This window comes from Streptomyces sp. NPDC017520, from assembly GCF_044329855.1.
Classification (GTDB): Bacteria; Actinomycetota; Actinomycetes; order Streptomycetales; family Streptomycetaceae; genus Streptomyces.
Window position 1 is genome coordinate 281,790 of the sequence record NZ_JBIRKB010000002.1, and the last position, 57,671, is coordinate 339,460.

The 57,671-nt window shown below is 71.5% G+C and carries 49 protein-coding genes (1 of these 49 only partly in view); 17 read left to right on the forward strand and 32 right to left on the reverse strand.

Annotated features, from left to right (window positions below):
* Together ACH4KB_RS05345 and ybaK are read left to right on the forward strand one after the other, a co-directional pair.
* Positions 1–315: the 3' portion of an LON peptidase substrate-binding domain-containing protein gene (locus ACH4KB_RS05345; RefSeq protein WP_398063774.1), read on the forward strand. 444 nt of this gene lie to the left of the window's left edge; the window shows 315 of its 759 coding nt (coding positions 445–759); its start codon lies beyond the left edge, outside the window; its stop codon occupies positions 313–315.
* Positions 316–331: 16 nt separating this feature from the next.
* Positions 332–835, forward strand: a complete 504-nt coding sequence (gene ybaK, locus ACH4KB_RS05350; RefSeq protein ID WP_398063776.1) for a Cys-tRNA(Pro) deacylase — start codon at positions 332–334, stop codon at positions 833–835.
* Between the two features lie 145 nt (positions 836–980).
* On the opposite strand, the gene ACH4KB_RS05355 is transcribed toward ybaK, so the two are convergent.
* The 4 genes from ACH4KB_RS05355 to ACH4KB_RS05370 all read right to left on the reverse strand — a co-directional run bounded on the left by ACH4KB_RS05355 (position 981) and on the right by ACH4KB_RS05370 (position 5,118).
* A complete protein-coding gene (locus ACH4KB_RS05355) occupies positions 981–1,739 on the reverse strand; it encodes an ABC transporter permease (protein WP_398063778.1) in 759 nt (252 codons plus the stop codon).
* A 37-nt stretch (positions 1,740–1,776) separates the two neighbouring features.
* Positions 1,777–2,619 (reverse strand): ABC transporter permease, encoded by an 843-nt coding sequence (locus tag ACH4KB_RS05360; protein ID WP_398063780.1) that lies wholly within the window; start codon positions 2,617–2,619, stop codon positions 1,777–1,779.
* Between the two features lie 121 nt (positions 2,620–2,740).
* The gene (locus tag ACH4KB_RS05365) at positions 2,741–3,724 is read right to left on the reverse strand and encodes an ABC transporter ATP-binding protein (protein WP_398064642.1); all 984 of its coding nucleotides are present in this window, start codon (positions 3,722–3,724) and stop codon (positions 2,741–2,743) included.
* A 128-nt stretch (positions 3,725–3,852) separates the two neighbouring features.
* Positions 3,853–5,118, reverse strand: coding sequence for an NYN domain-containing protein (locus ACH4KB_RS05370; RefSeq protein ID WP_398063782.1), 1,266 nt, complete (start codon positions 5,116–5,118; stop codon positions 3,853–3,855).
* Between the two features lie 357 nt (positions 5,119–5,475).
* Here ACH4KB_RS05370 and ACH4KB_RS05375 point away from each other — a divergent pair, with 357 nt between their 5' ends.
* Positions 5,476–5,655, forward strand: a complete 180-nt coding sequence (locus ACH4KB_RS05375) for a hypothetical protein (RefSeq protein WP_018957500.1) — start codon at positions 5,476–5,478, stop codon at positions 5,653–5,655.
* A gap of 106 nt (positions 5,656–5,761) precedes the next feature.
* On the opposite strand, the gene dnaE is transcribed toward ACH4KB_RS05375, so the two are convergent.
* Positions 5,762–9,298: a DNA polymerase III subunit alpha gene (gene dnaE / locus ACH4KB_RS05380; protein WP_069757080.1), complete on the reverse strand. Its 3,537-nt coding sequence runs from the start codon at positions 9,296–9,298 to the stop codon at positions 5,762–5,764.
* A 214-nt stretch (positions 9,299–9,512) separates the two neighbouring features.
* Here dnaE and ACH4KB_RS05385 point away from each other — a divergent pair, with 214 nt between their 5' ends.
* The 3 genes from ACH4KB_RS05385 (at position 9,513) to ACH4KB_RS05395 (ending at position 12,567) form a co-directional block, all read left to right on the forward strand.
* Positions 9,513–10,838 (forward strand): DUF2252 domain-containing protein, encoded by a 1,326-nt coding sequence (locus ACH4KB_RS05385; protein ID WP_398063784.1) that lies wholly within the window; start codon positions 9,513–9,515, stop codon positions 10,836–10,838.
* 119 nt (positions 10,839–10,957) lie between these two features.
* Complete coding sequence (locus tag ACH4KB_RS05390) at positions 10,958–11,686, forward strand: hypothetical protein (RefSeq protein ID WP_398063786.1); 729 nt, start codon at positions 10,958–10,960, stop codon at positions 11,684–11,686.
* A gap of 65 nt (positions 11,687–11,751) precedes the next feature.
* Entirely contained in the window at positions 11,752–12,567 is an 816-nt protein-coding gene (locus ACH4KB_RS05395; protein WP_398063788.1) for a DsbA family protein, read from the forward strand.
* A 63-nt stretch (positions 12,568–12,630) separates the two neighbouring features.
* Here ACH4KB_RS05395 and ACH4KB_RS05400 read toward each other — a convergent pair whose 3' ends face one another.
* On the reverse strand, positions 12,631–13,209 hold the full coding sequence (locus tag ACH4KB_RS05400) for a dienelactone hydrolase family protein (RefSeq protein WP_398063790.1): 579 nt from the start codon (positions 13,207–13,209) through the stop codon (positions 12,631–12,633).
* 49 nt (positions 13,210–13,258) lie between these two features.
* On the opposite strand from ACH4KB_RS05400, the gene ACH4KB_RS05405 reads away from it, so the two are divergent.
* Positions 13,259–14,407 (forward strand): mechanosensitive ion channel family protein, encoded by a 1,149-nt coding sequence (locus ACH4KB_RS05405; protein ID WP_398064644.1) that lies wholly within the window; start codon positions 13,259–13,261, stop codon positions 14,405–14,407.
* A 20-nt stretch (positions 14,408–14,427) separates the two neighbouring features.
* Here ACH4KB_RS05405 and ACH4KB_RS05410 read toward each other — a convergent pair whose 3' ends face one another.
* From ACH4KB_RS05410 to ACH4KB_RS05430, 5 genes are all read right to left on the reverse strand, one after another.
* Entirely contained in the window at positions 14,428–16,014 is a 1,587-nt protein-coding gene (locus ACH4KB_RS05410) for a Na+/H+ antiporter (protein ID WP_398063792.1), read from the reverse strand.
* Between the two features lie 109 nt (positions 16,015–16,123).
* Positions 16,124–16,609 (reverse strand): GNAT family N-acetyltransferase, encoded by a 486-nt coding sequence (locus ACH4KB_RS05415; RefSeq protein WP_398063794.1) that lies wholly within the window; start codon positions 16,607–16,609, stop codon positions 16,124–16,126.
* A complete protein-coding gene (locus tag ACH4KB_RS05420) occupies positions 16,606–17,547 on the reverse strand; it encodes an RluA family pseudouridine synthase (RefSeq protein ID WP_392952756.1) in 942 nt (313 codons plus the stop codon). The genes ACH4KB_RS05415 and ACH4KB_RS05420 overlap by 4 nt, the downstream gene beginning before the upstream one ends.
* 43 nt (positions 17,548–17,590) lie before the next feature.
* Positions 17,591–18,181 (reverse strand): signal peptidase II, encoded by a 591-nt coding sequence (gene lspA, locus ACH4KB_RS05425; RefSeq protein WP_398063796.1) that lies wholly within the window; start codon positions 18,179–18,181, stop codon positions 17,591–17,593.
* Between the two features lie 59 nt (positions 18,182–18,240).
* Complete coding sequence (locus ACH4KB_RS05430; protein WP_398063798.1) at positions 18,241–18,972, reverse strand: TraR/DksA family transcriptional regulator; 732 nt, start codon at positions 18,970–18,972, stop codon at positions 18,241–18,243.
* A gap of 563 nt (positions 18,973–19,535) precedes the next feature.
* Between ACH4KB_RS05430 and ileS the strand changes: the two genes are divergently transcribed.
* Positions 19,536–22,679 (forward strand): isoleucine--tRNA ligase, encoded by a 3,144-nt coding sequence (gene ileS, locus ACH4KB_RS05435; protein WP_398063800.1) that lies wholly within the window; start codon positions 19,536–19,538, stop codon positions 22,677–22,679.
* A gap of 368 nt (positions 22,680–23,047) precedes the next feature.
* On the opposite strand, the gene ACH4KB_RS05440 is transcribed toward ileS, so the two are convergent.
* The 16 genes from ACH4KB_RS05440 to rsmH form a co-directional block, all read right to left on the reverse strand.
* A complete protein-coding gene (locus ACH4KB_RS05440; protein ID WP_398063802.1) occupies positions 23,048–24,208 on the reverse strand; it encodes a DivIVA domain-containing protein in 1,161 nt (386 codons plus the stop codon).
* Between the two features lie 49 nt (positions 24,209–24,257).
* On the reverse strand, positions 24,258–24,542 hold the full coding sequence (locus ACH4KB_RS05445; protein ID WP_006123846.1) for a YggT family protein: 285 nt from the start codon (positions 24,540–24,542) through the stop codon (positions 24,258–24,260).
* A 91-nt stretch (positions 24,543–24,633) separates the two neighbouring features.
* Entirely contained in the window at positions 24,634–25,263 is a 630-nt protein-coding gene (locus ACH4KB_RS05450) for a cell division protein SepF (RefSeq protein ID WP_398063804.1), read from the reverse strand.
* Positions 25,264–25,388: 125 nt separating this feature from the next.
* Complete coding sequence (locus ACH4KB_RS05455) at positions 25,389–26,108, reverse strand: YggS family pyridoxal phosphate-dependent enzyme (RefSeq protein WP_398063806.1); 720 nt, start codon at positions 26,106–26,108, stop codon at positions 25,389–25,391.
* Between the two features lie 6 nt (positions 26,109–26,114).
* Entirely contained in the window at positions 26,115–26,855 is a 741-nt protein-coding gene (pgeF, locus tag ACH4KB_RS05460; RefSeq protein ID WP_398063808.1) for a peptidoglycan editing factor PgeF, read from the reverse strand.
* On the reverse strand, positions 26,852–28,075 hold the full coding sequence (gene ftsZ / locus ACH4KB_RS05465) for a cell division protein FtsZ (RefSeq protein WP_215106292.1): 1,224 nt from the start codon (positions 28,073–28,075) through the stop codon (positions 26,852–26,854). The genes pgeF and ftsZ overlap by 4 nt, the downstream gene beginning before the upstream one ends.
* A gap of 276 nt (positions 28,076–28,351) precedes the next feature.
* Positions 28,352–29,146 (reverse strand): cell division protein FtsQ/DivIB, encoded by a 795-nt coding sequence (locus ACH4KB_RS05470; RefSeq protein WP_398063810.1) that lies wholly within the window; start codon positions 29,144–29,146, stop codon positions 28,352–28,354.
* Positions 29,147–29,208: 62 nt separating this feature from the next.
* On the reverse strand, positions 29,209–30,297 hold the full coding sequence (gene murG / locus ACH4KB_RS05475; protein WP_007451369.1) for an undecaprenyldiphospho-muramoylpentapeptide beta-N-acetylglucosaminyltransferase: 1,089 nt from the start codon (positions 30,295–30,297) through the stop codon (positions 29,209–29,211).
* A 6-nt stretch (positions 30,298–30,303) separates the two neighbouring features.
* Entirely contained in the window at positions 30,304–31,749 is a 1,446-nt protein-coding gene (ftsW, locus tag ACH4KB_RS05480) for a putative lipid II flippase FtsW (protein WP_398063812.1), read from the reverse strand.
* Positions 31,750–31,813: 64 nt separating this feature from the next.
* Positions 31,814–33,259, reverse strand: a complete 1,446-nt coding sequence (gene murD, locus ACH4KB_RS05485; protein WP_398063814.1) for a UDP-N-acetylmuramoyl-L-alanine--D-glutamate ligase — start codon at positions 33,257–33,259, stop codon at positions 31,814–31,816.
* Positions 33,241–34,311: a phospho-N-acetylmuramoyl-pentapeptide-transferase gene (gene mraY / locus ACH4KB_RS05490; RefSeq protein WP_398063816.1), complete on the reverse strand. Its 1,071-nt coding sequence runs from the start codon at positions 34,309–34,311 to the stop codon at positions 33,241–33,243. The genes murD and mraY overlap by 19 nt, the downstream gene beginning before the upstream one ends.
* Entirely contained in the window at positions 34,308–35,729 is a 1,422-nt protein-coding gene (gene murF, locus ACH4KB_RS05495; protein ID WP_398063818.1) for a UDP-N-acetylmuramoyl-tripeptide--D-alanyl-D-alanine ligase, read from the reverse strand. Before murF ends, mraY begins: the two co-directional genes overlap by 4 nt.
* Positions 35,730–35,733: 4 nt before the next feature.
* Positions 35,734–37,452 carry a UDP-N-acetylmuramoyl-L-alanyl-D-glutamate--2,6-diaminopimelate ligase gene (locus ACH4KB_RS05500; protein WP_398063820.1) on the reverse strand — a complete coding sequence of 573 codons (1,719 nt, stop codon included), beginning with the start codon at positions 37,450–37,452 and terminating at the stop codon, positions 35,734–35,736.
* Between the two features lie 40 nt (positions 37,453–37,492).
* A complete protein-coding gene (locus tag ACH4KB_RS05505) occupies positions 37,493–39,481 on the reverse strand; it encodes a peptidoglycan D,D-transpeptidase FtsI family protein (protein WP_398063822.1) in 1,989 nt (662 codons plus the stop codon).
* Between the two features lie 4 nt (positions 39,482–39,485).
* Positions 39,486–40,079: a septum formation initiator family protein gene (locus ACH4KB_RS05510; protein WP_398063824.1), complete on the reverse strand. Its 594-nt coding sequence runs from the start codon at positions 40,077–40,079 to the stop codon at positions 39,486–39,488.
* A gap of 61 nt (positions 40,080–40,140) precedes the next feature.
* A complete protein-coding gene (gene rsmH / locus ACH4KB_RS05515) occupies positions 40,141–41,106 on the reverse strand; it encodes a 16S rRNA (cytosine(1402)-N(4))-methyltransferase RsmH (RefSeq protein WP_398063826.1) in 966 nt (321 codons plus the stop codon).
* A gap of 430 nt (positions 41,107–41,536) precedes the next feature.
* On the opposite strand from rsmH, the gene ACH4KB_RS05520 reads away from it, so the two are divergent.
* The 4 genes from ACH4KB_RS05520 to ACH4KB_RS05535 all read left to right on the forward strand — a co-directional run bounded on the left by ACH4KB_RS05520 (position 41,537) and on the right by ACH4KB_RS05535 (position 47,188).
* The gene (locus tag ACH4KB_RS05520; RefSeq protein WP_398063828.1) at positions 41,537–42,100 is read left to right on the forward strand and encodes a beta-class carbonic anhydrase; all 564 of its coding nucleotides are present in this window, start codon (positions 41,537–41,539) and stop codon (positions 42,098–42,100) included.
* A 251-nt stretch (positions 42,101–42,351) separates the two neighbouring features.
* The gene (locus ACH4KB_RS05525; RefSeq protein ID WP_398063830.1) at positions 42,352–43,404 is read left to right on the forward strand and encodes an AAA family ATPase; all 1,053 of its coding nucleotides are present in this window, start codon (positions 42,352–42,354) and stop codon (positions 43,402–43,404) included.
* Positions 43,404–44,771 (forward strand): DUF58 domain-containing protein, encoded by a 1,368-nt coding sequence (locus ACH4KB_RS05530; protein WP_398063832.1) that lies wholly within the window; start codon positions 43,404–43,406, stop codon positions 44,769–44,771. The genes ACH4KB_RS05525 and ACH4KB_RS05530 overlap by 1 nt, the downstream gene beginning before the upstream one ends.
* Positions 44,768–47,188 (forward strand): DUF3488 and DUF4129 domain-containing transglutaminase family protein, encoded by a 2,421-nt coding sequence (locus ACH4KB_RS05535; protein WP_398063834.1) that lies wholly within the window; start codon positions 44,768–44,770, stop codon positions 47,186–47,188. The genes ACH4KB_RS05530 and ACH4KB_RS05535 overlap by 4 nt, the downstream gene beginning before the upstream one ends.
* A gap of 255 nt (positions 47,189–47,443) precedes the next feature.
* Here ACH4KB_RS05535 and ACH4KB_RS05540 read toward each other — a convergent pair whose 3' ends face one another.
* From ACH4KB_RS05540 to ACH4KB_RS05550, 3 genes are all read right to left on the reverse strand, one after another.
* On the reverse strand, positions 47,444–47,848 hold the full coding sequence (locus ACH4KB_RS05540; protein WP_018957470.1) for a DUF3040 domain-containing protein: 405 nt from the start codon (positions 47,846–47,848) through the stop codon (positions 47,444–47,446).
* Between the two features lie 247 nt (positions 47,849–48,095).
* Entirely contained in the window at positions 48,096–48,854 is a 759-nt protein-coding gene (locus ACH4KB_RS05545; protein WP_398063836.1) for a methyltransferase, read from the reverse strand.
* A 98-nt stretch (positions 48,855–48,952) separates the two neighbouring features.
* Positions 48,953–49,480 (reverse strand): SAV_6107 family HEPN domain-containing protein, encoded by a 528-nt coding sequence (locus ACH4KB_RS05550; RefSeq protein ID WP_398063838.1) that lies wholly within the window; start codon positions 49,478–49,480, stop codon positions 48,953–48,955.
* Between the two features lie 165 nt (positions 49,481–49,645).
* Between ACH4KB_RS05550 and ACH4KB_RS05555 the strand changes: the two genes are divergently transcribed.
* The 5 genes from ACH4KB_RS05555 (at position 49,646) to ACH4KB_RS05575 (ending at position 55,695) form a co-directional block, all read left to right on the forward strand.
* Positions 49,646–50,404 carry an ATP-binding cassette domain-containing protein gene (locus tag ACH4KB_RS05555; RefSeq protein WP_398063840.1) on the forward strand — a complete coding sequence of 253 codons (759 nt, stop codon included), beginning with the start codon at positions 49,646–49,648 and terminating at the stop codon, positions 50,402–50,404.
* Positions 50,376–52,463, forward strand: a complete 2,088-nt coding sequence (locus ACH4KB_RS05560) for a YhgE/Pip family protein (protein ID WP_398063842.1) — start codon at positions 50,376–50,378, stop codon at positions 52,461–52,463. The genes ACH4KB_RS05555 and ACH4KB_RS05560 overlap by 29 nt, the downstream gene beginning before the upstream one ends.
* Positions 52,464–52,516: 53 nt before the next feature.
* The gene (locus ACH4KB_RS05565; RefSeq protein WP_398063844.1) at positions 52,517–53,128 is read left to right on the forward strand and encodes a TetR/AcrR family transcriptional regulator; all 612 of its coding nucleotides are present in this window, start codon (positions 52,517–52,519) and stop codon (positions 53,126–53,128) included.
* Positions 53,129–53,531: 403 nt separating this feature from the next.
* Entirely contained in the window at positions 53,532–54,149 is a 618-nt protein-coding gene (locus ACH4KB_RS05570) for a DUF4126 domain-containing protein (protein ID WP_398063846.1), read from the forward strand.
* Between the two features lie 31 nt (positions 54,150–54,180).
* Positions 54,181–55,695, forward strand: a complete 1,515-nt coding sequence (locus ACH4KB_RS05575; RefSeq protein ID WP_398063848.1) for a phytoene desaturase family protein — start codon at positions 54,181–54,183, stop codon at positions 55,693–55,695.
* Between the two features lie 57 nt (positions 55,696–55,752).
* On the opposite strand, the gene ACH4KB_RS05580 is transcribed toward ACH4KB_RS05575, so the two are convergent.
* Both ACH4KB_RS05580 and metF read right to left on the reverse strand, forming a co-directional pair.
* The gene (locus tag ACH4KB_RS05580) at positions 55,753–56,652 is read right to left on the reverse strand and encodes a hypothetical protein (RefSeq protein ID WP_398063850.1); all 900 of its coding nucleotides are present in this window, start codon (positions 56,650–56,652) and stop codon (positions 55,753–55,755) included.
* A gap of 49 nt (positions 56,653–56,701) precedes the next feature.
* Complete coding sequence (metF, locus tag ACH4KB_RS05585; RefSeq protein ID WP_398063852.1) at positions 56,702–57,619, reverse strand: methylenetetrahydrofolate reductase [NAD(P)H]; 918 nt, start codon at positions 57,617–57,619, stop codon at positions 56,702–56,704.
* Positions 57,620–57,671: the final 52 nt, after the last annotated feature.

The window sequence follows — 57,671 nt, forward strand, 5'->3', positions numbered from 1 at the left end:
GGGGACGAGGCGGGAGCGCTCGCCGAGGGCGTCCTGCGGGCCTTCCGCGCCTACCAGAAGCGGCTGGCCGGGGCGAGCGAACGGTCCCTGGCGACCGGCGCCGACCTCCCCGACGACCCGTCCGTGATCTCCTACCTGGTCGCGGCGGCGACGGTCCTGGACGTCCCCACCAAGCAGCGCCTGCTCCAGGCCCCGGACACGGCGACCCGGCTGCGCGAGGAGCTGACGCTGCTGCGCAAGGAGACCGCCGTCATCCGGTACCTGCCCTCGCTCCCCGCGACCGACCTGACCAGGGCCCCCACCCACCCCAACTGACGAGGACAGGCCCCCGGTGGCGAAGAAACCCAAGAAACAGCAGTCGGGCGGCACCCCGGCCACGGTCGCCCTGACCGCGGCGGGCACCGCCTTCACGGTCCACGCCTACGACCACGACCCGGCCTCCCCCTCCTACGGGGAGGAGGCCGCCGAGGCCCTGGGCGTCTCCCCCGACCGGGTCTTCAAGACCCTGGTGGCGGACGTGGACGGCGCCCTGACGGTCGCGGTGGTCCCGGTGGCCGGCTCCCTGGACCTCAAGGCCCTGGCCTCCGCGGTGGGCGGCAAACGCGCCACGATGGCGGACCCGGCCGCCGCGGAGCGCACCACGGGCTACGTACGCGGCGGCATCTCCCCCCTGGGCCAGCGCAAGCGCCTGCGCACGGTGCTGGACGCGTCGGCGCGCGCCCACACCACGATCTGCGTGTCGGCGGGCCGCCGCGGCCTGGAGGTCGAACTGGCGGCAACGGATCTGGCGGAGCTGACGGGGGCGGTGTTCGCGGAGATCGCGCGGGGCGGCTGAGCGCCCTTTCGGGGGCCCCGGACCCCGCTCTTCCAGCCCCTCCGGCAAACCCTCCAGCCCCTCCGGCGTTTGAGGAGCGGGGTCCGGGGCAGCGCCCCGGTTCCGGGAAGGGGCGGGTAGGGGAACAGGCCCGCCGCAGGCGACCCTAGGCCGCCCCACCGCCCCCACCCGCAGAAGGCGTCCCCCCGCCCGGAGACCCGGAAGACGGCCCCGCCAGGGGCCCCTGCACCGGCCCCCCGTAGAACTCCGAGTACCCCGAGTACCCCGGCCCCGGCCACTCCGGCTCCACATCCCGCGGCCCGAACGCCGCCGTGAGCAGCAGGTGGATCCCCATCGCCGCGAACGGCCACGCCAGCACCGCCACCCCCACCGAGTGCAGCTCCAGCGGCGCGTCGAACGTCACGCCCTGGCCGGCCTCCCGGGCCCGCGCCACCACGTCGGACGACGGTCCCAGCCAGATGCCGACCCGCCAGGCCACCAGCGAGGCGAGCAGCGCGCCCAGCGCCAGCCCCACGACGACGAGGACGCCCCCGCGACGCAGCCGCCAGAAAACGGCGGCGGCCGAGAGCGCGCCGAAGCCGAGGGCCAGCAGGACGAAGGTTCCGTCAGCCCCGATCGCCTCCTCGCCCTCGCTGTTCTTGAGGAAGACGGCCGTGTCGTCGGAGATCAGCGGCACACGCGGCGCGAGCCACAGCCACAGCAACCCGAGCGCGATGCCCGCAAGCGCGACCAGAACAAGGACAACGGCGGCCTGACGGAGCTCCGTGGCCGTATCCGGGTGGTCCGGACCGCCCGCCGAGGGTGCTGGGTGGGAGCCCGAGGGCGGGGCCTGCCACGGATCGTGGGGGCCGGGCTGGTGAGGCGGCGTCAGGGGTGCGGTCACCGTGCCATCGTGCCAGGCCACCCGGTGAGGCGCCTCACCGGATGCCGCACCCGGGCGCCTACCGTACGGCGGCCCGCCGGTACGCCCACGTGGCCACGGCCAGCGAGAGAACCCCCACCGCCGCGCAGATCGCCAGGAAGAAGGCGATGAGCCCCCAGTCCGGGCGGGCGTCGAAGGACCGGGCCAGCGCCTCGACCCCGTACGTCGAGGGCAGCAGGTCACGCGCCCACCCCACCGGCTCCGGCAACCGGTCGGCCGGCAGCACGCCGAGCAGCAGGGCGGCGGACATCCCCAGCTGGCCCAGCAGGGTCGCCAGCTCCGGGCGCGGGGCGAGCAGTCCGAGGGCGGCGCCGAGACCGGCCAGGGCCGCGCCGGAGAGCGGGACTACGGCCACCAGGACCCAGAGATGGGTCATCGGCAGCTGGAACAGCACGCTGCCGGTGATCGCCGTGAAGACCGTGCCGGGCACGGTGAACGAGGCATAGGCGGCGGCCGCGCCGAGCACCACCGCGGCGGGCGGCACCGGCAGGGTGGCGTAGTGGTCGAGCCCGCCGCCCGCCCGCAGTTGCCCGAAGTACTGGGCGAGCAGGTTGAGCGCGACGAACGCGACGACCAGGACGCTGGATCCCGCGACCACCGCGCGGGCCTCCGCACCGCCGTCGACGACGCCCCGCATCAGGACCATGATCCCGACGGACTGGAAGGTCGCCACGAAGAGCAGCGGAATCCGGGCGACGCGCGCCCGGGAGAGCTGGGCGCGGTAGACGGCGGCCAGCGAGGGCAGCAGCCGGGCGCGCGGCGCGAGGGGCGCGGCGACGGTACGGGCGGGGCCCGTGCCGGTGGTGCCGGGCGCCGGCCGGACGCCCGGCGGTGCGGTCCTGGCCGGAATGATGCTCGTCACCTGCGGCTGCCCCCCTGAGACACGTCCACGTCCCACCCGTACAACACGTCCGAACTGCCGCATCCACGCATCGCGTCCACCGTGCTCACCCCGTTCATCCTGCCCACACCTCTCACGCCGTTCACGCCTTGACCAGCCCCTTGGTCGCATTGGCCGCGTCTCCCCCGAGCGCGAGATAGACATCCTCCAGGCTGGGCGTGGCCAGGGTGAAATCGTCGAGCGCGGCGAAGGCCGCGCCGCCCGTCACCGCGGCGACCGCCGCCCGTGCCTCGTCCGGCCCGAGCCGCAGCACCCAGCGCCGCCCGGACTCCTGGGCGGACGGCCGCAGGGCCGCCACCTCGGGGACGTCCAGCGGGGCCCGTTCTCGCCACACCAGCTCGACGCGCACCTCCCCGGCGACCTGCTCCTTGAGCCCGGCGGGGGTGTCGCAGGCGATGACCCGGCCGCGTTCGAGGACGGCGACCCGGTCGAGGACGGTCTCGGCCTCGATCACGTTGTGGGTGACCAGCAGGACGGTGGCCCCGCGCTCCGCCCGGCGGCGGTCGACGGCGGCCCAGACGGCGCGGCGGGCGACCGGGTCCATTCCGGTGGTCGGTTCGTCGAGGACGAGGACGGGCCGGTCGCCGACGAGGGTGGCGGCGAAGCAGGCGAGCCGCCGCTGACCGCCGGAGAGCTTCTTCAGGGGCCGCCCGGCGAGGGCGGTGAGGCCCAGCTCCTCCAGGACCGCGTCGCGCTCGGCGCGCGCGTCCCGAACGGCGAGACCGCGCAGCCGTCCGGTGGTCTCGGCGGCGAGCGAGACGGTCAGTTCGTCGAGGGCGGTGGACTCCTGCCCGAGGTAGCCGATCAGCCGGGAGGCCCGTTCGGGGTGGCGTACGAGGTCGTGGCCCAGCACCTCGACGCTGCCGGAGTCGGGCCGCATCAGCCCGGTGAGCTGGCGGACCAGGGTGGACTTGCCGGCGCCGTTGGGGCCGAGCAGTCCGAAGATCTCGCCGCGCTCGACGTCCAGACTGATGCTGTCGGTGGCGCGGATCCCGGGCGTCGCGGGGGCGCCCCGGCGGCCTCGGACGGCGGGATAGGTCTTGACCAGATCGCGCACCGCGCACACGGTGCCGGTGTCCCTCTGCGCCTGTGCAGTGCCCGTACTCACGAGGTACGAGGGTACGGGGTCACATGCCCCGGTTCACGTCCGGGGCCACCCCGCGTCGCCGGGCGGCACGGGATGGTGCGGGACGGCTACTCCCCCGCCGGTACGTGCTCGGCGGCGGCCCGCACGTCGATCTCCCGCCAGAAGCCGGCCCGGATCGCGTAGCGGTCGTGCTCGTCGATCTGGTCGTCCTTGTGGGCGAGGAGCCCGAAGCGGGCCGCGTAACGCAGCAGTTCGCCGTCGATCCGGTGCGGGATGCGCGGGTACATGGTGGAGAGCTTCTGGAGGTGGACGGTTTCCGGCAGGCGCTCCATCCAGCGGCGGGCGAAGACCTGGCCCACCTCGAAGGGGTCGCCGCCGACGGTGGTGATGTCCTCCTCCCGGTCGGCCCAGCGCTGTTCGGCGCTGGTGACCTGGGCGAGGGTCGGCAGGGACGCGGTCTCCGCCGGCTCGCCGAGGGGTCCGCCGCGCTCCACCCAGCCCTTGTCGGAGGACCAGCGCAGCGTGGCGTTGGCGGGCTGGGGCGGGTGCTGGCGGTCCGGGTGGGTGGCGTGGGCGCGCAGCGCGGCCAGGTCCTTGGGGGTGGGGACGGTCTTGTGTCCGGGGGCGGACGGGGTGTCGGACGGAGCGGCGGCGGTGTTCTCCGCGGGGGCGGTGGCGTCGCTCCGGGCCGCGGCGGCCTGGGCCTCGGAGGCGCGTTCGGCGGAGGCGGCGATGGCCGCCTCCGGCAGCGGTGCGGAGAGGATCGCGGCGATCTCGGGGCGCGGGACGGGCGGCGGGGCGCAGGTGCCGCCGAGGTCCTTGGCGCGTACGGCCTTGGTGATCCAGGCCCGGTCCAGGACCCGCCGTTCGTCGGCCTCCGCGACGAGGTCCTCGGACTGGTTGTAGTCGCCGTCGGCGGCCTGCACGGCCCAGAGGTGGACGGCGACCCCGTGTTCCTTGGCGGACATCAGACCGGGCAGCAGATCGCCGTCGCCGGTCACCAGGACCACGTCCGAGCAGGCCCGGTTCCTGGCCAGTTCGGTCAGCTCGGCGTGCATCGCGGCATCGACGCCCTTCTGCGCCCAGCGCCCGTCGCTGCGGGTCAGGGCGCCGAGCCGGACGGTCACGCGAGGCATCACGCGGAGCCGGCGGTGCTCGGGCTGGGGGACCCGGTCGGGGGCGCCGTCGAACCAGTAGATGCGCAGCAGGGGCTGTTGGGTGTCGGCCTCGGCGCGCTCGCGCAGCCCCTGGATGAGGGCCGTGTGGTCGACGGTGATGCGGGAACGGGCGGGCTCTCCGGCCAGCAGACTCGCGGCTGCGCCCAGCAAGTAGCCGGCGTCCACCAGGACGACGCAACGGTCCACGCGTTCCACCCTCTTCCGAATTCGGGAACGGTTCAGCGGCCCGCTCCTCGATGACCGGGTCCGCTTACCCAGGGTTTCCTTCGAGTCTGCCCGACCGCGCGGGGGTTAACGTCCGGAACTGGATCATCGGCGTGGCGGATCCGGAAAGGAAGAGGGAAGGAAGAGGGAAGGGAGGGTGAGAAGGGAGGAAGGACGCGTCGCGCGAGGCGCCGCGGAGACGCGGAAAAGCCGGGCGAGGGCGGCGGAACCGGGCCCCACTGCGGATACCGCTACGCACGGTAATGATCCAACATGCGGTGTTTGCGGCGCCATGTGAATCTGACAGCGGTCCTGGCCCCCCAGGATTCCCCACAGGAGGCATTCACCATGGCCAAGAACAAGAACCGCAAGCAGGGCAGCCAGCACGACCGCGCGTCCGCGTCGGAGCGCAGCGCGGAGCAGGCCAAGTCGACGGCGTACGAGTCGCAGAACCAGCCGCAGGCGCAGGCCCAGGGCAGCCCGTCCGACGTGGCGCGCAAGCATCAGCGACGCTTCGGCCACAACTGACCCGTCGGCCGCTCGCGGTAGAGACTGGCATCAAGGACAGCGAGAGGGGCGTCCCGCGCGTGCGGGACGCCCCTCTCGCCGTTCGCGTCGCCGGCGGCTCGCCTGCTCAGCCGGCCAGGCAGGCCGGGCCGAGCAGCACCTTCAGGTCGCCGAAGAGGGCCGAGTCGGCCTTGACCCGGTGCCGGTCGAGCCGGAGCACCGTGGTCTTGCGGGGGCCCTGGAGCTTGATGCGCACCTCGGTGTCGCCCCGGTGGTGGCTGAGCACCTCGCCGAGCCGGGTGACCATGGGCGGGGTGATCTTGACGGTGGGGATGGTGAGGACGACGGGCGCGTTGGTCCCGGCGTTGGAGATGTCGGGGACCTGCATCTCCATGGCGACCAGCCGGGGAACGTCCTCCCGCTTGTCGAGCCGTCCCTTGACGAAGACGACGGTGTCCTCGACGAGCTGGGTGGAGACCAGCTGGTAGGTGGCGGGGAAGAACATGCACTCGATGGAGCCCGCCAGGTCCTCCACGGTGGCGATCGCCCAGGCGTTGCCCTGCTTGGTCATCTTGCGCTGGAGGCCGGAGATGATGCCGCCGACGGTGACGATGGCGCCGTCACCGTAGTCCCCGCCCATGAGCTGGGAGATCGAGGAGTCGGCCTTGTCGGACAGCACGTGCTCCAGGCCGAACAGCGGGTGGTCGGAGACGTACAGGCCGAGCATCTCCCGTTCCTGGGCGAGCAGGTAGGCCTTCTCCCACTCGATGTCGGAGAACTCCACGTCGAGCCCGAATCCCGGCTCGCCGCTCTCCTCCTCGCCGCCCCCGAAGAGGTCGAACTGCCCCTCGGCCTCCTTGCGCTTGACCTGCACCACGTTGTCGATCATCGGCTCGTGGTGGGCGACGAGCCCCTTGCGGGTGTGGCCCATCTCGTCGAACGCGCCGGCCTTGATGAGCGATTCCACGGTGCGCTTGTTGCAGACGACCGCCTCGACCTTGTCGAGGAAGTCGGGGAAGGAACTGTACTTCCCCTTCGCCTTGCGGGACCGGATGATCGAGTCGACGACGTTCTGGCCGACGTTGCGGATGGCGGTCAGGCCGAAGAGGATCACGTCGTCGCCCTGGGCGGCGAAGTTGGACAGCGACTCGTTGACGTTGGGCGGGAGCACCTTGATGCCCATGCGGCGGCACTCGTTGAGGTAGACCGCGGACTTGTCCTTGTCGTCCTTGACCGAGGTCAGCAGGGCGGCCATGTACTCGGCGGGGTAGTTCGCCTTGAGGTATCCGGTCCAGTAGGTGACCAGTCCGTACGCGGAGGAGTGCGCCTTGTTGAAGGCGTACCCGGCGAACGGGACCAGCACGTCCCACAGCGCCTTGATCGCGGCGTCGGAGAAGCCGTTCTTCTTGGCGCCCGCCTCGAAGAGGACGAAGTTCTTCGCCAGTTCCTCGGGCTTCTTCTTGCCCATCACGCGGCGCAGGATGTCGGCCTCGCCCAGCGAGTACCCGGCGACGATCTGGGCCGCCTTCTGGACCTGCTCCTGGTAGACGATCAGGCCGTAGGTGAGGCCGAGGACCTCCTTGAGGGGCTCCTCCAGCTCCGGGTGGATCGGGGTGATCTCCTGGCGGCCGTTCTTGCGCTCCGCGTAGTTCGTGTGCGAGTTCATGCCCATCGGGCCCGGCCGGTAGAGGGCCGAGACGGCGGAGATGTCCTCGAAGTTGTCGGGCTGCATCTGGCGCAGCAGGGAGCGCATCGGCCCGCCGTCGAACTGGAAGACGCCGAGCGTGTCGCCGCGGCAGAGCAGTTCGTACGTCTTGGGGTCGTCCAGCGGGAGGGAGAGCATCTCCAGGTCGACGCCCTTGTTGGACTTCACCATCTTGATGGCGTCGTCCATGATCGTCAGGTTGCGCAGGCCGAGGAAGTCCATCTTCAGCAGGCCGAGCGACTCGCACTGGGGGTAGTCCCACTGCGTGATGGTGACGCCGTCGGTGTGCCGCGTCCAGAGCGGCGCGTGGTCGACGATCGGCTCGCTGGACATGATGACGCCGGCGGCGTGCACGCCCATCTGCCGGACCAGGCCCTCGACGCCCTTGGCGGTGTCGATGACCTTCTTGACGTCCGGTTCGCTCTCGTACATCCCCCGGATCTCGCCCGCCTCGCTGTAGCGCGGGTGCTTGGGGTCGGTGATGCCGTTGAGGTCGATGCCCTTGCCGAGGACGTCGGCGGGCATGGCCTTGGTGAGCCGGTCGCCCATCGCGTACGGGTAGCCGAGGACGCGGGCGGAGTCCTTGATGGCGTTCTTGGCCTTGATCTTGCCGTAGGTGCCGATCATGGCGACCTTGTCGGCGCCGTACTTCTCGGTGACGTACCGGATCACCTCGACGCGCCGGCGCTCGTCGAAGTCGATGTCGACGTCGGGCATGGAGACGCGCTCGGGGTTGAGGAACCGCTCGAAGATCAGCCCGTGCTCGATCGGGTCGAGGTCGGTGATGCCCATCGCGTACGAGACGATCGATCCGGCGGCGGAACCACGGCCGGGGCCCACCGCGATGCCGTTGTTCTTGGCCCACATGATGAAGTCGGCGACGACCAGGAAGTATCCCGGGAACCCCATCTGGATGATGATGTCCATCTCGTACTCGACCTGCTTCTGCCGGTCGTCGGGGACGCCGTTCGGGAAGCGGCGGGCCATGCCGACCCGGACCTCCTCCTGGAACCAGGTGATCTCCGTGAAGCCGTCCGGGATCTCGAACTTCGGCATGAGGTTCTTCGCCTCGAACATGCCGGTGGTGTCGATCTGCTGGGCGACCAGGAGCGTGTTGGCGCAGCCCTGCTGCCAGGCGTCGGAGGAGTCGACGGCGTACATCTCGTCCGTCGTCTTGAGGTAGTAGCCCGTGCCGTCGAAGCGGAAGCGGTCGGGGTCCGAGAGGTTCTTGCCGGTCTGGATGCAGAGCAGGGCGTCGTGGGCGGTGGCCTCGTGGGCGTACGTGTAGTGGGAGTCGTTCGTCACGAGGGGCGGGATGTCGAGCTTCTTGCCGATCTCCAGCAGCCCGTCGCGGACCCGGCGCTCGATCTCGATGCCGTGGTCCATCAGCTCCAGGAAGTACTTGTCCGCCCCGAAGATGTCCTTGTAGTCGGAGGCCGCCTGGACCGCCTCGTCGAACTGGCCGAGCCGCAGCCGGGTCTGCACCTCGCCGGAGGGGCAGCCGGTGGAGGCGATGAGGCCCTCGGACCACTGGGAGATGGTCTCCTTGTCCATCCGAGGCCACTTCTGGAGCCAGCCCTCAGCGTACGCGTCGGAGGAGAGCCGGAAGAGGTTGTGCAGTCCGGTCTTGTTGGACGCCCAGATCGTCTTGTGGGTGTAACCACCGGATCCGGACACATCGTCGCGCTTCTGGTGCGGCTGTCCCCACTGCACCTTGCGCTTGTGTTTGCGCGACTCCGGGGCGACATACGCCTCGATGCCGATGATCGGCGTGACGCCCGCCTTCGTCGCCGAGTGGAAGAAGTCGTAGGCCCCGTGAAGGTTGCCGTGGTCGGTCATCGCGATGTGCGACATGCCCATCTCGTTGCAGGCCTCGAACATGTCCTTGAGCCGCGCCGCACCGTCCAGCAGCGAGTACTGGGTGTGAACGTGCAGGTGCGTGAAGGGCGGCTTGGTCACGGCGTCGGGCCTCCGGGAAGTCGGGCGATGACGGACGGGGGGACAGCGTGGAAGTCTACGACGTGACGGAGTCGAACGACGGGCACTCCCGGCTTCCGCCGAGCGTTGGAGAGGGCGGGACACCTGTCCGTTTTGTCATGCACTCAGTCAGGACCCGATCGGGCGGACCCACGGTCCGGCCAGAGACGCCAGCTACAGCAGGAGGCAGCAAGAAATGTCGGAAACGCAGACCGGCGCAGCGCAGCGCGGGGAGCAGATTCTCGCCGTTTTCGACACCGCCTTCGGGGAGCTGCTGGCCGCCGATCCGGCTGCTTTCCGGGTCAAGTTCCGCAAGATGGCGGGCTCGGCCTTCGCGTTCTACCGGGGCACGGCCTGCCTGTTCTACGGCGACCTGGAGCGGGAGCGGCACGGCGGCCCGTTCCTGGACGAGCGCACCGGCCGGGTGTGGATCCACGGCGATCTCCACGCGGAGAACTTCGGCACCTACATGGACGCCAACGGCCGCCTCGTCTTCAACGTCAACGACTTCGACGAGGCGTACGTGGGCCCCTTCACCTGGGACCTGAAGCGCTTCGCCGCCTCCGTGGCGCTGATCGGTTACGCGAAGGCGCTGGCCGACGAGCAGATCAGCGAGCTGGTGACGGTCTTCGCCATCGCCTACCGCGAGCGGATCCACGCGCTGGCGACGGGCGCGAAGAACGAGGAGGTGCCGCCGTTCACGCTGGACACCGCGGACGGCCCGCTGCTGGGCGCGCTCCGCGCCGCCCGGTCGCGCACGCGTTTCTCGCTGCTGGACTCCATGACGGTGATCCGGGACTTCGAGCGCCGGTTCGCGGACGGCGGCGGGTCCATCGACCTGGACGCCGCGACGCGCTACAAGGTGCTGGCCGCGTTCGACGGCTATCTGGAGACGCTCCCCGAGTCGAGCCTGACGCGTCCCGACTCCTACCGGGTCAAGGACGTGGTGGGCCGCCGGGGCATCGGCATAGGGTCCGCCGGCCTGCCCTCGTACAACATCCTCCTGGAGGGCAACAGCGACGCCCTGGAGAACGATGTGGTGATCTACCTCAAGCAGGCGCAGACCCCGGCGGTCTCCCGGCACATCGCGGACGCCGCCGTGCGGGAGTACTTCCAGCACGAGGGGCACCGCACCGTGATCTCGCAGCGCGCGCTCCAGGCGCACGCGGACCCGTGGCTGGGCTGGACCGAGCTGGACGGCTCGGGACAGCTGGTCGCCGAGGTCTCGCCGTACGCGGTCGACCTGGACTGGTCCGACATCGACGAGGCGGACGAGATCGCGGCGGTCGTCGCCGATCTGGGCCGGGCGACGGCCACGATGCACGCGGCGGCCGACGACGAGAGCGGGCACTCGCTGGTGCCGTTCTCCACCGAGCGGGCGATCGACGCGGCCATCGCGGCCGACGAGGAGAGCTTCGCACCGATGCTGGTCGACTTCGCCCACAGCTACGGGGCGAGGGCCCGCGCGGACCACCAGATCTTCGTGGACCTCTTCCGCAACGGCCGGATCCCGGGCCTGTAGGGCCCGCAACGGCCGGATCCCGGGTTTGTAGGCCGCCGGAAAGTCCCGGGAAGCCGTCGCGGGGACTCTCAGCCTCTTTTAAGGTCCGCTTACCTCGGCGCATGACACACTTTCCGGCAATGGACATCTCAGGGACGCAGCTCAGGGTCGCGCGCGCGGCGGTCTTCACCGCGCTCGTCGTCACCCTGTCCACGGCGTCCCATGTGCTGCTCTCCGGGGTCCCGCTGCCGCTGACCGCGGTCGCGCTGCTCGCCGGTGCCGTCTTCGCGGTGGCGTACGCGCTGGCCGGCCGGGAGCGCGGCTTCGGGGCGATCGCGGGCCTGCTCGTCCCGCTGGAGCTGGCCGCCGACACGCTCTTCACCACGGGCCAGCACCTCTGTTACGGGGCGGCGGGCGGCCCGGTCGCGGGCACGCTGCGCGCGGTGGGCTTCGACGTCCTGTGCGGCGGTGGCGAGGTCGGCGCGGGCGGGGCCCGGATCGCGGGCGTCGGCGCGGTGGGCATCCCGCTGGCCGATGTGGCCGGTGCGGGCGACCGTGCGGCGGCGCTGCTGGCGCAGCCGGGACCGGCCGTGCCGTGGCTGCTGCTCGTCGCCCATGTGGCGGTCGGGCTGCTCGCCGCGGCCTGGCTCCGGCGCGGCGAGGCGGCCCTGGCCGGGCTGCTGCGCGCCACGGCCCTGCTGGCGTTCCGGCCGCTGCTGGTCGCGGTCGCGGTGGTGCGCGCGGGCACCCGGGCCGCGGCCCGCCGCTCCACGCCCGCCGGGCGTCCGCACCCGCCGCTGACCGCCCGCTTCCTCGTGCACTGCGTGGGACGCAGGGGCCCGCCGCTCGCGACGTACGCCGCTGCCTGAGGGCACGGCCACGCGACGACGGCAGCACCCGACCACCCCCACACACGTACTCACGGAGAACGATCATGAGCAAGCGCAACACCCAGGCGAACAAGGCAGCGGCCCGCGAGCGGCTGCGCGCCGAACGTGAGGCCCAGGCCAAGAAGGACAGGACCCGCAAGCAGCTCGTCGTGGCGGTCTCGGTCGTCGCCGCCCTCGCCGTGGTCGGCGGCATCAGCTACGGCGTGATGCAGCTGAACAAGCCGGACGCCTGGGAGACGGCAGCCGACGCGAAGAACGTCACCGCGCCGAAGAACACCTCGGGCGACGACGGCACCACCGTGGTGATCGGCGAGCCGGGCGCGAAGAAGACCCTGGAGCTGTACGAGGACTCGCGCTGCCCGGTCTGCGCCACGTTCGAGCAGGGCGTCGGCGAGACCGTCTCGAAGGACGTCGAGGCCGGCAAGTACAAGGTCAAGTACGTCGGCGCGACCTTCATCGACAACACCGACAACGGCGAAGGCTCGAAGAACGCCCTGAGCGCGCTCGGTGCGGCGCTGGACGTGAGCCCCGAGGCGTTCATGGAGTACAAGGCCGCGCTGTACTCGGCGAAGTTCCACCCCGAGGAGAGCGACGACAAGTTCGCCAAGGACAGCTATCTCATCGAGGTCGCGGACTCGGTCGACGCGCTGAAGGGGAACAAGGACTTCCAGAAGGACGTCGAGGACGGCACGTACGACGCCTGGGCCATGAAGATGTCCAAGACGTTCGACAAGAGCGGTGTGCAGGGCACGCCGACGGTGAAGATGGATGGCAAGAAGGTCACGGCCGAGGGCAGCGAGAACGCCCCGATGACGGCCGACGAGTTCACGAAGGCCATCGACAAGGCGCTCAAGGCGTAACGGCCTCCGCCTTCCGCGGCACCCGGCGGGCCGACCGCCCGGTGCGCCGGGTGCCGCGCGTTTCTACAGGGTGGCGAGGAAGCCGAGCGCGACCTTCCAGGTCTGCTCGGCGGCCGCCTGGTCGAAGTCGTGCAGACCGGGGTCGGTGAACAGGTGCCCGGCCCCGGGATAGCGGTAGACCTCGACGTCAGCGCCGGTGCGCTGCATCTGGAGGTACCAGCTGTTCAGCCAGTCGTGGGACTCGAACGGGTCCGGGTCCGCGACGTGCAGCTGCACGGGGAGCTCGTCCACCGAGGCGTTCTCGGCGAGGTCCGAGGTGCCGTGGAACAGCAGCAGCCCGCGGGCCTTCGCGTCGCCGAGCGCCAGGGTCTGCGCGGTCGCCGCCCCGAGGGAGAAACCGGCGTAGACGAGCCCCTGGTCGGAGTAGGGCGCGGCGGCCAGCACGGCGCGCTTCAGCAGCTCCTCCTTGCCGATCTCGTCCTTGTACGCCATGCCCTCTTCCACCGTGTCAAAGGTGTGCCCGTCGAACAGATCGGGCACGCGCACCTCGTGGCCGGCGTCCCTGAGGCGCGCGGCCGCGGCGTGCACGGCGGGCCTGAGCCCGTACGTCGAGTGGAAAAGCATGATGTTCATGAGGCCCATGGTGCCATTTGTGCCCTGGGGCCTGCCCTACAGCTTGGAGGACGAGGGAATGGAGAGCGTGCTGCGCCCGCTGATCGTCATCGGCGGTTCCGTGGTGATCACCCTGCTGGTCGGCTGGCTGGTCGACCGGCTGCTGCGGCGGGCCGACAGCCGTCACCACGAGACCCCGCTGTGGGGGCTGCTGCGGCGCTGCCGGCCTCCGCTCCAGGTGGTGATCATCACGGCGCTGCTGCGCGGCAGCTACCGCCAGATGAGGATCGACTGGGTGTGGGATCACCGGGCCGGGATCGGCCAGGTCCTGACCCTGGTGCTGATCGGCGCGTCCGCCTGGCTGGTGGTTCGGATCGCGGCGACGGTCGTGGAGGCCAGTTACGCCCGGTACGCGACGGGCAGCCGCGACCCGGCCCGGGTCCGCCGGGTCCGTACGCAGGTCACGCTGATCCAGCGAGTGGTCATCGCGGTGGTGACGGTGGTCGCCATCGCGGCGATGCTGCTGACGTTCCCGCCGATGCGGGCGGTCGGCACGTCGATGCTCGCCTCGGCCGGTCTGCTCGGCATCGTCGCGGGTGTCGCCGCCCAGTCGACGCTCGGAAATCTCTTCGCCGGATTCCAGATCGCGTTCGGCGACATGGTCCGGCTCGGCGACACCGTGGTGGTGGACGGCGAGTGGGGCACGATCGACGAGATCACCCTGACGTTCCTGTCGGTACGCACCTGGGACGAGCGGCGGATCACGATGCCGGTCTCGTACTTCACGAGCCAGCCGTTCGAGAACTGGTCGCGCGGCGGGGCGCAGATGACGGGCACGGTCTTCTTCCACCTCGACCACTCCGCCCCCGTCGCCGCGATGCGGGAGAAGCTGCGGGACCTCCTGGGGGACATCGCCGCCTGGGACGGACGCGACTGGTCGCTGGCCGTCACCGACACGACGCCGTCCACGATCCAGGTGCGGGCGGTGGTCACGGCGAAGGACGCGGACGACATCTGGACGGTGCGCTGCGCGGTGCGTGAGCAGCTGATCGGCTGGCTGCGCGACCACCACCCGTACGCGCTGCCGCGGATCGCCACCTCGCCCGCCGTCCTGCCGCCGGGCGAGCAGTGGGCGGAGTTGACGGGCGCCGGGCCCCGGGCGGTCCTCGACAAGGCGGCGACCGCCGACGGGGACGACTCCAGGGCCCCGCGCACGGGCCGCGGCTGAGGCTGCCCCGCGACGGCTCCTCAGCGCAGCGAACGGAAGTCCAGATGCCGCAGCACCCGGTCCACGACCTCCGGGTCGGAGCCGGGCTCGCTGCGCGCGGAGAGCACCTCGTGGCGGGCTGCCGACATCATCTCGCGCTGGACACGGCTGATCGCCTTGAAGCGTTCCGCGCGCTGGGCATAGGCCTCGCGCCGTTCCTCGTCGACCATGTCCGGGCTGATCCGGGCTCCGATGTCGTACGCGGCGCGCTGGAGCCGCTCCATGACCTCCTCGGGGAACTCCTCGACCTCCTGGATCTCCTTGAGGCGGTACTTGGCGGCCCTGGCGGCCCGGACGGCGAGGTCCCGCTCCAGTGCCTCTTCGGCGTCGGTGTCCGCCCGGACCCTCAGCTTGCGCACCAGCCAGGGCAGGGTGAGTCCCTGGAAGACCAGGGTGGCCATGATCACGGCGAACGCGATGAAGATGATCTCGTCGCGGCCGGGGAAGGGCCGCCCGTCGTCGGTCTCCAGCGGGATCGCCAGCGCCAGGGCGACCGAGGCCACCCCGCGCATCCCGGCCCACCACATCACGACGGTCTCCCGCCAGCTGGTGGGGATCTCCTCGCCGGCGTCACGGCGCGTGTGGAGCCGCTTGGCCAGCCAGGTCGCCGGCAGCAGGTACAGCAGCCGTACGCCGACGACGACCGCGACGATCGCGAGCCCCCAGCCGACCATCTCCAGGGCGTGCCCGTCGGCGGTGCCGAACACGCTGTGCAGCTCCAGGCCGATCAGCCCGAAGGCCACGCCGGTCACCAGGGTGTCGACGATGTCCCAGAACGTACGCCCGGTGAGCCGGCCCAGCACGTCGTCGGCGTCGGCGGTGTGCTCGGCGAGGAACAGCGCGACGGTCAGGACGGCCAGCACGCCGGAGCCCATCAGCTCCTCCGCGAGGACGTAGGCGACGAACGGCACCAGCAGGGTCAGCCCGACCTGGAGGGTGGCGTCGCCCAGCAGGTTCATCAGCTTGATGGTGAGCCAGCCGAGGGCGAGGCCGACGGCGACCGCGACGACGGCGGAGAGGACCAGCAGGCCGAAGGCCTCGGGGAGCGAGAAGGTGCCGCTGACGGCGGCGGCGATGGCCACGTGGTAGAGCACGATGGCGGTCACGTCGTTGAAGAGCCCCTCGCCCTCCAGGATCGACACCAGCCGGCGCGGCAGTCCCACGGAGCCCGCCACGGCCGTCGCCGCGACCGGGTCGGGCGGGGCGACGAGCGCGCCGAGGGCGACGGCGGCGGCGATGGGCAGCCCCGGCACGATCGAGTTGGCGACCGCGGCGACGGCGGCGATGGTGACGAAGACGAGGGCGACGGCCAGCAGGAAGATCGGGCGTCTGTTGGCGGCGAACTGCCGCCAGGAGGTGCGCTGCACGGAGGCGTAGAGCAGCGGCGGAAGCAGCGCGGGGAGGATGATCTCCGGCGGGATGTCGACGTTCGGCACGAACGGCATGAACGCCATCGCCACGCCGATGAGGGTCATCAGCACCGGCGCGGGCAGCCCCAGCCGGTCGCCGAGCGGCACCGTGACCACGGCTCCGAGCAGCAGCAGGAGCAGCAGGGACATCTGTTCCACGAGGTGCCTTCCGGAGCGTGCGGGTCCGGCACACCACGGGCTGCCGAACAGGCCACCCACCCTGCCACGCGGGGTGCGGGATTCGGCCGATACCCCCCGCTACCGGACGTCAGGCCGGGCGGATCTCCCGCCGCATGGCCCGGTGGGGCATGCCCGCGTCGGGGAACTCGGGGCCGTACGCGACGTATCCGAGCCGCTCGTAGAAGCCGAGGGCGTGCGTCTGGGCGTGCAGGTCGACGGCGGCCAGGCCCAGCGTCCGCGCCTCGTCCTCGATGGCCCGTACGAGGGCGGCGCCGACGCCGAGACCACGGGCCTCCCGGCTCACGGCGAGCCGGCCCAGCGAGCCGACTGCCGGGTCGCCGCCGGTCTTCCCTGCCGCGTCGGCACCGTGCAGCAGCCGGCCCGTGCCGAGCGCGGCCCCGTCCGCCGCGACGGCCAGGACATGCACCGCGGTCGCGTCGTAAGCGTCGTACTCCAGTTCCTCGGGCACGTTCTGCTCGCCGACGAAGACCTCCTTGCGCACCTGGAAGCAGGCTTGGAGGTCGCTCTCCTCGACGGCCCTGCGGGTGCTGTACGGGGAGGGGACGGAGGTCACTGGCTCTCCGCGGAGATGGTGTCGAGGGCGTGCTGGAGGTCGGCCGGGTAGGTGCTGGCGAACTCCACCCAGCTACCGTCGCTCGGGTGCTCGAAGCCCAGGCGCACAGCGTGGAGCCACTGGCGGGTCAGCCCGAGGCGCTTGGCCAGGGTCGGGTCCGCGCCATAGGTGAGGTCGCCGACGCAGGGGTGGCGGTGGGCGGACATGTGGACCCGGATCTGGTGGGTGCGGCCGGTCTCCAGCTTGATGTCGAGGAGGCTGGCGGCGCGGTAGGCCTCGATCAGGTCGTAGTGGGTCACCGACGGCTTGCCCTCGGCGGTGACCGCCCACTTGTAGTCGTGGTTGGGGTGGCGCCCGATGGGGGCGTCGATGGTGCCGCTCATCGGGTCCGGGTGGCCCTGGACGAGCGCGTGGTACTTCTTGTCGACGACCCGGTCGCGGAACTGGGCCTTGAGCAGGGTGTAGGCGCGCTCCGACTTGGCGACGACCATCAGGCCGGAGGTGCCGACGTCGAGGCGGTGGACGATGCCCTGGCGCTCGGCGGCCCCGGACGTCGAGATCCGGTAGCCGGCGGCGGCGAGGCCGCCGATGACGGTGGTGCCGGTCCAGCCGGGGCTGGGGTGGGCGGCGACGCCGACCGGCTTCATGATGACGACGATGTCGTCGTCGTCGTGGACGATCTCCATGCCCTCGACGGGCTCGGCGACGATCTGGACGGGAGCGGGCGCCCCCGGCATCTCCACTTCCAGCCAGGCGCCCCCGTGGACCCGCTCGGACTTCCCGGCCACCGAACCGTCCACCTGGACCTTCCCGGCTGCGGCCAGCTCGGCGGCCTTGGTGCGGGAGAAACCGAACATCCTGGAGATGGCGGCGTCGACGCGCTCGCCTTCCAGGCCGTCCGGTACGGGCAGGGTGCGGATCTCGGGGTGCGTACTCACCTGTCGAGTATGCCTTGCGCTCGCGGGTCCCCGCGCCGGGCGGTCAGTCCTTGTGCACGGTCCCGTCGGGGTCCAGGCCCTTGAAGGAGAGGATCACGATGAGGATGCCGCCGCAGACGATGGCGGAGTCGGCGAGGTTGAAGACGGCGAAGTGCTTGGGGGCGATGAAGTCCACCACCGCGCCCTCGAACGCGCCGGGCGCCCGGAAGAGCCGGTCGGTGAGGTTGCCGAGCGCACCGCCCAGGAGGAGACCCAGGGCGATGGCCCACGGCAGGCTGTAGAGCTTGCGGGCCAGTCGGATGATCACCACGATCACTCCGGCGGCGATGATGGTGAAGATCACCGTGAACGCCTCGCCGATCCCGAACGCGGCGCCCGCGTTCCGGAGCGCCCGGAACTGGAGCCAGTCGCCGATGATGTCGATCGGCGGCTGGTGCTCCAGCTTCGCGACCACGAGCATCTTGGTGCCCAGGTCCAGCAGATAGGCCACGACGGCCACGCTCAGGAGGACGAGGATCCTGCGCTTGCCCCGGCCGGCGTTCACGGCCGCGTCGGCGGCCGTGCTGCCCCCCTCGTCCGTGCCCTCGGCCTCGGGATCGTCCGGCGTACCGATGATGCGCTCCGCCTCTGCCACGTGAGTCCCTCAACCCTAGGTGCCTGCCTGAGGACGAGGGTACGACACACCTGTGCGGATCAGCCGCGCCGCTCCTGCTTCTGTTTGTCCTCGACGCACAGGGTGGCCCGGGGGAAGGCCTGCATCCGCGCCTTGCCGATCGGTTTGCCGCAGACCTCGCAGAGCCCGTACGTCCCCGCCTCCAGCCGGGCGAGCGCCCGCTCGGTCTGCTCCAGCGTCTCCTGGGCGTGGGCGGCCAGCGACAGCTCGTGCTCGCGGGTGATGTTCTTGGTGCCGGTGTCGGCCTCGTCGTCGCCCGCACCGTCGCCGGAGTCCCGCATCAGCCCGGCGAGCGCCGCACCGGAGGCCTCCAGCTCGCTGCGGAGCCGCAGCGTCTCGCTCGTCAGCAGGGTGCGCGCCTCGGTGACCTCCTCCGGCGTCCAGGGGTCCTCCCCGGGCCGGACGGCCAGCTCGTCGGGGGCGGCGGCGCGGGCCGGCGGCAAGGGGGCCGTGGCCTGTGCGCCTGCTGCGGGACGACTCGCGCTCTTCTTGGCTACCACCGTGTGGGCTCCCGTCTGCTCGGCGGCCCGGGCCGCCTCCGTGGGCTTCTCCGAGGCCTTCTTGGCCGCGCTCTTCTTGGCGGTGCTCTTCTTGGCGGCGGTTCTCCCCGCCGTCGTCTTCTTGGCGGACGCCTTCTTGGCGGCGGCCTTCTTCGCCGTCCTCCTCGCGGGCGCGGGCGCCTGCTCGGCCGGCGACTCGTGGCTGCCGTCGTGCTCGGCCGCGGTCTCTTCCGCCGTCTTCTTCGCCACCATGGCCGCGGCCCCTTCACATATTGTGATCTTGCTCGCGAATCGTGCTGGGACGATAAATCGACTCCAGCCCCGCGGCAACGGGGCACGCCGCCTTCTCGCCCCTCCCCGTATCCGGTCGCGGCGCGCCTGCCTCCGTTGTTCCCAGCTCCCCGTCCGGTAATCCGGCCCTCGGGCCCCGCCGGGAAGTCCCTGTACCCCGTCCCGCCACCCGGGTCACGCCCGCGCGCCCCCGATAACCGGTCGGCCGTCGCCCGGACGGGCCCGTACACTGGCCCCAGCGAGAGGCTTGGATGGGACGAGTAGCGCCGTACGCAGCCAGGAGCGACCCGGGGACGGTGGGAGCCCGGGGGCTAGCGCGTCGTGAAGATCACCCCGGAGCCGCCGGAAGAACGCCTTGACCGATGGGCCCCGCCCACCGACGCAAGGCCACTAGAACCGGCATCGCGACCCCAATGAGGGGGCCACGGGCCTGCGCCCGGGGCCAAGGAGGGTGGTACCGCGGGAGCCGAGACGCTCTCGTCCCTCCGACGGAAGTGGAAGACGTCCGCCGGAGGAAGCCGCACATGACATCGCCGCAGTACCGCCAAGTGCCCGCCCAGGTCGACCTGCCCGCGCTCGAACACGCCGTGCTCGACTTCTGGCGCGAGAGCAAGGTCTTCGCCAAGAGCCTCGACCAGTCCGAGGGCCGCCCCGAGTGGGTCTTCTACGAGGGCCCGCCCACCGCCAACGGCATGCCGGGCGCCCACCACATCGAGGCCCGCGTCTTCAAGGACGTCTTCCCCCGCTTCCGCACCATGCAGGGCTACCACGTCGGCCGCAAGGCCGGCTGGGACTGCCACGGCCTGCCGGTCGAGCTCGCGGTCGAGAAGGAGCTGGGCTTCAACGGCAAGAAGGACATCGAGGCGTACGGCATCGCCGAGTTCAACGCCAAGTGCCGTGAGTCGGTGACCCGGCACACCGACGCGTTCGCCGAGCTCACGACCCGCATGGGCTACTGGGTCGACCTGGACGACGCGTACCGCACGATGGACCCGGAGTACGTGGACTCCGTGTGGTGGTCGCTCAAGGAGATCTTCAACAAGGACCTGCTGGTCCAGGACCACCGCGTCGCCCCCTGGTGCCCGCGCTGCGGCACCGGCCTGTCCGACCACGAGCTGGCCCAGGGCTACGAGACGGTCGTCGACCCCTCGGTCTTCGTCCGCTTCCCGCTCACCTCGGGCCCGCTGGCCGGTGAGGCGGCCCTCCTGGTCTGGACGACCACCCCCTGGACGCTGGTCTCCAACACGGCGGTCGCCGCCCACCCCGAGGTGCGCTACGTCGTCGCGACGGACGGCGAGGAGAAGCTCGTCGTCGCCGAACCGCTCCTGGAGAAGGCCCTCGGCGAGGGCTGGGAGGTGACGGGCCAGTCGTTCACCGGCGCGGAGATGGAGCGCTGGACCTACGAGCGCCCCTTCACCCTGGTCGACTTCCCCGCGGAAGCGCACTACGTGGTGAACGCCGAGTACGTCACGACCGAGGACGGTACGGGTCTGGTCCACCAGTCCCCCGCGTTCGGCGCCGACGACCTCGTGGTCTGCCGTGCGTACGGCCTGCCGGTGGTCAACCCGGTCCGCCCGGACGGCACGTTCGAGGAGGGTCTCCCCCTGGTCGGCGGTGTCTTCTTCAAGAAGGCCGACGAGGCGCTCACAGCGGACCTGGACGCCCGCGGCAAGCTCTTCCGCCACGTCCCGTACGAGCACAGCTACCCGCACTGCTGGCGCTGCCACACGGCGCTGCTCTACTACGCGCAGCCCTCCTGGTACATCAGGACGACGGCGATCAAGGACCGGCTCCTCCAGGAGAACGAGAAGACCAACTGGTTCCCGGACTCGGTCAAGAACGGCCGCTTCGGCGACTGGCTGAACAACAACGTCGACTGGGCGCTCTCCCGCAACCGCTACTGGGGCACGCCGCTGCCGATCTGGCGCTGCGAGGACAACCACCTCACCTGCGTGGGCTCCCGCGCGGAACTGACGGAACTCACGGGCACCGACCAGTCAGCCCTTGACCCGCACCGCCCGTTCATCGACGAGATCACCTTCACCTGCACGCACGAGAACTGCCAGCTGGAGGCGTACCGCGTCCCGGAGGTCATCGACGCCTGGTACGACTCGGGTTCGATGCCGTTCGCGCAGTGGGGCTACCCGTACAAGAACAAGGAAGTCTTCGAGAGCCGCTACCCGGCGCAGTTCATCTCGGAGGCCATCGACCAGACCCGCGGCTGGTTCTACACGCTGATGGCGGTCGGCACCCTGGTCTTCGACAAGTCGAGTTACGAGAACGTCGTCTGCCTGGGCCACATCCTCGCCGAGGACGGCCGCAAGATGTCCAAGCACCTGGGGAACATCCTCCAGCCGATCCCGCTGATGGACCAGCACGGCGCGGACGCGGTCCGCTGGTTCATGGCGGCCGGCGGCTCCCCCTGGGCGGCGCGCCGGGTCGGCCACGGCACGATCCAGGAGGTCGTCCGCAAGACGCTCCTCACCTACTGGAACACGGTCGCCTTCCAGGCCCTGTACGCCCGCACCTCGGGCTGGGCCCCCTCGGAGGCCGACCCGGCCCCGGCGGACCGCACGGTCCTGGACCGCTGGCTGCTCAGCGAACTGAACGCGCTGGTCGACCAGATGACCGTCGCGATGGAAGGCTACGACACCCAGCGCGCCGGCAAGCTGCTCTCGGCGTTCGTGGACGACCTCTCCAACTGGTACGTACGCCGCTCTCGCCGCCGCTTCTGGCAGGGCGACAAGGCGGCGCTGCGCACGCTGCACGAGGTCGTCGAGACGGTGACCCGGCTGATGGCCCCGCTGACCCCGTTCATCACCGAGCGGGTCTGGCAGGACCTGGTCGCGCCGGTGACCCCGGACGCCCCGGAATCGGTCCACCTGTCGGCCTGGCCGAAGGCCGACCCGTCGGCGATCGACCCGACGCTCTCCTCCCAGATGGCGCTGGTGCGCCGCCTGGTGGAGCTGGGCCGGGCCACGCGCGCCGAGTCGGGCGTGAAGACCCGTCAGCCGCTGTCGCGTGCGCTGGTGGCGGCGACGGGCTTCACAGCCCTCTCCCCCGAACTCCGCGCACAGATCACGGAGGAGCTGAACGTCACGTCGCTGGCCTCGCTCTCGGAGGTGGGCGGCTCCCTGGTCGACACGACGGCGAAGGCCAACTTCCGCGCCCTGGGCAAGCGGTTCGGCAAGGGCGTCCAGGCGGTGGCCAAGGCGGTGGCGAACACGGACGCGGCCGCGCTCTCCCTGGCCCTGCGCGAGGGCACGGCATCGGTGGAGGTCGACGGCGAGCGGATCACCCTCTCCCCCGACGAGGTCATCATCACGGAGACCCCGCGCGAGGGCTGGTCGGTCGCCTCGGACTCGGGCGCGACGGTCGCCCTGGACCTGGAGATCACCCCGGAACTGCGCCGCGCGGGCCTGGCCCGTGACGCGATCCGCCTGATCCAGGAGGCCCGCAAGAACAGCGGCCTGGACGTCGCGGACCGCATCGCCGTCCGCTGGACCTCGACGTCCCCGGCAACGGTGGAGGCGCTCACCGAGCACACCCCGCTGATCTCCGAGGAGGTGCTCGCCCTGGACTACGCGGAGGGCGAGGCGGACGACAGTTACGGCGACGTGTTCGAGGACGAGGGCCTGGAGCTGAGGTTCCGCCTGCGGAAGCGGTAGCGGTAGCCCGCAGGACCAGAGGGGCCCGCCGGAACGGATTCCGGCGGGCCCTTCGCCGTACCCCCTCAGGGGCTCCGCCCCCGAACCCCCGCGCCTCAAACGCCGGCGAGGCTGAAAGATGTCCTCAATCGCCGGACGGGCTGAGTACGCCCTCCCGCACCAGACGAACGGGGCCCGGGGCCTATCAAGCCCCTCCGGCGATTGAGGAGCGGGGCCCGGGGCAGCGCCCCGGAACCAGTCCGTCCGGCGCTTGAGGACAAAGGGGACCAGGGGCCGCGCCGCCCACGCCAAAGGGCCGGGCCCCGGGGAAACCCCGGGGTCCGGCCCTCTGCCTGCCGACGGCTACGCGCTCAGCGAGCGCGCACCGCTCAGTTGTCGTCCTCGTCGATCAGGAACCCGCGCATCGGCGAAGGCGCCTGCTGCATCGGCTGCGGTGCCTGCGGCCGCACCGGCGCCATCGGCTGCGTCATCGCGGGCGACATCTGCTGCTGGCCACCGTAGGACGGCGCGCCGCCCATGGAGGACGGGCCGCCACCCATCTGCTGGCCGCCGTGGCCACCGTGGTTGGAGCCGCCCATGGAGTGACCCATCGCACCCGCACCGGCCGGGGCCAGCGAGGGGGACGGCGGCAGCGAAGCGGCTGCCGGAGTCCGCGGCGGGGCGAGCGAGTCGTCCGCCTGGGTCTCCAGCTGACGCAGCTGGCTCTCCAGGTAGGACTTCAGCCGCGTGCGGTACTCGCGCTCGAAGCCACGCAGGTCCTCGACCTTGCGCTCCAGCGTCGCGCGGGCCGACTCCAGCGAGCCCATCGCCACGCGGTGCTTCTCCTGAGCGTCCCGCTCAAGGGCGTCGGCCTTGGCACGCGCGTCGCGCTCCAGGCCCTCGGCACGGCTGCGCGCCTCGCCGACGATCTTGTTGGCCTCGGAACGGGCCTCCGCGATCGCCTGGTCGGCGGTCTGCTGTGCGAGCGAGAGGACACGCGCGGCGCTGTCGCCACCGGGGCCCTGCTGCTGCTGCATCTGCGGCGGCTGCATCTGCTGCATCTGCTGCTGCTGCTGGGGGTGCTGGCCCATGGGGCCGCCCTGCATCGGGCCACCCATGGGACCGCCCTGCATCGGGCCGGGGCCGTGCGGGCCCTGCGGACCGGGACCATGGCCACCCTGGGGGCCGTGGCCACTGGGACCTGCGGGCAGCTGCGGCGCGCCACCGGGCAGCTGGGGCGGACCCATCTGCGGGGGCTGCTGCTGCTGCGGCGGTCCTGATATGGCGGCGGGAACGGGTGCACCCGGGCGATCCTGCTGCTCCGGAGGCTTGCGCATACCCTGCTGCTGCTGTTGCTGCTGCTGGTTCTGCGCGGCGGCACGCGTCGCGGCGGCCAGCTTGGCGCGCAGGTCCTCGTTCTCACGGAGCAGACGGGTCAGCTCCGATTCGACCTCGTCGAGAAAGGCATCGACCTCGTCCTCGTCATAGCCTTCTCGGAGGCGGACGGTCGTGAACTGCTTGTTCCGCACGTCCTCGGGGGTCAACGGCATCTCTTCTTCACCTCTACGTAGTCGTCGGCAGTCGGCAAGACCGTATCGCTCACAACCTGACCACAACGCTGATCAGGATGTAGACGATGATCATCAGAACGAAGAAGGACAGGTCGAGTGCCACGCCCCCGAGACGCAGCGGCGGAATGAACCGCCGCAGAAGCTTGAGCGGTGGATCGGTGACAGTGTAGGTGGCCTCAAGTACGACCACCATCGCCTTGCCGGGTTGCCATGAACGTGCGAACTGGAAGACATAGTCCATGACCAGCCGGAAGATCAGCACGATGAGGAAACACATCAGCGCGATATAGACCACATCCAGTGCGACGCCCATGTCCCGCGGTTCCCTCTCCCCTGGCTCTCGTCAGCTCCGGCCTCGTGGCCGGCACCGGCCTCTCGGCCGGGTTGTTCCCGGTGTCGTGTTCTCAGCTCTGGTTGAAGAATCCGCCCTCTGCGATGCGGGCCTTGTCCTCCGCCGTGACATCGACGTTAGCAGGCGACAACAGGAACACCTTCTGCGTCACGCGTTCAATGCTGCCATGGAGACCGAAGACGAGTCCCGCGGCAAAGTCGACAAGTCGCTTCGCGTCCGTGTCGTCCATCTCCGTGAGATTCATGATCACCGGAGTGCCCTCACGGAAGTGTTCCCCGATGGTACGGGCCTCGTTGTAGGTCCTGGGGTGCAGCGTGGTGATGCGGTACGGCTCCCGCTCGGACACGACCTTGGGCATGATCACCGGTGCGTTCTTCTCCATGTTCGGGCGTTCAGGTGTGATGGATGCCACGGGCGCGATCCGGGCGGGTCGCACGGTTTCCACGGGGAGCTGAACCGGCTCGCGCTGGGCGGGCGGTTGCACCACTCGTACCGGTTCGTCCCTTTCGCGCTCGCGCTCGCGTTCCCGCTCCACCTGGTGGGGGGGCTGATGCCGCCGCCGGTCGCGCTCAGGCTCCGGCTCAGGTTCGAATTCGTCATCGGGGTCGAACCCCGGACCGTCGTACCCATCGTCCTCCACGAGGCCGAGGTAGACCGCCATCTTGCGCATCGCGCCGGCCATGCTCCGAGTCCTCCGCTCTGTGGTGGATCGGCATTCGTCACCAAGTGCCCGCGATCCACTGTGGCCTGCCCGCTGTGAGCGGTAATGACCATATTTTCTGCTGTGGTCCGACTTGCTTCGCGACGTTACCCGAGCCGGGGTCGGACTCCGAGTACCGCCGTACCGACGCGTACATGTGTCGCTCCGGCCGCCACCGCGTCCTCCAGGTCCCCGCTCATACCGGCGGAGACCATGTTCGCAGCCGGATGACCCGCGCGCAGGCGGGATGAGATTTCCAGCAGCCGGTCGAACGCGGCCCGTTGCCGGCCGGCGTACTCCCCGGCCAGTGGCGCCACGGTCATCAGTCCGTCGAGCCGGAGTCCGCCGGCCGCGCCGATCGCGGCCGCCAACTCCTCGACCCCGTCCGGCGCGACGCCACCGCGCTCACCGCGCTCACCGCTCTCCGCGTCCAGGGCGACCTGGATCAGGCAGCCGAGTTCACGCTCCCCGCGCACCGCGGCGGCGGAGAGGGCGGTGACCAGCTTGGCGCGGTCCACCGACTGCACGACATCGGCATAACTGGTCACGGAACGAACCTTGTTCGTCTGCAATTGTCCGACAAAGTGCCATGTCAGTGAAAGATCCGCACAGGCGGTGGCTTTGGGGGCGGCGTCCTGGTCGCGGTTCTCCGCGACATGGCGCACACCGAGTTCATGCAGGATCCGCACATCGCTCGCGGGGTAGGTCTTGGTGACCACGATCAGGGTCACTTCCTCGCGCTTGCGACCGGCCGCGGCGCAGGAGGAGGCGATCCTTTCCTCCACCTGTGCCAGATTCGCGGCGAGTTCAGCCTTACGGTCCGTCATGCGCTATCAGTCCAACCAGACATATCCGGCGAGCCGCCCGGTGGTCCGGTCGCGGCGGTACGAGAAGTGGTCGCCCGATTCCAGGGTGCAGTACGGCGAGATGTGCCGGTCCCTCACACCGAGGGCGGTGAGCTGGGCGTGGACTCCGCCGGTGACGTCGACCGCCGGGGTTCCCCAGCTGGTCTCGGACCAGGTGCCGGGGACGGCGTCGGCGACCTCGGCCCGCATCGTCTCCGGCACTTCGTAGCACCGTCCGCAGACGGCCGGCCCGGTGTGCGCGGTGATCCGGGAGGGGTGTGCGCCGAGCGCGACCATGGCCTCGACCGCCGCCGGAACGACTCCGGCGACCAGCCCCGGCCGCCCGGCGTGCGCCGCCCCGACGACCCCGGCGACCGGGTCGGCGAGAAGAACGGGAGTGCAGTCGGCGGTGAGGACCGCGAGCGCCAGTCGGCGCCGGGCGGTCACCGCCGCGTCCACGGCCGGAATCTCCGCGTCCGCGCCCCAGGGCCCGTCCACCACCGCGACGTCCCGGCCGTGGACCTGGTTCATCCAGACGACGTGGGCCGGGTCGAGGCCGAGGCGCCTGGCCGCGCGCTCCCGGTTCGCGCCGACGGCGGCGGGGTCGTCGCCGACCGCGCCGCCGAGGTTGAGCTCACCGTACGGAGCGGCGCTCACTCCGCCCCACCGGTCGGTGAAGGCGAAGTGAGCGCTGCCCGTGACGGGTGCCGCCCGGTGCTGGGCTATCACTTCAAGAAGTCCGGAACATCCAGCTCTTCGGCCTGGGTGTCCTGGTAGGGACGGGCCGGCGGGACGTGCGGCGGCGAGACCGGCCCGAGCGCGCTCTCACTCGAAGCCGACGCGGGGGCGGGCTCGGCCGGAGCCGGGCTCTCCTCGCGCGGAGGCACGGAACCGAGTCCGCCCGTCGGGCGCGTGGACTCGGCGGAGGACCTGGCCGGGGCGGCCGGCTCCTCGCGCTTGTTGCTGTTCGCGCCGAGGACGGTCTCCCGGCGGGCCGGCGGCTGGCCGCCGTCGAAGCCAGCCGCGATCACGGTGACCCGCACCTCGTCGCCCAGGGCGTCGTCGATGACGGCGCCGAAGATGATGTTCGCCTCGGGGTGCGCGGCCTCGCTCACCAGCTGGGCGGCCTCGTTGATCTCGAAGAGACCGAGGTCGCTGCCGCCGGAGATGGAGAGGAGGACACCGCGGGCGCCGTCGATGGAGGCTTCCAGGAGCGGCGAGGAGATCGCCATCTCCGCCGCCGCCACCGCTCGGTCGTCGCCGCGTGCCGAGCCGATGCCCATGAGCGCCGATCCGGCCTCGGACATGACCGACTTGACGTCGGCGAAGTCGAGGTTGATCAGACCCGGGGTGGTGATGAGGTCGGTGATGCCCTGGACGCCCGAGAGCAGCACCTGGTCGGCCGACTTGAACGCGTCGAGCACGCTGACCTGGCGGTCCGAGATGGACAGCAGACGGTCGTTGGGGATGACGATGAGGGTGTCGACCTCTTCGCGGAGTTCGGCGATGCCGTCCTCCGCCTGGTTCGCGCGTCGCCGGCCCTCGAACGTGAACGGGCGGGTGACCACGCCGATCGTCAGGGCGCCGAGCGAGCGGGCGATGTTGGCGACGACGGGTGCGCCGCCGGTGCCGGTGCCGCCGCCTTCTCCGGCGGTGACGAAGACCATGTCGGCCCCCTTGAGGACCTCCTCGATCTCCTCACGGTGGTCCTCTGCCGCCTTACGACCGACGGCCGGGTTCGCCCCGGCGCCGAGGCCCCGGGTGAGTTCGCGGCCGACGTCGAGCTTGACGTCGGCGTCGCTCATCAACAGGGCTTGTGCGTCCGTGTTGATCGCGATGAACTCGACGCCCTTGAGACCGACCTCGATCATTCGGTTGATGGCATTGACACCACCGCCGCCGACACCGATGACCTTGATGACTGCGAGGTAGTTCTGCGGTGCTGCCACGTCGAAGGCCTCTCGCCTCGAGTTACGTGTCGTCGCTCTGCGGGAGCTCCGCGGCGACGACTGATGTCGATGGGGACGGTCCGAACGCCGACCCAAACCCTAACGTTGAAGTTTAGGGTTACCAGTGTGTCTGCTTCCTGGACTCTTCCGAACAGGACACTAAGTCGACAAGTGGCGCACGTTCAACGAACACGCCGAACCTCCCGTTTTTCTTTTCACCCTATGTGATCACCCGTAGCGCTGACCAACCAGGGTGCTGGCCAGCACAAATACCCGTCAACTCGTCGATACCGCCGGGGCGGTGGGAGCGCTTACGTCGAACTGTCCCGCTTTGGGGGCCGCTTTCATGAGTGCGGTGAGGACGCGCGCCTTCACCACCCCGTCTTCACCACTCCCCCAGGTCACCACACGATCCCCGGTGAGCAGCAAGGAGATCGCGTCGTACGAGGTGACCCGTACGGCCTCGGTGTCCTCGGCCACACCTGCCGGAAGGTCGCCGGCGACCCGGACCGCTTCCCGCAACAGACCGTCACCGCCGAAGCGGCGAAGGCTCGCGGACGGTTCGGGAGTCAGTTCCAGCAGGGGCACGCCCTCCGGCGCCTTGTCCACGGTGGCGAAGCGCACGCCCTCGGCATCCACTTCCACGAACGCGCCGTCCTTTTCGACCAGCAGGACCGGCTTCCGTTCGGTCACCTTAAGGCCGATGCCGTCCGGCCAGGACCGAACGACATCAACTGTGTCGATACGAGGCAACTTCTGGCGCAACCGGCGCTCCATGGCGTCGGTGTCCACGGAGACCAGCGGAGCACCGATCGGTGTGGCGGCAACCGCTTCCACTTCTTCGCGGGTCAGCACCTCGACGCCGCTCGTGCTGACCTTCTCGACACGGAGCCAGGAGGAGCCGTAGAGCACCCAGATCACGAACGCGGTGAGCAGGGCGACCGCGACGCCGATCAGGATCAGCAGGGTGCGGCGGCCGATCCGGGGCCCCTCGGGGCCGCTGTGCGGCGGGTTGGCGGAGATGTCCGTCCGCCCGGGTGCGCCGCGCTGGGCGGTCGTCGGTCCGGCCACGCTCGCTCCTTCGACGGACCCGGGACGCCCGCCCCGGGTCCGCACCGCATCGCGCCGGGCGCCTAGCGGCGCGCGGCAATCGCTTCGTACACCATGCCGACGAGCAGGTCGTCGGCGTCGCGCCGGCCGAACTCGGCCGCGGCGCGGGACATTTCGTACAGCCGGTGAGGGTCCGACAGTACCGGCAGGACGTTGCCCTGCACCCACTCCGGCGTGAGCGCCGCGTCGTCCACCAGCAGGCCGCCGCCGGCGTTGACCACCGGCTGGGCGTTGAGCCGCTGTTCGCCGTTGCCGATGGGCAGCGGGACGTAGGCGGCGGGGAGCCCGACGGCGGAGAGTTCGGCGACGGTCATCGCGCCCGCGCGGCAGAGCATCATGTCGGCCGCGGCGTACGCGAGGTCCATCCGGTCCACGTACGGTACCGGGATGTAGGGCGGCATCCCGGGCATGTTGTCGATGCGCGGCAATTCGTTCTTCGGGCCGACCACGTGGAGGATCTGGATCCCGGAGCGCTGGAGCAGCGGCGCGACCCGCTGGACCACCTCGTTGAGGTGGCGCGCGCCCTGCGAGCCGCCGGAGACCAGCAGCGTGGGCAGGTTGGGGTCGAGGCCGAAGGAGGCGCGGGCCTCCGGGCGGACCCGGGCGCGGTCCAGGGTGGCGATGGTGCGGCGCAGCGGGATGCCGATGTAGCGGGCGCCGCGCAGCTTGCTGTCGGGGGTGGAGACGGCGACCCCGTGGGCGTACCGCGAACCGATCTTGTTGGCCAGGCCCGGGCGGGCGTTGGCCTCGTGGACCACGATCGGCACACCGGCCCGCTTGGCCGCCAGGTAGCCGGGCAGCGCGACGTAGCCACCGAAGCCGACCACGCAGTCCGCCTTGGTGCGCTCCAGGATCTGCTCGGCGGCCTTGATGGTGCCGCGCAGCCGGCCCGGGACGGTGATCAGTTCGGGTGTGGGCTTACGGGGCAGTGGCACGGCGGGAATGAGCGCCAGCTCGTACCCCCGCTCGGGCACGAGCCTGGTCTCCAGTCCGCGTTCCGTGCCGAGGGCAGTGATTCCCACGGTCGGGTCCTGCCTGCGCAGGGCGTCTGCGAGGGCAAGCGCGGGCTCGATGTGTCCGGCGGTCCCCCCGCCGGCGAGTACGACATGCACCGAAATTCACCGCTCTCCGGACGGACGCTTCTTGACGCGCCGTCTCATCGTCTTCCATCTCAGCCCGGGCTTCCGCATGGCCAGGGCCGCCTTGGCGGCTGGGTCCTCCCGTGCGAAGGCGATCATCAGCCCGACCGCGAACATCGTCGGCAGCAGGGCCGACCCCCCGTAGGAGAACAGCGGGAGCGGCACCCCGGCGATCGGCAACAGGCCGAGCACCGCACCGATGTTGATCACGGCCTGGGCCGTGATCCACGTGGTCACGCCTCCCGCGGCAAACCTCACGAAGGGGTCCTCCGTGCGTCCGGCCACGCGGATACCCGCATAGCCTAGAGCCGCGAACAGGGCGAGGACGGACAGCGTCCCCGCCAGACCCAGTTCCTCACCGGTGATGGCGAAGATGAAGTCGGTGTGAGGTTCCGGGAGTTGACCCCATTTTTCCACACTCGCACCCAGTCCGGAACCGAACCATCCGCCGGACGCCAGAGCATAGATCCCGTGTGCGGCCTGCCAGCATCCGCCCTCCGGATCGGGTTCGCTCGCGCCCATGCAGGCCAGCCGGGACATGCGGTTCGGGCTCATCCTGATCAGCAGGAACGCGATGACGGCGGCGAAGCCGAGCACCCCGGCGAACAGCCGGGTGGGAGCGCCCGCCAGCCAGAGCAGACCGAACAGGATCGCCGTGAGAATGATCGCGGTTCCCATGTCGCCGCCGAGCATGATCAGTCCGAGCAGCATGAAGGCGACCGGCACGAGCGGCACGAGCATGTGCTTCCACTGCGTCAGCAACCGCTTGTCCTGCTTGCGGGCCAGCAGGTCCGCCCCCCACAGGATGAGGGCCAGCTTGCCGAACTCGCTGGGCTGGAGCTGGAACGGGCCACCCAGGTAGAGCCAGTTCTGGTTGCCGTTGACCGACATCCCTATCCCCGGCACCTGGACCAGGACCATCAGGAAGACGGTGACCATCAGTATCGGGTAGGCCAGCGCCCGGTGGAGCTTCACCGGCATCCGGGCGGCGACCAGCATCAGCACGCCACCGATGACGGCGGCGAGGAACTGCTTGCCGAAGAAGTAGGTCGAAGGCTTGCTGATGTCCAGCGCCTTGATCATCGAGGCGGAGTAGACCATCACCAGGCCCAGCACGGTGATCAGGAGGCTGGAGCCGAGGATCACGTAGTAGGCGGTCAGGGGCCGGTCCCAGGCCCGTCGTGCCCGCTCGTAGGTACGGCGGGGTCCACCACCGCGCCCGGTGCGCGGGGGACGGGGGGCCGAGCCGCCGCGTCCGGGGCCGCGGGGCTTCTCGGGGCGCCGGGCTCCGGTGGCGAGCCGCCCGCGCAGGGCGAGCCCGCCGGGCAGCGGTACCCCGGAGGAGGCGGGCGTCGCGGTGAGGGGGCGGGGAACCGAGGCCCTCGCGCGGTCCCGCCGTACGGCGAATCTCTCGTCGGCCGGCATTGTCGCTGTCCCCTCCACTGCTCGTGCCCGGGGCCCGTGACCCCGGGCGCGGAGGCCCGGTCGGTCAGGCGCTCTCGTCGGCGCGTGCGCGGACCGCGTCCGCGAACGCCTCGCCCCGCTTGTTGTAGTTGGTGAACATGTCCATCGAGGCACAGGCCGGGGCCAGCAGTACCGTATCGCCCGGCCGGGCGAGCTCGGCCGCCCGCGCGACCGCTTCGGACATCGCCCCAGTGTCGGTCCGGTCGAGGTCGACCACCGGGACTTCGGGGGCGTGTCGCGTCAGGGCTTCGCGGATCAGCGCCCGGTCGGCGCCGATCAGCACGACCCCGCGCAGCCGCTTCGCCGCGCCGGTGACCAGCTCGTCGAAGGTGGCGCCCTTCGCCAGTCCGCCCGCGATCCAGACGATGGAGTCGTAGGCGGCGAGGGAGGCCTCGGTGGCGTGGGTGTTGGTGGCCTTGGAGTCGTCCACGTAGGCGACTTCGCCGATGTCCGCGACGTGTTCGATGCGGTGGGCGTCCGGCCGGAAGGCGCGCAGTCCGTCGCGGACCGCGGCCGGTTCCACGCCGAAGGCGCGGGCGAGGGCGGCGGCGGCGAGCGCGTTGGCGATGTTGTGCGGGGCCGGCGGGTTGACGTCGGTGACCTCGGCCAGTTCCTGGGCCTGCTTCTGGCGGTTGGCGACGAACGCCCGGTCGACGAGGATGCCGTCGACCACGCCGAGCTGCGAGGGGCCGGGGGCGCCGAGGGTGAAGCCGATGGCCCGGCAGCCCTCTTCGACGTCCGCCTCGCGCACCAGGTCCTCGGTGGCCGGGTCGGCCGCGTTGTAGACGCAGGCGACCGTGTTGCCCTCGTAGACGCGGCCCTTGTCCGCGGCGTACGCCTCCATCGAGCCGTGCCAGTCGAGGTGGTCCGGGGCCAGGTTGAGGACGGCGGCGGAGTGGGCGCGCAGCGAGGGCGCCCAGTGCAGCTGGTAGCTGGAGAGTTCGACGGCGAGGACGTCGTAGTCGGTCTCCCCGAGCACCGCGTCCAGCAGCGATACGCCGATGTTGCCGACGGCCGCGGTGCGCAGGCCCGCGGCCTGAAGGATCGAGGCCAGCATCCGTACGGTCGTGGTCTTGCCGTTGGTGCCGGTGACCGCGAGCCAGGGGGCGGCCTCGCGGCCGTTGGTCCCGCGCAGTCGCCAGGCCAGTTCGACGTCGCCCCAGACCGGGACGCCCGCCTCGGCGGCAGCCAGGAAGAGCGGCTTGTCCGGCTGCCAGCCGGGGGCGGTGACGATCAGTTCCGTGGACGGCGGCAGGGTCGCGCCGTCGCCGAGGCGCACGGTGATGCCGAGCGCCTCCAGTTCGGCCGCCTGCGCGCGGGCGCGTTCGTCGTCGCCGTCGTTGACGACGGTGACGAGCGCGCCGCGCTCGTGCAGGGCGCGGGCCGCGGGGATGCCGCTGACGCCGAGCCCCGCGACGGTGACGTGCTTGCCCTGCCAGTCCACGGTGCTGCTCACTTCTTGGCTGCCCATCCCGCGTAGAAGAGGCCGAGGCCGACGATCACGCACATGCCCTGGATGATCCAGAAGCGGACCACGACAAGGACTTCGGACCACCCCTTGAGTTCGAAGTGGTGTTGGAGCGGCGCCATCCGGAAGACCCGCTTGCCGGTCATCTTGAACGAGCCGACCTGGATGACCACGGACATGGTGATCATCACGAAGAGGCCGCCGAGGATGGCGAGGAGGAACTCGGTGCGGGACAGGATCGCGAGACCCGCGAGGGCGCCGCCGAGGGCGAGCGAGCCGGTGTCGCCCATGAAGATCTTGGCGGGCGAGGTGTTCCACCAGAGGAAGCCGAAGCAGGCGCCCATCAGGGCGGCGGCGACGACGGCGAGGTCGAGCGGGTCGCGTACCTCGAAGCAGGCGCTCGGGTTGGTCAGCTTGTCCGCGTTGGCGCAGGACTCCTGGAACTGCCAGAGGCCGATGAAGGTGTAGGCGCCGAAGACCATGACGGAGGCGCCGGTGGCCAGACCGTCGAGGCCGTCGGTGAGGTTCACGCCGTTGGACATGGCGAGGATCATGAACAGTGCCCAGACGCAGAAGAGCACCGGGCCGATCGACCAGCCGAAGTCCTCCACGAAGGAGAGCCGGTCGGAGGCCGGGGTGTTGCCCGCGGAGTTGGGGAACTGGAGCGAGAGCACCGCGAAGGCGATGCCGACGATCAGCTGTCCCGCCATCTTCGCCTTGGCCCGCAGACCGAGCGAACGCTGCTTGACGATCTTGATGTAGTCGTCGAGGAACCCGACGAGGCCCATGCCCGCCATGAGGAACAGCACGAGGACGCCGGAGTAGCGGATGTCCTCACCCGTGATGACCTTCGCGAGGAGGTACGCGATGATCGTCGCCATGATGAAGGCGATGCCGCCCATCGTGGGCGTGCCCTTCTTGCTGCCGTGCGTGCGCGGGCCGTCGTCCCGGATGAACTGCCCGTATCCCTTGCGGGCCAGCAGCTTGATCAGCAGCGGGGTACCGACCAGGGTCAGGAAGAGCCCGATGGCCCCCGCGAAGAGGATCTGCCTCATCGGCCGGCGACCTCGCCCTCGGTCGAGTTCTCCAGCAGTGCCTGGGCGACCTTCTCCAGGCCGACCGACCGGGACGCCTTCACCAGCACGACGTCTCCCGGGCGCAGTTCACTGCGCAACAGGTCGACGGCCGCCTGTGCGTCGGACACGTGCACCGACTCCTCACCCCACGAACCCTCGTTATATGCGCCCAGTTGCAGCCAGGAGGCTTCTCTCCCCCCGACAGCGACGAGCTTGCTGACGTTGAGCCGGACGGCGAGCCGTCCGACCGCGTCGTGCTCGGCGAGCGACGCGTCACCGAGCTCGGCCATCTGACCGAGCACCGCCCAGGTGCGTCCCCCGTCGGCCCCTCGGGCCTGGCCCATGGCAGCCAGCGCACGCAGTGCGGCTCTCATGGATTCGGGGTTCGCGTTGTAGGCGTCGTTGACGACCGTCACACCGTCCCCGCGCTCGGTGACCTCCATGCGCCAGCGGGAGAGAGTGCCCGCCTCCGAGAGCGCCTCGGCGATCTCGGTCACGGACATGCCCAACTCATGGGCGACGGCGGCCGCGGCGAGCGCGTTCGACACGTGGTGCTCACCGTACAGGCGCATGGTCACGTCGCTGCACCCGGTGGGTGTGTGGAGCTCGAAGGCGGGCCGCCCGTCGGCGGTCATTCTGACCTTCTCACCCCGTACGTCCGCTTCCGGGGCTTCTCCGAAGAGCAGGACGCGGGCCTTGGTGCGGGGGGCCATGGCGCGGACGAGGGGGTCGTCCGCGTTGAGCACGGCGCAGCCGTCCTCGGGCAGGACCTCGACCAGCTCGCCCTTGGCCTGGGCGATGGCCTCCCGGCTGCCGAACTCGCCGAGGTGCGCGGAGCCGACGTTCAGGACGAGGCCGACGCGGGGCGGGGTGAGGTTGGCCAGGTAGTGGATGTGGCCGACGCCGCGGGCCCCCATCTCCAGGACCAGGTGCTCGGTCTCGGCGGTGGCGGTCAGCGCCGTGACCGGCAGGCCGATCTCGTTGTTGAGGGAGCCGGGCGTCCAGACGGTCGGGCCCTTGCGCTGGAGGAGCTGCGCGATCAGGTCCTTGGTGGACGTCTTGCCGGCGGATCCGGTGAGGCCGACGACGGTGGTGCCGAGGCGTTCGACCACGGCACGGGCGAGGGCGCCGAGCGCGCCGACGACGTCGTCCACGACGATCGCCGGAACGCCGACGGGGCGGGCCGCCAGTACGGCCGCGGCGCCCGCCTCGACGGCGCGCCGGGCGTAGTCGTGGCCGTCGACCCGTTCGCCGGCGAACGCGGCGAACAGGCTGCCTGGCGCGACCTCGCGGGAGTCGATGACGACGGGTCCGGTCACGGTGACTGCCGGATCCGGTATGTCGAACGACTGCCCGCCGACGATTTCGGCGATCTCGGCGAGGGAAAGGGTGATCACTTGGTCATCCCTGACTGTTGTTCTCGAGGTGAGGGGCACGGTCCGCGGCGCCGGGGCGCGTGCGGGACCGCTCGATGGCTGCGTGCAGGACCTTGCGGTCGTCGAAGGCGCGTACCACCCCGTGGATGTCCTGGCCCTGTTCGTGCCCCTTGCCCGCGACGAGGACGGTGTCGCCCGCCTCCGCGCGGGCGACGGCGGCGGCGATGGCCGAGGCGCGGTCGGCGTCGACCAGGACGTCGCCGCGCTCGTGGACGGGCACTTCGGCGGCGCCGGAGAGCATCGCGGCGAGGATCGCGAGGGGATCCTCGGAGCGGGGGTTGTCGGAGGTCAGCACGGCGGTGTCGGCGAGCCGGGCGGCTGCCGCGCCCATCGGGCCGCGCTTGGTGGTGTCGCGGTCGCCGCCGCAGCCGAGGACGATGTGCACCTTGCCCTCGGTGACCTTGCGCAGGGAGCGCAGTACGGACTCGACGGCGTCGGTCTTGTGCGCGTAGTCGACGACGGCGAGGTAGGGCTGTCCGGCGTCCACCCGCTCCAGTCGGCCGGGGACCCCGGGGACGGCCGCGATGCCGTCGGCGGCGGTCTGCGGGTCGACGCCCGCGACGGCCAGCGTGACGATGGCGGCGAGGGTGTTGGCGACGTTGAACGGGCCGGGCAGCGGGGCGCGGGCGGTGATCCGTTCGCCGCCCGGGCCGACGGCGGTGAAGGTGCTGTCCTGCGGTCCGACCTCGACGTCCTCGGCGTGCCAGTCGGCGTCCGGGTGGCCCTCGGCGGAGAAGCTGGTGACCGGCACCCCGGACTCGGTCAGAAGCCTGCGGCCGTACTCGTCGTCGAAGTTCACGACGCCGCGGTGGCTGCGTTCGGGGGTGAACAGCTGGGCCTTGGCCTGGAAGTAGTCCTCCATGCCGGAGTGGAACTCCATGTGCTCCGGGCTGAGGTTGTTGAAGACGGCGACGTCGAAGACGCAGCCGTCGACCCGGCCGAGCACCAGGGCGTGGCTGGAGACCTCCATCGCGACGGCCTCGACGCCGCGTTCGCGCATGACGGCGAACAGGGCCTGGAGGTCGGTGGCTTCGGGGGTGGTGCGCTCGGACTTGATGCGCTCGTCGCCGATCCGCATCTCGACGGTGCCGATCAGCCCGGTGGGGCGTCCGGCGGCGCGCAGTCCGCCCTCGACGAGGTACGCGGTGGTGGTCTTGCCGGAGGTGCCGGTGATGCCGAGCTGGAGCAGGCCGATGCCGGGCCGCCCGTAGATGTCGGCGGCCAGCTCGCCCATGACGGCGCGCGGGTCCTCGGTGACCAGCACCGGCAGGCCGGTGGCCGCGGCGCGTTCGGCGCCGGCGGGATCGGTGAGGACGGCGGCGGCGCCCAGGCCGGCGGCCTGGGCCGCGAAGTCGGCGCCGTGGAAGCGGGCGCCGGGCAGGGCCGCGTACACGTCTCCGGGTCGCACGGCCCGCGAGTCGTGGGTGATGCCGGTGACTTCACCGGTCCCGGCCGTTTCTACGCCGAGCCGGTCTGCCAGCTCGCCGAGAGGGGTGGGCCGGAGCCGGTCCGGTCGGGGCGCTCCCGGGTAGGTCACAGGCGCGTCCTTCTGAGAGGTTTGGGACTGATCAGCGTGGGGCACGGCGGTGAGCGTACCGGGCCGGTGCGGCGTCTCGCGAAGCGAGGGACCTTGGTCCCGGCGGTTCTCGTTCCGGTTCCCCGGATCGGGGGTGATGGTTGTCACTGAGGGTTCCCTTGGAGGAGATGCTCGCGCATCCCCGTGTTCACTCGCCGGGCTTGAAGGACACCGGCAGCCGGGGCGGCTCGCTGCCGGACGGGGGGGTCTGGAGCGTCTTGAGCGCGAACTCCATGACCTGCTTGTAGATCGGGCCGCAGATCTGGCCGCCGAAGTAGCTGCCCTTGGTGGGGTTCTGGATCGCGCAGTAGACGGTGACCTGTGGGTTGTCGGCGGGGGCGAAGCCCGCGAAGGAGGCGGTGTAGCCCTTGTAGACGCCGCGGACGGGGTCGACGCGGTTGGCGGTGCCGGTCTTGCCCGCGACCCGGTAGCCGGGGATGGCGGCCTTGGTGCCGGTCCCTTCCCGGTCGTCGACGACGGACTCCAGCATCGTCGCCAGGGTCTTGGCGGTCTTCTCGCTGACCACCCGGTTCTCCTCGGGGGCCTCGGCGGCCGTGAAGCGCCCGTCGGAGCCCTTGGCGCCGCGGACGAGGGTGGGGGCGATCCGTACGCCGCCGTTGGCGATGGTGGAGTAGACCGAGGCTGCCTGGACGGCGTTGAGCGAGAGGCCCTGGCCGAAGGGAATCGTGTACTGCTGCGAGGTCGACCAGTCCTTGGGGTGGGCCAGCAGTCCCGGCGACTCCCCGGGGTAGCCGAGCCCGGTCTTGGAGCCGAGGCCGAACTTGCGCAGGTAGGAGTAGAGGACCTGGTTGGACTCGGCCTGGGTCTTGCCGAGCTGACCCGTCGCCAGGATGGTGCCGATGTTGCTGGACTTGGCGAGGACCCCGTTGAGCGTGAGGTACCAGGTGGGGTGGTCCACGTCGTCCTTGAAGAGCCGGTCGCCGCGGTGCAGCCGGTTGGGGACGGTGACGTGGGTGCCGGGTGTGGCGGCCTTCTCCTCCAGTACGGCGGCCATGGACATGACCTTGCTGGTGGAGCCGGGCTCGTACACGTCCTGGAGGGCGGCGTTGCCGAGGGAGGCGGACGTCGCCTGGGAGAGGTCGTTGGGGTCGTAGCCGGGGGCGTTGGCCATGGCCAGCAGCTCGCCGGTCCGTGTGTTCTGCACGATGACGTAGCCGCGGTCGGCCTTGGACTTCTCGACCTGGTCGCTGATGGCCTTCTGGGCGGCCCACTGGATGTCGCGGTCGATGGTCAGCTCGATGTCGGAGCCGGGCACGGCCGGAGTCTCGCTGCCGCCCGCGGTGGGAACCCGACGGCCGCCTGCCTGGGCGTAGCTGATCTTGCCGTCCTCGCCCGCGAGTTCCTTGTCGAGCTGCGATTCGAGGCCGCCGCCGCCCTTGCCGTCGGCGCTGACGAATCCCAGTATCCCGGCGGCGAGATCCCCGTTGGGATAGACGCGCTTGGTGGTCGGCACCTGAAGGACGCCGGCCAGGACGTTGGCTCCCGGACCACCCTTCAGCTTGTCCTCGTACGCCTTCTCGGCGAAGACGGACTTGAGGTCCTTGATCTGCTTCCAGACCTGGGGGGTCTGCCGGTAGGCGAGCACGGTGTAGCGGGACTTGGGCACCGACAGCTTCTTGACGAGCTCGTCGACGTCCTTGCCGAGGATCGGGGCGAGCAGGGCCGCGGCCTGCTGGGGCGCGTCGGGGGCCTTGCTCTCCTCGGGCGTGAACATCTTCGGGTCGGCCGTGATGTTGTGCGCGTCCACGCTGGTGGCGAGCGCGACGCCCTTGCGGTCGGTGATCTCGCCGCGCTCGGCGGCGACCGTGTACTCCAGGTAGCGGTTCTTCTCCGCCTTGGCCGCGTACGCGCTGGCGTCGACGGCCTGGACCTGGAGCAGGCGGGCCACGAAGGCCAGCATGACCAGCGTCAGCCCGAGGCTGACGAGCCGCAGCCGGGGGCGGGGGCTGCCGAGGCGCAGGGAGCGCTGTGCGCCTGGGCGCGCGGTGGTGCGCCCCGGGGCGGAACGGGGGCGGCGGGCCGGTGGGCGCGCGCCGGAGCGGCCGGATCCTGATCCCCCGCTACGGGGGCGGGCCGGGCCGGGTACGCGGCGGCGCGGCGGTTCCTTGGGCGGCACTGCGTCACCTGCCGGGGCTCGTCGGGGGCGGGGGGCTCTCCGCCGCAGTTGCGGGGTCGGGCTCGGTCGCGAGATCGGTCACGGGATCGGTCACGGGATCGGTCACGGGGTCGGATCCGGAGGGCGAAGCGGGGCCCGAGGGCACGGCCGGGGTCCCGGCGGCCGGGGTCCCGGCGTCGGCCGGGGCGCCGGTGCTCGGCGTGGGGCTGGGGCTCGGCGACGGCGGGGCGGTGGCCTCGGTGGGGTTGCCGCGGACCGTGCCGTCGGGGTTCAGGAAGGCGGGGCTGCCGCCGGGAACCATGCCCAGCTCCCGGGCCCGGCGCTCCAGGGCGTCGGGCTGGGAACGGCTGTCGACGTCGCGCTGGAGCGCCTGCTGCTCGTCGGTGAGCTCGGTGGTGTCCCGCTTCAGCTCGCTGAGCCTGAACGAACCCTCGTTGAGCGCGGAGTTCAGCACGAGCAGGGTGATGAGCCCGCCGCCCAGGAGCAGGACGACCAGCAGCACGAAGGGGGTGCGGGCCGCGGTGCTGGGCCCGGTGGACGGCATCAGCCGGGCGAGCCGCGCGGCCCGCCCCTTCAGCGGTGCGGCCGGCTTGCTCACCGCACGGCTCCCCGGCCGCCCGGGGCCGGGCGGCCGCTTCGCGTGGGGCGACGCCGGGTGCTCATCGCTCCTCCGCGCGGATGCGCTGGGCGCCGCGCAGCCGGGCGGGAGCGGCACGCCGGTTCTCGGCGACCTCCTCCTCGCCTGGCAGCTCGGCGCCTCGGGTGAGCTGCTTCAGCCGGGGCTGGTAGCGCTCGGGGACGACGGGCAGGCCGGGGGGCGCGGTGTTGGCGGCGCCGGCCGCGAAGACCTGCTTGACCAGCCGGTCCTCCAGCGAGTGGTAGGACAGCACGGCGATCCGGCCGCCGACGTCGAGGCACTGGACGGCGGCCGGAATGGCCCGCTCCAGGACGCTCAGCTCGCCGTTGACCTCGATGCGCAGGGCCTGGAAGGTCCGCTTCGCGGGGTTGCCGCCGGTGCGCTTGGCGGCCTGCGGCAGCGCGTCGCGGATCAGCTCGACGAGCCGGGCGCTGTTGCTGAAAGGCTCCTTCTCGCGCTCGCGGACGACGGCGGAGACGATCCGCTTGGCCTGCTTCTCCTCGCCGTACGCGCGCAGGATCCGGACCAGTTCGCCGGGCGGGTAGGTGTTGAGCACCTCGGCGGCGCCCATGCCGGTGGACTGGTCCATCCGCATGTCGAGCGGGGCGTCCTGGGCGTACGCGAATCCGCGGTCGGCCTCGTCCAGTTGCATGGAGGAGACGCCGAGGTCGAACAGCACGCCCTGGACCTTGGGGATCCCGAGCCGCGCGAGGACCTCGGGGAGTTCGTCGTAGACCGCGTGGACGAGGGTGGCGCGGTCGCCGTAGGGGGCGAGCCGTTCACCGGAGAGGCGGAGCGCCTCCCTGTCGCGGTCCAGGGCGATCAGCCGGGCGGTGGGGAAGGAGGCGAGCAGCGCCTCGCTGTGACCGCCGAGGCCGAGGGTGCAGTCGACGACCACGGGCTCCGGGTGGACCGGGTCCTGGAGAGCCGGGGCCAACAGGTCCAGACACCTCTGGAGCATCACGGGGACGTGTCGGGTCTGGCTCAAGGCGCCCTCTCAGGCTCTGTCCCGCGCGGCCGGCACGTACGTCCTGGTCCCCGCCCGCTCTGAAGGGGAGGTCCGCCGGCGCCGGGGAAGAGGCGTCGGCCGACCGAGAGCGGGAGAGGGCCGGGTCGCACGTACGCCGCACACCACGGGGGAAATACGGAATATGCAGGAGGTGCGGGGGGGGTGCGATGGGGCAGTGGGCAAGGCGGTGGTTGGTGACTTCGCGTTACTTTAGTCCACCCTGCCATTCGATCGATTCACGATCAACGAACCGGGCAGCGAGTCGCGCCACCCGTCCGGATGCGGCGAGCCCACCCGAACGGGCGCATCCCCGCGAGTCCTGTGGGTTAGCTCACAACAAGCCGAGTTGACGTTTTTTGTCCGCTCTCACAGCACGCCCCGGCCAGGTGGGAAGGCTAACGTCGTCTCCATGTCGACTTCTGCTCACTCTCCCGCCGAGTCCGTGACGCCCACCGCTGCGGCGGTCCGCGAGGGGGGCCAGGTCACCGACCGGCTCGTCGCTCTGAACGCCGAGTACGCGAAGGACTTCCGCGATCCCGGCATGGACGCGCGCCCCGTCCTCCAGGTGGCCGTGGTCGCCTGCATGGACGCCCGTCTCGACCTGCACGCGGCGCTCGGTCTGGAGCTCGGCGACTGCCACACCATCCGCAACGCGGGCGGCGTGGTCACCGAGGACGTGATCCGCTCGCTGACGATCAGCCAGCGGGCGCTCGGCACCCGCAGCGTGGTCCTCATCCACCACACCAACTGCGGCCTGGAGTCCCTCACCGAGGACTTCCGTCAGGAGCTGGAGCGTGAGGTGGGCCAGCGTCCGGCGTGGGCGGTCGAGGCCTACTCGGACGCCGACCAGGACGTGCGCCAGTCGATGCAGCGGGTGCGCACCTCGCCGTTCCTGCTCCACACCGACGACGTGCGCGGGTTCGTCTTCGACGTGACCACCGGTCTGCTGCGCGAGATCCACTCCGCTTCCTGAACGCACTCACCGCGCCTGCCCGGCCCTCCGCCGTACCTCACGCACTCATCACCGCACCTTGCGGTGCCGAAATCGCGACAGACGCTGACATTTCACACCCACTTATCCACAGGCGAGTGACACGAAGCGGTAACGGCAACAAGAATGCGGGTGTGACACCCCCGGGTCTTCCGGAGGAGTGTCCGATTTTTCGGGGTGGGCCGCGCGGGTACGCGCGACGGCCCCTGCGCAAAAGGGCCGAGGAGGGCCGGGTGACGACCTATGACGATCGAGCGAGCCTCACGGATCTGACCACCACAGCAGAGCGGGTACGCAGGTCGGTGGAGGGTGTGATCGAGGGCAAGCCCGAGGTCGTACGGCTATCGCTGACGGTGCTCCTCGCCGAGGGGCACCTCCTCATCGAGGACGTCCCCGGTGTCGGCAAGACCATGCTGGCCAAGGCGCTGGCGCGGTCCATCGACTGCTCGGTGCGACGGATCCAGTTCACACCGGACCTGCTGCCCTCGGACATCACCGGTGTGTCGATCTTCGACCAGCAGCGTCGGGACTTCGAGTTCAAGCCGGGTGCGATCTTCGCGCAGATCGTGATCGGCGACGAGATCAACCGCGCCTCGCCGAAGACGCAGTCGGCGCTGCTGGAGTCGATGGAGGAGCGCCAGGTCACCATCGACGGGCACTCCTACGAGCTGCCCGACCCGTTCATGGTGGTGGCCACCCAGAACCCGGTCGAGATGGAGGGCACCTACCCGCTGCCCGAGGCCCAGCGCGACCGCTTCATGGCCCGGGTCTCCATCGGCTACCCCAGCCCGGAGGCCGAGCTCCAGATGCTCGACGTGCACGGGGGCGTCTCCCCGCTGGACGACCTCCAGCCGGTGGCCCACGCCCACGACATCGTGAAGCTGATCGACGCCGTCCGTACGGTGCATGTCGCCGACGCCGTGCGGCGCTACGCCGTGGAGCTCGTCGGGGCCACCCGGAGCCACCCCGATCTCCGACTCGGCGCCTCCCCGCGCGCGACGCTGCACCTGCTGCGCGCCGCGAAGGCGTCCGCCGCGCTCAGCGGGCGCGACTACGCCCTGCCGGACGACGTGCAGGCGCTGGCCACGCCGGTGCTCGCGCACCGGCTGCTGCCCACCGCCCAGGCCCAGCTGAACCGCCGCACGGCGGAGCAGGTGGTCCTGGAGATCATCCAGCGCACCCCCGTGCCGACCTCGGCCGGCGGCACCGCGCCGCCCGCGCCGGTCGGGCAGGAGCCGGGCCGTCCGCTGTACCACCAGCAGCAGCCCGGGGCACGGCGGCTGTGATGGCGGCCGGCGAGCCCGGCGCCGTGGAGGACGGCGACAGGAAGGGCGGCCTCCGGGCGGCCCTGGGCGGACTGACCACCCGGGGACGCTCGTTCCTGGCCGCCGGTCTCGCCGCCGCTGCCTGCGCGTACGTCCTGGGCCAGGGTGATCTGCTGCGGGTCGGACTGCTGTTGGCCGTGCTGCCCCTGGTCTGCGTGACCGTGCTCTACCGCACCCGCTACCGGGTGACGGGCACCCGGCGGCTCTCACCGTCGCGTGTGCCCGCGGGCGCGGAGGCCCGGGTGCACCTGCGGATGGAGAACGTCTCCCGGCTGCCCACCGGACTGCTGATGCTCCAGGACCGTGTTCCGTACGTCCTCGGCCCGCGCCCCCGCTTCGTCCTGGACCGGGTGGAGGCGGGCGGCCGGCGCGAGGTGTCCTACCGGGTCCGCTCCGACCTGCGCGGACGCTATCCGCTGGGCCCGTTGCAGCTGCGGCTCAGCGACCCGTTCGGGATGTGCGAGCTGACCCGCTCCTTCAGCGCGTACGACACCCTCGTCGTCATCCCGCGCACGGAGCCGCTGCCCGTACTGCGGCTGGCGGGCGAGGCCTCCGGATACGGCGACGGGCGGCAGCGGTCCCTCGCACTGGCCGGTGAGGACGACATCATTCCGCGCGGCTACCGGCACGGCGACGATCTGCGCCGGGTCCACTGGCGCTCCACCGCCCGCCACGGCGAGCTGATGGTGCGCCGTGAGGAACAGCCGCAGCGGGCCAGGTGCACGGTCCTGCTGGACACCCGGGGGATCGGCTACCAGGGCGCCGGGCCCGACTCGGCCTTCGAATGGGCGGTCTCCGGGGCGGCCTCGGCGCTCGTGCACATGCTGGAGCGCGGCTTCGCCGTACGGCTGCTCACGGACGACGGGAACGCGGTGCCCGGCGAGGGTTCGGGCGGTTACGCGGGCTCGACCCAGGAGTCGGCGGACTCGGCGGGCCTGATGCTCGACACGCTCGCGGTGGTCGGCCATTCCGACGGCGGGGGCCTGTCCCGCGCCCATGACGTGCTGCGCGGCGGCAACGAGGGACTGCTCATCGCCTTCTTCGGCGATCTGGACGAGGAACAGGCCGCGGTCGCGGCCCGGATGCGGCAGCGGGCCGGGGCGGGGGTCGCCTTCGTCCTGGACAGCGCCGCCTGGGCCGGCGACGAGGACGGCGTGGGGCGGGCAGAGGAGCGGCTGCGGCGGCTGCGCGAGTCGGGCTGGACCGCGGTGCCCGTGGAGCCGGGGGCCGAGCTGCCCGCACTGTGGCAGCTGGCGGGCGGGATGCGCACGGATGCGCCGTCGGCCACGAGCGGCGGCGCGACGGGGGTCACGGGGAGATGGTCATGAGCGGGCGGGCCAGGCTGGCGCTGTGCGCCTATGCGGCGACTCTGCTGGCGGCGGGGGCGCTGATCCCCCTGGTGGAGGGGGTCGGCTGGCTGGTGCAGGCGGCGGTGCTGCTCGGCGTCCAGAGCGGGGTGGGCGCCCTCGCGCGCCGGGTGCCGCTGGCGAGGACGCTGACCATCGGCGTCCAGACGCTGGTCACCCTGCTGTTGCTGACGCTGGTGTTCGTCCGGGACCACGCCCTGTTCGGGGTGGTGCCGGGGCCGACGGCCCTCATGCGGCTCGGTGAGCTGCTGGTGGCGGGCGGTGAGGACGTCGGCACGTACGCCATCCCGGCCCCGATGACCGACGGCATCAAGCTGATGGTGGTCGGCGGGGTGGTCCTCATCGGCCTGGCCGTGGACGCCCTGGCGGTGACCTTCCGCAGCGCGGCCCCCGCCGGGCTGCCCCTCCTCGCCCTGTATTCGGTCGCGGCCGGTCTCTCCGACGGGGATGCGAGCTGGCTGTGGTTCCTGCTGGCCGCCTCCGGCTATCTGCTGCTCCTGCTGGCGGAGGGCCGGGACCGGCTCTCCCAGTGGGGCCGCGTCTTCGGTGGCGCCACGCGGAATTCGGGCGGTCTGGCCGACGGGCTGGCCGGGGTGAGCGGCGGCTCCTCCCCCGTCCGGACCGGGCGGCGGATCGGCGTGTTCGCGCTCGGCATCGCCCTGGTGGCCCCCCTGGCCCTGCCCGCCCTGGACAGCGGCCTGCTGGGCGGCGACGGGCCTGGGAACGGCAGGGGCAGCGGCGGCGGCACCATCTCCGCGGTGAATCCGCTGGTCTCGCTGCAGAACAACCTCAACCAGCCGGACAACCGGGAGGTGATGACGTACCGCAGCAACATCGAGGACCCGCAGAGTCTCTATCTCCGCATCCTGGCCCTGGACGAGTTCAACGGCAGCGAGTGGCGTTCCTCCACCCGCCGGCTGACGGACGTTCCCGACCGCCTTCCGCAGCCCACCGGTCTCGGCAGGGACGTCTCCGTCACCGAGGTCCGGACGAACATCTCCGCGTCGCGCTCCTACCAGCAGACCTATCTGCCGCTCCCCTACCCGGCCAGCGAGGTCCGCGTCGGCGGTCGCTGGCGGTACGAACCCGAGGGCCGCACCCTGGTCGGCGACGACGGGCAGACCACGCGCGGCGCGAGGTACGAGGTCGGCAGTCTGGTCGTCGAACCCACGGCGGACCAGCTCGCGGCCGCGGGTGCACCGCCCCAGGAGCTGGTCCGCGAGTACACCCGGGTTCCCGGCTCCCTGCCGAAGGTGGTCGCCGAGACCGCCGAGCAGGTCACCGCGGGCGCGTCCGACGCCTACGAGCAGGCCGTGAGACTCCAGGACTGGTTCGCGTCCGACGGCGGCTTCACGTATGACACGACGGTCACCTCGGGGACGGGGTCGTCCGCCATCGCCCGGTTCCTCCGCGACAAGGAGGGCTTCTGCGTCCACTTCTCCTTCTCGATGGCCGCGATGGCGCGGACGCTGGGCATCCCGGCCCGGGTGGCCGTGGGCTTCACCCCGGGGACCGTGCAGGGGGACGGGGCGATGTCGGTCGGGCTGCGCGACGCGCACGCCTGGCCCGAGCTGTATTTCGAGGGGGTCGGCTGGACCCGGTTCGAGCCCACCCCGAGCCGGGGCAGCACGCCCTCGTGGACCCGCCCCGAGGTGCCCACGGACAGCGCCGACGACGCCGCCGAGCCCTCGGCGGACACCTCCGACGAGCCGACCGCGGCTCCCTCCGCCGACGACAGCTGCCCGCCGCAGTTGCGTCAGGAAGGCGGGTGCGGTCCCTCGCAGGAGCCGGGAGCCGCGCTGCCGACCGACCGGGGCACTCCGCTCTGGCAGGTGCTGCTGGTGGTCCACGGGGCGCTCGTACTGGTGGCGGCGCTGGCGTTGTCGCCGCTGCTGTGGCGGATCCGGACGCGGAGCCGCCGGCTGGGCTCCGGGGGCCGGACGCCCGCGGACGCCGCCGCGCGGACGCTGGCTGTCTGGCGGGAGCTCACCGACACCGCCTGGGACCACGGCATCGCGCCGGACGGGTCGCTGACGCCACGGAAGGCGGCGGCCAGGATCGTGCGACTGGGCCGCCTCGACACCACCGCGGCCGAGGCGGTGCACCGGATCGCGGGCTCGGTGGAGCAGGTGCTGTACGCCGCCGAGCCGCGCCCCGCGTCGGGACTGACCGAGGACGCGCAGGCGGTACGGGCAGGTCTGCGGGCATCGGCCGACCGCTCCACCCGGCTGCGGGCAACGCTTCTGCCCCGATCGTCCGTCCGGGTGGTGTGGGCCCTCGCGGAGCGCCGGTCGGCCCTCGGTGAGCGATGGGCGGGCCGCCCGGGAGCCGGTCGCTGGACGGCCCGGCTGCGCCGCCTCACACGTCAGCACGGCTGAGGCGGTCGGCAGCGAAGCACGACTGAGCCTCCGGCCCCGCCCCTGGAAGGGGACGGGACCGGAGGCTCAGTGCTGTCGGGCAGCGGCACCACTGCCGACGGCGTGGTCGGGCCGGGGCGCCGTGGGCAACGGCTCACGTGGCACCGTCGGACAACGGCTGAGGGTGGCCGCAGCACCTGCGGCCACCCCTCACCCATCGGTGTCACGTGCCTTCGGCCGGCCCTGCGGAGAAGAGCAGACCGAGGGCCGAGGCGTCTACTGGCCCTGTTCGTCGCGGCGGCGCTGCCACCGCTGCTCGATGCGGTTCATCATCGACCGGCGTTGTCTCGGTCGGCGGCCTGCGCCGCTGTCCCCGCTGCCTGCGGCAGCCGGCTGTTGCTCACCGGGCTTGGGCGCCTTGCGCCATCCGGTGACCGCGAGCACGGCGCAGCCGAGCATGACGAGGAACCCCACCACGCTGATCCAGATCTGCTGGGCGACCATTCCGGCCATGAGGAGCGCGATACCCACCAGGAAGCCAGCGACCGCCTGATAGACCCTTTTCCGGGTGTACGTACGCAGTCCGCTTCCCTCGAGCGCTGTCGCGAACTTGGGATCTTCGGCGTACAGCGCTCGCTCCATCTGCTCGAGCATGCGCTGCTCGTGCTCCGAGAGCGGCACGGGATCCTCCTCGTCGTCGGCCGCGGGGGCGACCGGTATGCGGCCCTTCCAGGATAGGCAGGGATTCGCCCCCGTGAAACCCGCCCTCTAGCGCTCAGCCAGTCCGGACCGCTGTGTCGGCTCGGCTGTTGAGGCGTAGATTCCCCGACGACCGATCCGCCATGCCGGATGGTGTCACCCGATCATACGGGGCGTACGCCCGGTACGGGGGTCCTGAGTCCCACTCCGTCCGTGCTTGCGTTGCTGATCAGCGGCGCTTCTCGCCCAGAACGTGGAGCTGGGTGGCGACGGAGTGGAACGCGGGCTGCTCGGCGACCGCCGCTTCGAGCTTGAGGAGCGCCTCCACGGCGCCGGGCTCGGTGTCCACCAGGACGCCCGGCACGAGGTCGGCGAAGACCCGGACCCCGTGCACCGCGGCGATCTCCAGACCGGCCGAGGAGACCAGGTCGGAGAGGTGCTCGGCGGTGAACCTGCGGGGCACCGGGTCCCCCTCGCCCCAACGGCCCGCCGGGTCGGTGAGCGCCTGCCGGGCCTCCGTGAAGTGACCGGCGAGCGCCCGGGCCAGGACGGCTCCGCCCAGGCCGGCGGCCAGCAGGCTGAGCACGCCGGAGGGGCGCAGCGCCTCGACCGCGTTGCGTACGCCCTCGGCGGGCTCGTCGACGTACTCCAGGACGCCGTGGCAGAGCACCGCGTCGAAGCCGTCGCGCTCCACGACGTCGAACAGCCCGAGGATGTCGCCCTGGACTCCCCGGACCCGGTCGGCGACCCCGGCCTCGGCCGCGCGGCGCTCCAGCGCGAAGAGCGCGTTGGGGCTGGGGTCGACGACGGTGACCCGGTGGCCGAGCCGGGCCGCGGGCACGGCGAAGTTGCCGGTGCCGCCGCCGGTGTCCAGAACATCCAGGGCGTCCCTGCCGGTCGCCTTGACCTGACGGTCCAGAGCGTCCTTGAGGACCTCCCAGACCACGGCGGTACGGAGGGAGGCGCGGGGGCGCGGCTGGTCCGACACGGCAGATGACTCCTCGGCAACGTGCCGCCGGGGACGGCGGAGCGTGAACAGTGCGGGTGGTGCGGTGAGCGGTCACCACCCTATTGCCTCGCCCCGGGTCACCCGCCGCCCGGACGCTCCGGGCGTGGTTGCGGGAGCACCGGCTGAAGGACCAGGAGCCGTTCCACCAGGCGCAGGAACATGGCCGCGTCGCGCAGCAGGTCGTCGGCGTCGCGCCCGCTGGCGGCTCCCGGCATGCCGGCTTCCGCACGGGCCCTGCGCAGGGCTCCCGAGGCGAAGAGGGCGCTCCATTCGGTCAGTTCCGGTGCTATCTCCGGGAGGACCTCCCAGGCGCTGCGGATGCGTTCGCGGCGGCGCTTGTTCGTCTCGGGGCGGCCCCGGGCGGCCAGCACGGCCGCCGCGGTGCGCAGGGCGGCGAGGTGCGCGGTGGCGTACCGCTCGTTCGGCTCGTGGAGCACGGCGGCCTCGTCGAGGCCGGAGCGGGCCTTGGCGAGCAGTTCGAGAGCGGCGGGCGGCGCCGTGCTGCGGCGCAGCACGGGGTGGACATCGTTGGCCGGACCGGTCAGTGAGGGGGCAGGGCTGCCTGCGCGGCGCCGCGGGGCGGCGGCTGCGGACGAGCTGGCCATGACGAACCTCCTGTCGTCGTGTGACGGCTTCGTGGCCGTCTGTGTCCATGGTGGCGGGCCCCACTGACAATCGACCTCGATACACCTCTGACCTGCCGTTTTGCTTCGGGCGCGCGTTCGGGCTAGTTTTTTGCACTGACTGGTCAGTTCAAAAGGGGAGGGTCTATGGAGAGCCCGCACGGCGCGGCTGTCGCCGCCGAGGACTTCGGACTGGAAGGACCGCGCGGCCGGGTCTTCCGGAACGTGACGTTCAGCGCCGAGCCAGGAGCGCTGGTGGCCATCGAGGGACCGTCGGGATCGGGCCGCACCTGCCTGCTGCTCGCCCTGACCGGCCGGATGCGCCCCACCGCGGGCCACGCCGAGACCGGCGGACTGCGACTGCCCGAGCAGGCCGCCGCCGTCCGCCGGATCGCCGCCCTGGGGCCGGTCCCGGGCGTCAGTGAGCTGGACCCGGCCTTCACCGTCGCCGAGCACCTCGGCGAACGCGCCCTCCTGCAGGGCCGCTACGGCACCTCCCTGCGCACCCTGCTGCGCCCGCGCGCCGAACGCCGGGCCGCGGCCCGGGCCCGGGTCGACGAGGCTCTCGATGCCGCGGGCCTCGACCTCGCCACGCTGCCCAAGGCGGGGCGCACCTCCGTACGGGATCTGGAGCGTCTTGAGGCGCTGCGGCTGTCCATGGCGCTGGCGCTGATCGGCGAGCCGCGGCTGCTCGCCGTCGACGACACCGACCTCAAGCTCCCGGACGCCGAACGCGACCGGGCCTGGGAGCTGCTGCGCGCCGTGGCCGACGCCGGGACGACCGTGCTCGCGGTGTGCAGCGAGGCCCCCGCGAACACCCAGGTCGTGCGTACCGCGCCCGTCACCGATGAACCCACCACCGATGAGGAGACGGCCGATGCGTTCGCCGAAGCTGGCCGCGCTTGAGCTGAAGCGGTTCGGGCGGGGGAGGCTGCCGGCCGCCGCGCTGGTGGCCCTGCTGCTCCTGCCCCTGCTGTACGGCGCCCTGTACCTGTACTCCTTCTGGGACCCGTACGGAAAGCTCGACAGGCTGCCCGTCGCCCTGGTCAACGACGACAAGGGGGCCACCAGCGACGGGAAGCGCGTCACGGCCGGGGACGAGATCAGTAGGAAGCTGCTCGACTCCAAGGTGTTCGACTGGCACGAGGTGAGCCCTGCCGAGGCCGAGAAGGGCGTCGAGGAGGGTACGTACTACCTCTCGCTGACGATGCCGTCGGACTTCAGTAAGAAGATCGCGTCCAGCGGCGGGGACTCCCCCGAGACCGGCGCGCTCCAGGTGCGGACGAACGACGCGAACAACTACATCGTCGGGCAGATCTCCAGGACCGTCTTCGGAGAGGTGCGCAACGCCGCCTCCACGAACGCCTCCCGGGGCTTCCTCGACCGCATCTTCATCAACTTCTCCGATCTGCACGACAGGACCGCCGAGGCGGCCAAGGGCGCCGACGACCTCAAGGGCGGCATCTCGAAGGCGAAGCAGGGTTCCAAGGACCTCGCGGACGGTCTCAAGGACTCCAAGGCGGGCAGCAAGAAGCTCTCCGACGGGATCGTCAAGCTGAACCAGGGCTCGCGGGATCTCGCCACGGGTTCCGCCCAGGTGGCCGGAGGCACCCAGGTCCTGGCCGACAAGGTCAACGGGATCGCCGGTGACGTACGCCCCTTCTTCCGGGACAACGGGAAGTCCATCCGCGACACGGCCCGGCTGGTCGCCGACACCTCCGGGGCCGTACGGCACAACCTCGACCTGTTGGTGAAGAGCGCGCCGACCGCCGCCACGAGCGCCAAGGAGGCGGCCGACGAGCTCACCGAGATCCACCGCACCCGGTGCGAGGAGGCCGAGGAGCCCGACACGGCGGTCTGCCCCTCACTGGAGCGCGCCAAGGTCACCGCCGTCGACGTCGCGAAGATCGCCGCCGATGTGAACACCCTGATCACCAACCAGAACGGCGACCTGAAGAAGCTGAGCACCCAGCTGACCGCCTTCCAGAAGCAGGCCGACGACCTCGCGAAGCGCGCGCCGACGCTGGACGACGACCTGGCGTCGGCCGTGGCCAAGGTCAACGAGCTGAACACCGGCGCCCGGAAGGTCGCCAAGGGCGCGCAGGCGCTGCACACCGGCCTCGGCGGCGCGCAGACCGGCTCCAGCGATCTGGACACCGGCGTCGGCAAGCTGAAGACCGGCGCGGAGAACCTGGACGGCGGGCTGTTCCGGCTCGGCGACGGCTCGACCGAGCTGGCCCGGGGCCTCAACGACGGCGTCGACAAGATCCCGGACTACGACGAGAAGGACCGCGACGCGCGGACCGACGTCATGGCCGACCCCGTCCAGCTGGCCTCCAAGTCGCTGCACGAGGCACCCAACTACGGCACCGGCTTCGCCCCGTACTTCATCCCGCTGTCCCTGTGGGTCGGCGCGATGGTGGCGTACATGCTGATCCAGCCGCTCAACAAGCGGGCGCTCGCCGCCGGGGCCTCCTCGTGGCGGATCGCGCTCGCCGGCTGGCTCCCGGTCGCCGCCATCGGCACGCTCCAGGTCGGCGCCCTGATGGCCGTCCTGCACTGGGGCCTCGGCCTCCAGATGACCAACGCCGCCGGAACGATCGGCTTCCTGGCCCTGGTGACCTGCTGCTTCGCCGCGATCGTGCAGTGGCTGAACGCCTGCTTCGGGGCGGCCGGGCGGATCCTGGTGCTGGTGGTGCTGATGCTCCAGCTGACCTCGGCCGGGGGCACGTACCCCGTCCAGACCAGCCCCGGCTTCTTCGGCGCGATCCACCCGTACCTCCCCATGACGTACGTCGTCGAGGGGCTGCGCAGGCTGATCACGGGAGGCCCTCTCGGCCCGGTGTGGCTGGGCTGCGCGGTGCTGGGGGCCTTCACCGTCGGCGCGCTGGCCCTGACCGCGTTCACCGCCCGCCGCAAGCAGGTGTGGAGCCTGAGCCGGCTGCACCCGGAGCTGAGCCTGTGAGCGCGCCCGGAGCCGCGCCCGCGAGCACGGCGGGGCCTGGAAGAATCGGACTCATGGAAAGCAGTGGCACCACGCGCCGCCAGGCCACCCGGCAGAAGCTCTACGAGGCGGCGGTGACGCTCATCGCCGAGAAGGGGTTCTCGGCGACCACCGTCGACGAGATCGCCGAGCGGGCCGGGGTCGCCAAGGGCACGGTCTATTACAACTTCAAGAGCAAGACCGAGCTGTTCGAGGAGCTGCTCCGGCACGGCGTGGGGCTGCTGACGGCGTCGCTGCGGGCCGCCGCCGAGGAGTCCGAGGAGCGCGGCGGCACCAGGGTCGAGGCGCTGGACGCGATGATCCGGGCCGGGCTCGCCTTCATCGACCGCTACCCGGCCTTCACCCAGCTGTACGTGGCCGAGCTCTGGCGCACCAACCGCGCCTGGCAGTCCACGCTGCTGGTGGTACGTCAGGAGGCCGTCGCGGTCGTCGAGGACGTGCTGCGGGAGGCCGTGAGCAGCGGTGAGCTGAGCGAGGAGATCGACATCCCGCTGACGGCCGCCGCGCTGGTCGGCATGGTGCTGGTGGCGGCGCTGGACTGGCAGGCGTTCCAGCCGGAGCGCTCGATCGACGAGGTCCACTCGGCGCTGTCCCTGCTGCTGCACGGGCGGGTCAGCGGGCACTGAGGCCGGCCGGGCGCACCGGGCCCCCAGCGTTCCGGCCGTCCGGGACCGGGACCGGGAACGTACCGGGAAAGCCGAAGACGCCGTCCGCTGAAGTTCGCATCCCCCGCGAACCTCACCGGACCGGCGTCTTCCGTGCTTCCGGAAACCCGTTCCCCGTGACCCCGTGTCCCCCGTGGTCCCCGGGTCTCCGTCGTGCACCCCCGTTGCGTCGGGGGAACCACGCCGTTCCGCCGCCCCGTGCCGGCGGTCCTGGCGCAGCGCCCCTTCCGTGGTCATCACTCTGCCGTCCCCGCAGGTGGGGGCCTATCCGCACAGCTACTCATCTCCGTCCCTGAGTACGGGTACTCAGGGCTCCGCGCCGAACCCCACCCGGGTCCCGCGCGGGGTCGTTACGATCGCCTGCGTGTCGGTCATCCCCCTGGTGTTCACAAGCGGCTGGGCGAGCGGAATCAACGCGTACGCGGTGGTGCTGCTGCTCGGTCTGTTCGGCGCGGCCGGCGTCTCCGACGAGGTGCCCGCCGCCCTCCAGCGCACGGACGTGCTGATCGTGGCCGGTGTGCTGTTCCTCTGCGAGGCGGTGGCGGACAAGATCCCCTACGTGGACTCGGTCTGGGACACCGCGCACACCGTGATCCGGCCGGTGGCCGGGGCGGTGGTCGCGGCGCTGCTGGCCGGGGAGAGCGGTTCGCTCCCGGAGCTGGCCGCGGGTGCCATCGGCGGGTCCACGGCGCTGCTGAGCCATCTGGTGAAGGCCGGCACACGGATGGCCGTCAACACCTCCCCGGAGCCCTTCAGCAACATCGGAATGAGCATCGCCGAGGACCTCGGGGTCGCCGGAGTCATCACGTTCGCGATATTCAACCCGGTGGCGGCCGCCGTGATCGCGGCCGTGCTGCTGGTGCTCGGCATCGTCACCGTGCTCTTCCTCGCCTCGCGGATCCGCCGATTCCTGCGCCGGCGGGCCCAGCGCCGCGAGGAGAAACGCCTGGCCGGGGCGGGCGGGCACCGGCCTCCCGGCTGAGCTGTCGGCGCCGGTCGATAAAGTCACCGGCATGGCACGAATTGCGGTGATCGGCGCCGGGGCGGGCGCGATGGCGGCGGCCGCCCGGCTGGCCGTGGCGGGCGAGACGGTGACGGTCTACGAGCGGTCCGCGAGTTACGGCGGCTCGGTCGGCCGCCATGAGCACGAGGGCTTCGTCTTCGACACCGGGCCCGGCCTGCTGCATCTCCCCGCCGTCCAGCGGGACCTCTTCGTGAAGACCGGCAAGGAGTCGCTGGAGCGGTCCGTGACCCTGACGCAGGTCGATCCGGCGAGCCGCCATCTCTTCGCGGACGGCACGGCCGTGTCCCTGCCCAACGCCTCCCGGGCCGGGGTGGCCACCGCCCTCGACGACGCCCTCGGTACGGGCGCCGGGGCACGCTGGAGCGACTTCATGGACCGCGCCCGGGATGCCTGGGACCGGTCGCGGCGGCCGCTCCTGGAGGAGCCCCTGCGGGCGGACCACCAGGTGCTGGGACGCGACCCCTATCCGGCGGTGCTCCAGCGCCGCCTGCTGCGCGGTTCCCGGCAGGCGGCCACGGTCGCGGAGATCGGCGCGTGGGAGCTGGCGGACGCCCGGCTCGCCGCCCTGCTCGACGGGTACGCGCTGTCCCACGGCCTCGACCCGCGCACCGCCCCCGCGAGCGCCGCGCTGCTGCCGTACATGGAGCAGACCTTCGGCAGCTGGTACGTGATGGGCGGGATGCGCGAGCTGGCGCGGGCGCTGTACGAGCGGTGCGTGGCCCGCAGGGTGCGGTTCGTCTTCGGGGCCGAGGTGCTCCGGGTCGTCGAGAAGGACGGCCGGGCGGCGGGTGTGGAGCTGGCGGACGGTGAGGTGGCCGAGGCGGACCGGGTGGTGGTCGGGGTCCGGCCGCGCCCGGGTCTGGTGCCGGGTCAGCAGACGTGGGGCGCGGGCGATGTGACGGTCCGGCCGGGCTCCGGCGCGGGCGCGGCGGGGCGGTTCACGGTGCTGCTGTCGCTGCGCGGGGCCCGGGAGGCGGGCGCGGTGCACCGGACCGTGGTGCACGGCGCCGACGGGGCGGCGGAGCAGGGGGCGGTGTTCGGGGGGCGGGTCGCCGGGAGCCCCACGGTGACGGTGCTGCGCCCCGACGATCCGGCGACCCGTCCGGACGCGGAGCACGAGGCGGTGACGCTCACCGCGACGGTGGCTCCGCAGGGGCCGGTCGACTGGCGGGACGCGGGGGTGCGGCAGCGGTTCGCCGACGTCCTGGTGGAACGGGCGGCGGCGGCCGTTCCCGGGCTGCGGGAGCGGATCCTGCACACCGAGGTCCGCACGCCCGCGGAGACCGAGGACGGGACGGGGGCCGAGGGTGGTGCGGTGCCGCCGCCCGCGCTGGCCGGGGCCGGCGGAGCGTATCTGCACCCGGGCAACCTCACGCGGCTGCCGGGGCTGTATCTCGTCGGCGGCTGGTCGCACCCGGGCGGTGGGCTGGCGCACGCCGGTATGTCGGGGGCGCTGGTGGCCGGGCTGGTCGTGGAGGGCGACGGCTTCCGCGGCTCACGCTGAGCGGGGGGGCGCGTGCCGCTGCCGATGGTGGGCCCTCCCCCCGGCAACGGCACGGCCTCAGTAGCGGTACTGCTCGTTCTGGCCGGTGTCGTACCCGTTGGCGTACGGAGCGGGCGTCGCGGGCCGCTCCGGCTCCATCGGGGGGTACTGGTCGGTGTCGCGCTGCTGGGGGACCCAGACACCGCCGGGCGGAGTGTCGGCGACGTAGCCCGGGGCGTAGGGGTCGGGGTAGCTCTGCTGCCCGCCCTGGCTGTCGTAGCCGTCGCCGCCATGGCCGTAGACGTCGCGACCGCCGTAGGAGGGGGCTCCGTTGGTGGTGCCGATGTACGGGTCGGAGTAGGCGGCGTAACTCTGCGGGTCGGTGCCGTAGTCGTAGGTCCCGGCGTAGGGATCCTGGGCCGGGGGCTGTTCGTAGCCGGTGTACGGGTCGTACGCGGCGTACTGCGGCTGGGCCGAGGGGTCGGCCTCGTGGCCGTGGTCCTGGCGGGCGCTGCCGTTCGCGTCGTAGCCCGTGTTCCCGTACACGCCGTACTGGCCGGTGTCGTCGGGCAGGGGCTGCGGTTCGTGGACGGACTGGGCGGGCGGGCCGGCCGGGGGCTGGTCGTACCCGGGTTCGGTGACCTCCAGGTCCGAGACCTCCAACCTGGGGTCCTTCACGGCGGCGCCCTCGCCGCCGCCCCTGCGCCGGCGGCTCTCCCTCGGACTGGCGCCTATGGCCCAGCCGGTGGAGAAGCCGCGCCGGAAGGACAGCGTCACAAAGGTCTGACCGGTGGCGAAGGCCAGCGTCCCGACGACGATGACCGGAACGGAGGCCAGCAGCACTCCGACCACCACGCCGAGGAAGCCGCCGAAGGCGAGGAGCCGCCAGCGCAGTCGTGCCTTGTACTGCAACAGCACCTCGCCGAGCAGCCACAGGGCCACCAGACCGAAAGCGATGTAGAGGACCGTCCAGCCCACGCCCGCCCCCTCCTTCGGCCGTAGCCGCGTCGGCGGCGGGTACGACCGGTCACGACTGCTTGTGCAGTCCGAGTTTTTCGTAGATTTCGAGCGTAGCCGTCGAGTTGTTGAGCGTGATGAAGTGCAGTCCGGGCACACCCTCGGACAGCAGCTTCCCGCAGAACTCCGTTGCGAACTCGATGCCAATGGAGCGTACAGCGACTGGATCGTCCTTGGCTGCGAGGATGCGCTCTTTCAACGACGCGGGCACGGTCGCGTTGCTGAGCTGGGAGAACTTTTCCAGTTGCTTCACGCTGGTAAGGGGCATGACCTCGGGGATCACCGGCGTTTCGCAACCCGCGGCGACCACACGGTCACGCATCCGGAGATAGTCCTCCGGGCGGAAGAACATCTGGGTGATCGCATAATCCGCGCCCGCCCGGCACTTGTCCACGAAATGACCGATGTCCGTCTCCCAGTCGGACGACCGGGGGTGCATTTCGGGGAATGCCGCCACGCCGACGCAGAAGTCGCCCGACTCCTTGATGAGACGGACCAGGTCGGCGGCGTACTTCACCCCCTGCGGGTGCTCGACCCACTCGCCCATCGGGTCGCCCGGCGGGTCGCCTCGGACCGCGAGGATGTTCCTGATGCCCGCGTCGGCGTACTGCCCGACCATGTTGCGCAGCTCGGCGACGGAGTGGTTCACCGCGGTGAGGTGGGCGACCGGGGTGAGGGTGGAGTCGGCGGCGATCTGCTGGGTGGCCCGGACCGTCCCGGCGCGGGTGGAACCGCCGGCGCCGTACGTCACGGAGACGAAGCTGGGACGGACCGCCTCGACGCGCCGCAGCGCGTTCCAGAGATTCCGCTCGCCCTTCTCCGTCTTGGGCGCCCAGAACTCGAAGGAGTACGACGTCTTACCGGTCGCCAGCAGGTCACGCACGGTGAGCGCGCGATCTGTCCTGGTGGAGGGTGTGCCAAGGGCCATAGGGGGAGGTTATCCAGGGGGCGGGTGCTCCCCCAAGCGGAGCAACCGACTT

Bases quoted from the DNA above. Each gene is read 5' to 3' on its own strand.
- murD (WP_398063814.1), bottom strand. From the start codon at position 33,259: ATGGGCAGCCAAGAAGTGAGCAGCACCGTGGACTGGCAGGGCAAGCAC.
- ACH4KB_RS05395 (WP_398063788.1), top strand. From the start codon at position 11,752: ATGAGCAAGCGCAACACCCAGGCGAACAAGGCAGCGGCCCGCGAGCGG.
- metF (WP_398063852.1), bottom strand. From the start codon at position 57,619: ATGGCCCTTGGCACACCCTCCACCAGGACAGATCGCGCGCTCACCGTG.
- ACH4KB_RS05375 (WP_018957500.1), top strand. From the start codon at position 5,476: ATGGCCAAGAACAAGAACCGCAAGCAGGGCAGCCAGCACGACCGCGCG.
- ACH4KB_RS05445 (WP_006123846.1), bottom strand. From the start codon at position 24,542: ATGGGCGTCGCACTGGATGTGGTCTATATCGCGCTGATGTGTTTCCTC.
- ACH4KB_RS05530 (WP_398063832.1), top strand. From the start codon at position 43,404: ATGGCGGCCGGCGAGCCCGGCGCCGTGGAGGACGGCGACAGGAAGGGC.
- ACH4KB_RS05555 (WP_398063840.1), top strand. From the start codon at position 49,646: ATGGAGAGCCCGCACGGCGCGGCTGTCGCCGCCGAGGACTTCGGACTG.
- ACH4KB_RS05535 (WP_398063834.1), top strand. From the start codon at position 44,768: ATGAGCGGGCGGGCCAGGCTGGCGCTGTGCGCCTATGCGGCGACTCTG.
- ACH4KB_RS05440 (WP_398063802.1), bottom strand. From the start codon at position 24,208: ATGCCGTTGACCCCCGAGGACGTGCGGAACAAGCAGTTCACGACCGTC.
- ACH4KB_RS05450 (WP_398063804.1), bottom strand. From the start codon at position 25,263: ATGGCCGGCGCGATGCGCAAGATGGCGGTCTACCTCGGCCTCGTGGAG.
- ACH4KB_RS05455 (WP_398063806.1), bottom strand. From the start codon at position 26,108: ATGACGGACCGTAAGGCTGAACTCGCCGCGAATCTGGCACAGGTGGAG.
- ACH4KB_RS05520 (WP_398063828.1), top strand. From the start codon at position 41,537: ATGTCGACTTCTGCTCACTCTCCCGCCGAGTCCGTGACGCCCACCGCT.
- ftsW (WP_398063812.1), bottom strand. From the start codon at position 31,749: ATGCCGGCCGACGAGAGATTCGCCGTACGGCGGGACCGCGCGAGGGCC.
- ACH4KB_RS05400 (WP_398063790.1), bottom strand. From the start codon at position 13,209: ATGGGCCTCATGAACATCATGCTTTTCCACTCGACGTACGGGCTCAGG.
- ACH4KB_RS05385 (WP_398063784.1), top strand. From the start codon at position 9,513: ATGTCGGAAACGCAGACCGGCGCAGCGCAGCGCGGGGAGCAGATTCTC.
- ACH4KB_RS05550 (WP_398063838.1), bottom strand. From the start codon at position 49,480: ATGGCCAGCTCGTCCGCAGCCGCCGCCCCGCGGCGCCGCGCAGGCAGC.
- ileS (WP_398063800.1), top strand. From the start codon at position 19,536: ATGACATCGCCGCAGTACCGCCAAGTGCCCGCCCAGGTCGACCTGCCC.
- mraY (WP_398063816.1), bottom strand. From the start codon at position 34,311: ATGAGGCAGATCCTCTTCGCGGGGGCCATCGGGCTCTTCCTGACCCTG.
- ACH4KB_RS05390 (WP_398063786.1), top strand. From the start codon at position 10,958: ATGGACATCTCAGGGACGCAGCTCAGGGTCGCGCGCGCGGCGGTCTTC.
- ACH4KB_RS05565 (WP_398063844.1), top strand. From the start codon at position 52,517: ATGGAAAGCAGTGGCACCACGCGCCGCCAGGCCACCCGGCAGAAGCTC.
- ACH4KB_RS05405 (WP_398064644.1), top strand. From the start codon at position 13,259: ATGGAGAGCGTGCTGCGCCCGCTGATCGTCATCGGCGGTTCCGTGGTG.
- ACH4KB_RS05560 (WP_398063842.1), top strand. From the start codon at position 50,376: ATGCGTTCGCCGAAGCTGGCCGCGCTTGAGCTGAAGCGGTTCGGGCGG.
- ACH4KB_RS05575 (WP_398063848.1), top strand. From the start codon at position 54,181: ATGGCACGAATTGCGGTGATCGGCGCCGGGGCGGGCGCGATGGCGGCG.
- ACH4KB_RS05430 (WP_398063798.1), bottom strand. From the start codon at position 18,972: ATGGTGGCGAAGAAGACGGCGGAAGAGACCGCGGCCGAGCACGACGGC.